The organism is Luteimonas aquatica (genome assembly GCF_022662575.1).
Classification (GTDB): domain Bacteria; phylum Pseudomonadota; class Gammaproteobacteria; order Xanthomonadales; family Xanthomonadaceae; genus Luteimonas; species Luteimonas aquatica.
Genome location: NZ_JALBFU010000003.1, coordinates 335,676 through 379,836, shown reverse-complemented (window position 1 = coordinate 379,836; position 44,161 = coordinate 335,676). Strand labels below are relative to the sequence as shown.

Genomic DNA, 44,161 nt, shown 5'->3' with positions numbered 1-44,161 from the left:
ACGTGTCGAGGCCGAACGTGTCGAGGCCGAACGTGTCGAGGCCGAGCGCGCCCAGGCCGAGAATCTCGATGTCGCCTATGAGCGCCAGCGTCGATTGGAGGCGGGCCTGCTCGGGCGGGAACGTATTGAAGCGGAGCGTCTCGAAAGCGAATCCTTCGCGGCCGCCGAACTCGAAGCGGCGCGGCTGCAGCAAACCCGCATCGATGCCGATCGCATAGAGGCCGAACGTCTCGAAGCCGAGCGTCTCGAAGCCGAGCGTCTCGAAGCCGAGCGTCTCGAAGCCGAGCGTCTCGAAGCCGAGCGTCTCGAAGCGGAACGCCTCGAAGCAGAACGCCTCGAAGCGGAACGCCTCGAAGCAGAACGCCTCGAAGCAGAACGTCTCGAAGCAGAACGTCTCGAAGCAGAACGTCTCGAAGCAGAACGTCTCGAAGCCGAACGTCTCGAAGCCGAACGTCTCGATGCCGAACGTCGCGAAGCCCAGCAGGCTTCGACGCCGTCTGCCATCGACGCGGCGCCGCTTTCGGCGGTGGATGCGGTCGCCGAGGCCGCCCACGATCAGGGCGACATGCTCGATTTCGCCGATCTCGACCTGGAGCTCGTCGATCTCTTCGTGGAAGAGGCCGGCGACCTGCTCGATCACTCCGATGGCCTGCTGGCGCAATTGCGCGTCGCGCCCGGCGAGCGCGAGCCGCTGGTCGGTCTGCAGCGCGACCTGCACACGCTCAAGGGCAGCGCGCGCATGGCCGGCATCATGCCCGTGGGCGACCTCGGCCACGCGATGGAGTCGCTGCTGGAGGCCGCCGCGGAGCAGCATTTCGAACTCGATCGCGGCGGCATTCCGCTGCTCGAGCGCGGCTTCGATCACCTGCACGCGATGATCACCCGGATCGGTGCGCATCGCACCGCCGAGCCGGCCGACGCGCTGATCGCCGAATTCGCCCGGCACCTGTCCGGCCAGCCGGAGGCGGCGCCGGCCGTGGCGACGGCCGCGAAGCCGCAGCCCGAGCTCAAGCCGCTGTCGGCGCCGATCCGCGAGAGCGAGGGCGCCGGCGAGGAGGGTGCCGGCACGCGCGCGCCGCAGGAGCAGGTGCGCATCCGCGCCGACCTGCTCGACCGCCTGGTCAACTACGCCGGCGAGGTGGCGATCTACCGCGCCCGTCTGGAACAGCAGCTGGGCGCGTTCCGCAACGCCATGGGCGAGATGGTGCAGACCAACGCGCGATTGCGCGACCAGCTGCGCCGTCTGGATATCGAGACCGAGGCGCAGATCATCGCCCGCTTCCAGCGCGAGCACGAGGTTGCCGACGCGACCTTCGATCCGCTCGAGCTCGACCGTTTCTCCACCCTGCAGCAGCTCTCGCGCGCCCTGAACGAATCGGCGGCCGACATGTCGAGCCTGCAGGGCACGCTCGACGACCTGATCCGCCAGTACGAAACCCTGCTGCTGCAGCAGTCGCGAGTGAGCTCGGAGCTGCAGGAAGGCCTGATGCGCACGCGCATGGTGCCCTTCGACGCGCTGGTGCCGCGCCTGCGCCGGGTGGTGCGCCAGGCCTCGGCCGAGACCGGCAAGCAGGTCCAGCTCAAGCTCGACGGCACGCAGGGCGAGCTCGACCGCAACGTGCTCGAGCGCATGACCGCGCCGCTCGAGCACATGCTGCGCAACGCCGTGGCGCATGGGCTGGAGACCCCGCCGCAGCGCCGCGACGCCGGCAAGCCGGAAGAAGGCACGGTGCGCATCGCGATGCGCCGCGAAGGATCGGAAGTGGTGCTCGAGGTCGGCGACGATGGCCGCGGGCTCGACCATGCGGCGATCCGCCGCCGCGCCGAGGAGCGCGGCCTGGTGCGCGCCGACGCGGTGCTCGCCGCCGGCGACCTGAACGCCCTGATCCTGGAATCCGGTTTCTCCACCGCCGACGAGGTCAGTACGCTGGCCGGGCGCGGCGTGGGCATGGACGTGGTGGCCAGCGAGGTGCGCCAGCTCGGCGGCGCGCTCGACATCGCCTCGCGCCAGGGCGCCGGCACCGCCTTCACCCTGCGCCTGCCGCAGACGCTGGCGGTCACGCAGGCGGTGTTCGTCAAGATCGGCGAGACCACCTTCGCGGTGCCGATCGCCTCGGTGCGCGGCGTGGGCCGCATCACCCGCGAAGGCCTGGACCGGCCCGAGGCGGGCTACCGCTACGGCGACGAGGATTACCCGGTGCACGACCTCGGCCTGCTGGTCGGGCAGTCGGCGGCGCGCGCCGAGGGCCAGCTGCAGATGCCGCTGCTGCTGGTGCGTTCGGGCGAACTGCGCGCGGCGGTCGCGGTCGACCAGATCGTGGGCAACCGCGAGATCGTGGTGAAGCCGGTCGGGCCGCAGGTAGCGTCGATTCCGGGCATCTTCGGCGCGACCATCATGGGCGACGGCAGCGTGGTGGTGATCCTGGACATCGCGCCGCTGGTGCGCCGCCAGGCCATGCAGCCGCGCGACGCCAGGCCGGCCGCGCCGGAGGCGGCGCCGCGCCGCCACGTGCCGCTGGTGATGGTGGTGGACGATTCGGTGACGATGCGCAAGGTCACCGGGCGCATCCTGGAGCGCCACAATTTCGAGGTCATGGTGGCGCGCGACGGCATCGACGCGCTCGAGCAGATGGTCGACCGCGTCCCGGACCTGATGCTGCTGGACATCGAGATGCCGCGCATGGACGGCTACGAGCTGGCCAACCAGATGAAGGGCGAGCCGCGGCTGCGCGACGTGCCGATCGTGATGATCACCTCGCGTACCGGCGAGAAGCACCGCCAGCGCGCGCTCGAGATCGGCGTCGAGCGCTACCTCGGCAAGCCGTATCAGGAAAACGAGTTGGTGCGCAATGTCTACGAACTACTCAAGCTGCAGCGGCACGACGATGAATGAGGACGGCGCCATCCGCGTGGCCTTGCTGGCGCGCGAGGGCGAGGTGCGCGACCGCCTCGGCGCGGCGCTCGCCGATGCCGGCGCGGAGGTGGCGCTGGTCGCCGATCCGGTCTCCATCGACAGCGAGCAGGTGCGGGCGGCCGCGCCGCGCGCGCTGCTGGTCGCACTGGAGCCTTCGATCGACGAATCCCTGGACCGCCTGTACCAGCTGCTGGCCGATCCCTCGCTGATCGTGATCTTCGAGGAAGCCGAATTCGTGGCGCACCGCGCCGGCTGGGACGCGGCGCGCTGGGTCCGCCATCTCGGCGCCAAGCTGCGCCGCCACGGCGAAGTGCTGCCGCCGCGGCGCGAGGACGAGGCTGAGGCCGAGGCCGCGAACGAACGGGCGGCGATCCCAGCGGCCGGGGAAGACTCGCTGGCGGGAATGGCGATGCCGGCCGAGGATCAGGCCGAAGTCGCGGGCGAGCCGGCGCAGGCCGAGGCCGTCGAGAGCGAGAGATCGGCGCTGGATACCGAGGCGGCGGACGACGGCGTGGCCGAGACCGAGGCTGAGGCCGTCATGGTGCTCGCCGCGCCGGAAGCCTCCGCGCACGATCAACCCCTTGTCGAAACCGTCGAGGCGCCAACGGCCACGGCGGAAGATGCCGCATCGCCCGCGAGCGATGCGCAGGTCCAGGCGCCCGTCGTCGAGACGGTTGCCGGGAGTGATCGGGCGCCCGCAACGGATGCCGTCCACGTCGAGGAGACGCAGGCGACCGGCACCGATCTTGCCCCGCCGGTCATGACCGAGGCCGCAGAATTTCCGCCGACCGGCACCGGCGAGGCGGAAGATGCGGGTCCGCAAGAAGCGCCAGGCGTCGAAGCCCTCGAACTGGCGGATGCGACCGGCATCGGGGAGAGCGGCTTGCCGTCTCCGGACAATGCTGTCGATGAAATGGCCGTCGAAAAGATGGCCGTCGAAGCGTTCGAATGGGAGGAAGTCGACGGATCGTTCGAGGCAATGGCGACCGAGGATGCCGAGGTCGAACCCGCGCGCATGGCGACCGGCGACGACGCGGCGGAAGCCGATGACGCGATCGATGGCCCGGCCGGCGGGTTCGATGCGGACGTGGCGGAAAATGCCGCGCCACGTCCCGGATTCACGCCGCTGCCGCTGGTCGACGTCGATGCGCTCTTCGCTTCGCTGTCCTCCGGAGAGTCGGCCGGGCGCGCGCCCGGGCAGCGCGCCGACGATGCGGTGCGCGAAACCGACGCGACCGCGCCAGCCGCCGAGACGGCGGACGCCGGCGATGCGGCCGCGTGGGCGCTGGTCGACGACGACACGCCGGCCGAAGCGACGGCGGCGCCGGAGGCGGTGGCCGTGCAGCACGATCTCCAGGCCCTGGAAGCGCGCATCTCCGGCCTGTCGCTGGCCGATACCGACAGCTACGGCCACGGGCCGCCGCGCGGCGCGGTGCTGGTGGAGGCCGGACTGGGCGGGCCGGATGCGGTGCGCCAGTTGCTGGCGGCGCTGCCGGAAACCTTCGCGCGGCCGATCCTGGTGCGCCTGCAGCTGGACGGCGGACGCTACGACCGGCTGGTCCGGCAGATGGAACGCGTGGCCAAGCTTCCGGTGGCGCTGGCCTCCGCCGAGCGGCCGGCCGATGCGGGGACCGTCTACTTCATGGCGCCCGGACTGTCGTTGCAGCGCCAGGGCGCGCGCTTGTCCTTCGTGGATGCCGATATCGATCCCGCGACCGACCTGCTGTCGGCGCTGCCGGGCGAGGACTCGGCGCACCTGTTCCTGAGCGGCAGCGACCCGGCGCTCATCGACGGCGCCGTGGCGCACATCGACGCCGGCGGCCTGCTCGCGGCCCAGGCCACCGACGGCTGCTACGACAGCACCGCGCCCTCGGCGCTGATCGCACGCGGCGCGGTGGCCGGCACGCCGGCGGAGCTGGCCGCCAGGCTGGTCGAACGCTGGCCTTCCTGAGCGCAGGTCTTCCCCGAATCCATCCCATGAACGCATCCGTCCAGACCAGCCAAGACATCCGCGGCGTCCTGATCCAGGTGGAGGGCGCGCGGTTGCTGCTGCCCAATGCCAGCATTTCCGAGGTGCTGTCCTACGCCACGCCCGAACCGGTCGAGGACGCGCCGCAGTGGCTGCTCGGACGCATCCGCTGGCGCGGCTGGCAGTTGCCGCTGGTCTCGTTCTCGCGCATCGCCGGCCTGGCCCAGGAGCAGGGCGGAATGAGCAACAAGGTCGCCGTGCTCAAGGCCTTCGGCGGCAATCCCCGCCTGCCGCATTTCGCCTTCCTCACCCAAGGCTTCCCGCGCCTGGTGACGGTGGCGCGGCAGACGCTGATTCCCGAGACCGAGGCGGCCGACCTGTCGGCCGGCGTGCTGGCGCGCGTGCGCCTGGGCGACGAGGCCGCGCTGATTCCCGACATCGACCACGTCGAGGACGCGCTGCGCACGGCGCTGGCGCTGTAGGACGCTTTCGGGCGCGCGCCCGTTGCGCGAGGCGCGCGAAAGCGGCGCGCATCTTGGTCTAGGCGGAAAGATCGCCGAAACGCGACTGCAGCGCGGCGATCGCCGCCATGCCCGCGGTTTCCGTGCGCAGGATGCGCGGGCCCAGGCGCAGGCCGGCGAAGCCGGCGTCGGCGAGCAGGGCGCGGTCGCGCGGCGACCAGCCGCCTTCCGGTCCCACGGCGAGCACGAGCGTGGCGTCGCCGTCCACGCCCGGCAGCGACTGCACCGAATCGGCGGCCTCGGGATCGAGCAGCAGCCGCAGGCCCTCGCGCGGCAGCGCCGCTGCGGCCTCGGCCAGGCCGCGCGGCGGCGCCACCTCGGGCACGCGCGCGCGCCAGCTCTGCTCGCAGGCCGCGACCACCACGCTGCGCCAGTGCGCCAGGCGCTTGTCGGCACGCTCGGCGTCCAGGCGGACCTCGCTGCGTTCGCTGCTCACCGGCACGAAGGCGGCGACGCCGAGCTCGGTGGCCTTCTGCAGGATCCAGTCCATCTTCTCGCCGCGGGCGATGCCCTGCACCAGCACGATGCGCAGCGGCGACTCGTTGGCGACCGCGCGCGCAGCGACGACCTCGGCCTCGGCGCCGCGCTTGTCCGCCGCGACGATGCGCGCGTCGTAGTCGTGGCCGTCGCCGTTGAAGAGCACGCAGCCATCGCCCGCAGCCAGGCGCAGCACGCGCACCAGGTGCGCGGCGGCGCCGTCGGGCAGGCGCAGGCGCGCGCCCACGGACAGCGGCGCATCGACGTGGACGCGGTTCACGCGCATGGCGCCGCCTCCCGGACCGCTTCCCGGATCGCCTCGGCGGTGGTGCGCGCGAGCAGTTCCAGTTGCGCCTCGTCGATGCAGTACGGCGGCATCCAGTAGAGCACGTCGCCGAGCGGGCGCAGCAGCACGCCGCGCTCGAGCGCGGCGCGGTAGGCGCGCAGGCCGATGCGCAGCGACGGATCGAACGGCGTGCGGCGGTTGCCGTCGCGGCTGAGCTCCACGGCCAGGATCATGCCCGCCTGACGCACGTCGGCCACGTGCTGCAGCCCCGCCAGCGGCGCGGCCAGTTCGGCCATCCGCGCGGCGGTGCGGCGGTTGCGCGCCAGCACGTCGTCGGTCTCGAAAATCTCCAGCGAAGCCAGCGCGGCGGCGCAGGCCAGCGGATTGCCGGTATAGCTGTGCGAATGCAGGAAGGCGCGTTCGCGCGATGGGTCGAGAAAGCCGTCGTAGAGGGTCTGCGTGGTCAGCACCGCGGCCAGCGGCAGGAAGCCGCCGGTCAGGCCCTTCGACAGGCAGAGCAGGTCGGGCATCGCGTCCGACTGCTCGCTGGCGAACAGCGTGCCGGTGCGGCCGAAGCCCACGGCGATCTCGTCGGCGATCAGGAACACGCCGTGCACGTCGCACAGCTCGCGGGCCCGCTTGAGGTAGACCGGGTCGTGCATGCGCATGCCGCCGGCGCACTGCACGCGCGGCTCCAGGATCAGCGCGCAGATCTCGCCGGCGTGCTCGTCGAACAGGCGCGCCAGCGCGTCGGCCGCGTCCTCGGCGCAGGCCGCCGCGCCCTGGCCGTCGCGCGCCAGGTAGGCGTCGGGCGAGGGCGCGAACAGCGCCTCGGCCAGAAGCGGCGCGTAGATGCGGCGGTACAGCGGAATGTCCCCCACTGCCAGCGCGCCCAGGGTCTCGCCGTGGTAGCCGTTCTCCAGCGCCACGAACTTGGTGCGGCGCGGTTCGTCGCCGCGGTTGCGGAACCAGTGGAAGGCCATCTTCAGCGCCACTTCCACGCCCGCCGAGCCGTTGTCGGCGTAGAACACCTTGGACAGCGGTTCGCGCCCGGCCTGGCGCGGCGCCAGGGCGAGCAGGCGCTCGGCCAGCTCTACCGCCGGCGGGTGCGAGCAGCCGGCCAGGATCACCTGTTCCAGCGTGCGCGCCTGCCGGGCGATGGCCTCGGCGATGCGCGGCTCGGCGTGCCCGTGCAGGTTGGTCCACCAGCTGCTGACCGCATCGAGCGTGCGGCTGCCGTCGTGGCCGACCAGCCAGGCGCCGTCGCCGCTCGCCACCGGCAGCAGCGGCAGACTGTCCTGCCCGACGGCATGGTGCTCGCGCATCTGGGTGCAGGGATGCCAGAGCACGGCGAGGTCGCGCGCGCGCCAGCGGTCGGGGTCGTTTAGAATCGACGGATCGTGAATACCCTTGTCCATCCGCCGATTATCGCCTGCGCGCGCGCCGGCGCGGAGCACCGCGCATGAGCGAGCGCCGCCTGCCCACCATCCACGGCATCACCGAGCAGGAGGCGGGGCCGTACCGGATGGAGTTCCTGGACCTGGAGTTCGGCAACGGCGAGCGCCGGCGCTACGAGCGGCTGATGGGCCGCGGCCACGGCGCCGTGGTGGTCGTGCCGATGCTCGACGACGAGACCGCGCTGCTGGTGCGCGAGTACGCCGCCGGCGTGCACCGCTACGAGCTCGGCCTGGTCAAGGGCCGCATCGACGCCGGCGAGACCCCGGAGCAGGCGGCCAACCGCGAGCTGATGGAAGAGGCCGGCTACGGCGCGCATTCGGTGCAGGTGCTGCGCTCGATCAGCCTGTCGCCGGTCTACATGAACCACCAGACCCACCTGGTGCTGGCGCGCGGCCTGTATCCGCGGCGGCTGCCCGGCGACGAGCCGGAGGAACTGGAGGTCGTGCCCTGGAAGCTGGCCGACCTGCACGAACTGATCCTGCGCGAGGAGTTCTCCGAGGGTCGCTCCATCGCCGCCCTGTTCATCGCCCGCGAGTACCTGGCCCACCATGACGGCCGCTGACGCGCCGGACGAGGCCCTGCGCGAGGGCGTGATCGCCCTGGCCCGGCAGGCCGCGGCGGCGATCCTGGCGATCTACGACACCGCCTTCGACGTCGAGCACAAGGCCGACAACAGCCCGCTGACCGCGGCCGACCTGGCCGCGCACCGCTGCATCGTCGAGGGGCTGGAGCGGCTGACGCCGGACATCCCGGTGCTGTCGGAGGAGTCGGCCGAAGACGTCGCCTCGGCCACGCGCCGCGGCTGGGCCTCGCTGTGGCTGGTCGATCCGCTCGACGGCACGCGCGAGTTCGTCAAGCGCAACGGCGAGTTCACCGTGAACATCGCCCTGGTCCGCGAGGGCGAGCCGGTGTTCGGCGTGATCCAGGCGCCGGTCACCGGCCAGCTGTGGCACGGCGACCGCGCGCGCGGCGCTTTCCGCCGCGACGAGGGCGCCGGCGACGTGCGCCTGCGGACGCGGCGTCCGGCACGGGCGCCGCTGCGCGTGGCGGCCAGCCGCTCGCACCGCGACGCGCGCAGCGATGCGCTGATGGCGCGCATCGGCGAGGTCGAGGCGGTGGCGCTGGGGTCCTCGCTGAAGTTCTGCCGCCTGGCCGAGGGCGGCATGGACGTGTATCCGCGCTTCGGGCCGACCAGCGAATGGGACACGGCGGCGGGGCAGGCGATCCTGGAGGCGGCCGGCGGCTGCGTGATCGATCCGCGCGGGCGGCCGTTGCGCTACAACCAGCGCGATACCTTGCTCAATGGGGATTTCGTTGCGTTGGGGGATGCGGATTTGCCTTGGCGGGATTGGGTGGGGTGAGCTTGTGCTTTGTTATCTGATGCATGCCGCAGCACTAATTTGATCTTTGCTCTTTTTATGGTTTTTAGGAGCAGAGCGTTTCGTCCGCTGGCGCGGCCGAGTTCATTTCTTTTGATAAGCGTCAAAAGAAACGAACCAAAGAAAAACGCTTTCCCCGACACATCAGCCCCACGCCGGAAAGGCTGAGGGGATTTTCCGACTCGCCCTCCTGGCTCGGTCGGAAAATGGCGGGCATCCCTGCCCGCCACCCTTCGGGTCTGGAGGCAGAGTCGGCTCGCAAAGATTTCTAGAAGCAAAGCCTTCTTCCTGTCCCTTCAGATTCGTCATCCCAGCGCAAGCTGGGACCCATTTTTCGCTTTTGCCTTCGTCTCTAAAGATGTCGATACGACATTGGCATTCGGAGGCCCGGAGGTGTCGAGGGCCATCGGCCCGAGGGCACAAGGATGTGCGCCGTTTTTCGACCGAGCCAGGATGGCGAGTCGAAAAATCCCGATAGCAGTCAAGTAATGGGAGTGCTTCGTCGGGGAAGGCCGTTTTCTTTGGTCCGTTTCTTTTGGGCCAGCAAAAGAAATGAACTCGGCCGCGTAGCGGACGAAACGCTCTGCTCTTAAAAAAACACACCGAAGACCAAGAATAGACGCAAGCTACCGCTTCAACGCAGACAAATAGTCCCGCATCCACGCAGCGATGTCGTGCCGCTGCAGATGATCCATCATCGCCCGCCAGCGCTCGATGCGCTGCGCCTTGGCCATGTTGGCGGCGGTGGCGATGGCGTCGGCCACGCCGTCGAGGTCGTGCGGGTTCACCAGCAGCGCCTCCTTCAGCTCGTAGGCGGCGCCGGCCAGCAGCGAGAGCACCAGCACGCCCGGGTCCTCCGGATCCTGCGCCGCCACGTACTCCTTGGCCACCAGGTTCATGCCGTCGCGCAGCGGCGTCACCAGGCCCACGCGCGCGGCGCGGTAGAAGCCGGTGAGCGTGGTGTGGGCGAAATTGCGGTTGACGTAGCGCAGCGGCGTCCATTCCGGCGCGGCGTGGCCGCCGTTGATGTGGCCGGCGATGCGCTCGAGCTCGTTGCGCAGCAGCCGGTACTCGGCGACATCGCCGCGCGAGACCGGGGCGATCTGCAGGTAGGTGAGGCTGCCGCGCTGGTCGGGATGGCGCTCCAGGTAGCGCTCGAAGCCGCGGAAGCGCTCGGGCAGGCCCTTGGAATAGTCCAGGCGGTCCACGCCGATGGCGAGTTGGCGAGGCTGCAGGCTGTTGCGCAGGTCGCGCACCGCCGGCTTGGCCACGGCCGCCTGCGCCTGCTGCGCGATGTAGGCGGTGTCGATGCCGATCGGGAACGCCGCGGCATGGAAGCGTCGCCCGCCCGGCGCCTCCAGCACGCCCTCGGACAGCACGCGGCCGCCGCCGAACAGGCGCACGTAGTCCTGGAAGCGTTCCACGTCGCGCAGGGTCTGGAAGCCGACCAGGTCGTAGGCGTAGAGGGTGGAGAACAGCCGCGCGTGGTCGGGCATCGCCGCGACCAGGTCGGCGGAGGGCATGGGCACGTGCAGGAAGAAGCCGATGCGCGCGCCGACGCCGCGCTCGCGCAGCAGCGAGGCCAGCGGGATCAGGTGGTAGTCGTGGATCCAGACCGTGTCGCCGTCGCGCAGCATCGGCGCCAGCTTGTCGGCGAACAGCGCGTTGACGCGGCGGTAGCCCTCGCGCGTCTCGCGGCTGTAGTCGACCAGGTCGAGGCGGAAATGCAGCAGCGGCCACAGCGTGCGGTTGGCGAAGCCGTTGTAGTAGGCGTCCAGGTCGGAACGGTTGAGGTCGATGGTGACGTAGCGGATGTCGCCGTCGCGCTGCTCGTGCAGTTCGCCGCTGGCCTCGCGCACCGTCTTGCCGCTCCAGCCGAACCACATCCCGCCGTGCTCGCGCAGTGCCGCCTGCAGGCCGACGGCCAGCCCGCCGGCGCGGTTCTCGCCGGGGATGGCGACGCGGTTGGAGACCACGACCAGCCGGCTCATGACGGCGCGCTCATGACGGCATGCTCACAGCGGCATGCTCACAGCGGCATGCATGAAGATACGGGGCCGTGGCGGCAGGCATCACGACGCCTCCTGCCAGGAGCGCGACAGCCGCATCGCGGCGATGATCAGCCCGACGTGCGAATAGGTCTGCGGGAAATTGCCCCAGGCCTCGCCGTCGTCGAAGGCCAGGTCCTCCGAGAGCAGGCCCAGGTGGTTGCGGCGGGCGAGGATGCGCTCGAACATCGCCCGCGCCTCGTCCTTGCGGCCGATCGCCGCGAGCGCGTCGATGTACCAGAAGGTGCAGATGGTGAAGCTGGTCTCCGGGTCGCCGAAATCGTCGGGCGCGACGTAGCGGAACAGGGCGTCGCCGCGGCGCAGGTCGCGGCCGATCGCCTCGACGGTGGCCACGAAGCGCGGGTCGTCGGCGGCGATGAAGCCGATGTCGGCGAGCAGCAGCAGCGAGGCGTCCAGGCGATGCCCGGCGAAGGTGTCGGTGAAATGGCCGAGCGCTTCGCTCCAGGCCTGCTCGAGGATGCGGGCGCGGATGTCGGCCGAACGCCCGCGCCAGTAGGCGACGCGCTCGTCCAGGCCGAGCATTCCGGCGATCTTGGCCAGGCGGTCGCAGGCGGCCCAGCACATGGCCGCGGTGTAGGTGTGCACCTCGGCGCGGCCGCGGAATTCCCACAGGCCGGAATCGGGCACGTCGAACAGCGCCGCGGCGCGTTCGCCCAGCGGTTCGAGCCGCTCGAAGGCCGAGCGGTCGCCCGGGTCGGCCAGGCGCAGGTCGAAGAACAGCTGGGTGGAGGCCAGCACCACGCTGCCGTACACGTCGTGCTGCTTCTGCGACCAGGCCAGGTTGCCGCGCCGCACCGGCCCCATGCCGCGGTAGCCGCGCAGGGAGGACACTTCGTGCTCGGCGAGCTCGGAGGAGAGGTCGATGCCGTACAGCGGCTGCAGCGTGCCGTCGTGGGTGGCGATGTTGAAGATGTAGCCGATGAACAGTTCCATCGTCCGCGTCGCGCCGAGCCGGTTGAGGGCACGGACCACGAAGGCGGCGTCGCGCAGCCAGCAGTAGCGGTAGTCCCAGTTGCGCGGCGTGTCGGGCGCCTCCGGGATCGAGGTGGTCATCGCCGCGATGATCGCGCCGCTGTCCTCGTACTGGCACAGCTTGAGCGTGATCGCGCTGCGGATCACCGCCTCCTGCCAGTCCAGCGGCACCGACAGGTAGCGCACCCATTCGCGCCAGTAGTCGCGGGTACGTTCCTGCGCCTCGTGCGCGTAGCCGGCGATGGAGCGGGTGAGCGGCTCGTCGACGCCCAGCACCAGATGCAGCGGATGCGTCAGCACGAAGACGGTCTCGTCGCGCACGTAGCGCACCGGAACGTCGGTGGTCAGGCGCAGGACGAAATCGGGCAGCCGCCAGCGCACGTGGTTGCTGCCCCAGGTGTGCTCGGGCACCTGCGCGCCCCAGTCGGCGAGCGGACGCACGCGCACGCGGATGCGCGGCCTGCCCGAGAGCGGGCGCAACTGGCGGATGATGCTCACCGGGCGGTAGAAGCGCCCGTTCTGGCGCCAGCGCGGCGCGAAGTCGGTGATCTCCACCGCGCCGCCATGGGCGTCGCGCAGGATCGTGCGCAGGATCGCGGTATTGGGCAGGTAGTACTGCTCGCTGTCGGCCAGGTCCTCGAGCTCGACGGCGAAATCGCCGCCGTCGTGGTCGCGCGGCGAGAGCAGGGCGCAGAACGCGGGGTCGCCGTCGAAGGCCGGCAGGCAGCTCCACACCACGCGGCCGCGCTTGTCGAGCAGCGCGCCGAAGCTGCCGTTGCCGATCACGCCGAGGTCGAGATCCTGCGGCGGCATCGGCGTCATGGCGCGACTCCGAGCCAGGCGCGCACGGCCGCCGGATCGCGCAGCCCGTAGCGCGCCGCGCTGTCGCGCCGCGCGTCCGGGTCGGCGACCAGGATGCTGACGCCCCCGCGCGCGTTGACCTGCGCGAAGCCGCTCTCGTCGGTGAGATCGTCGCCGGCGAACACCGGCACGCGTCCGGCGTAGGGCGGCCGTTCGAGGAAGGCGGCGATGGCGTCGCCCTTGTCGGCATGCGCCGGGCGCAACTCCACCACCTGCTTGCCGTGCTGCAGGCGATAGCCCGGCAGATGCGTGAGCGCCTGCAGCGCGAAGGCCTGCAGCGGGTGTTCGGCCTCGGGCGCGCGCCGCCAGTGCAGCGCCAGCGCCGCGCCCTTGTCCTCCACCACCGCGCCGCGGTAGTCGCCGGCGATGGTCTCGGCCTGCCGGCGCAGCGCGGCGAGCTCCGCGGGCACGGCGATGCCGGCCTCGTCCACGCCGTGGCGTCGGCGCTCGGTGCCGTGCAGGCCGGCGGCGTCGAAGCGCGAGGGCGCGAACAGCGCATCGAGCGTGACGACGGCGCGGCCGCTGACCAGGGCCAGGGCGCCGTCGAGGCCGGCGCGCAGTGCGTCCAGCCGTTCGCGCAGCCCGGCCGGCACGACGACCGCGTCGGGGGTTTCGGCGAGTTCGAGCAGGCAGCCGTCGACGTCGAGGAACAAGGCCCAGTTCCCGGCCGGTGCCGGCGGCGCGGGCCGCGCAGAGGAGGGCGAGGTTGCCATGCGCACGACGGCAGTCTCGTGATCGGTGCGTGACATGAGCGGTACATGATGCCGAATTGCCCCGTAAACTTACGTGAATCGCCGCTCCCTTTCGGGCTTGCGCCGACGATTCCATTCCGCGGTTCTTCCCTGCACTCGGTCACATGAAGCCCACCCTGTTCCAAAGCCTGCTCGGCGCTTCGTTCTATGCCTTGCCGTCTTGCGTGCGCGCGTTGCACCAGATTCGCGGCCGCGGCCGCTATGTCGGCCGCGCCGAGATCACGCGCGGCGGCAATCCGCTGGCGCGCCTGTGCGCCGCGTTCGCGCGCCTGCCGCCGGCGATGGCCGACGCGCCGCTGACGGTGGATTTCCAGGCCGATGCCGCGGGCGAGGTGTGGACGCGCCATTTCGGCGGCCAGGCGGGCAAGGCGCATCGCATGCGTTCGCGCCTGCGCGCGCGTAACCGCCGCCTGGTCGAGCGGCTCGGGCCGCTGCAGTTCCGTTTCGAGATCTGCGTCCACGAGGAGGCGATCCACTGGCATGCCGAGGGCGTGCGGCTGTTCGGCCTGCTGCCGCTGCCGGCCGGCTGGTTCGCCGGGGTCGCCTGCCGCGAAGGCGAGCACGAGGGACGCTATACCTTCCTCGTCGACGCCTCGCTGCCGCTGATCGGGCGGCTGGTGCGCTACGAGGGCTGGCTGCAGCCCGAGCACGCGCTGCACGCGCAGCCCGACGCCTTCGCGGACGATCCGATCGCCGCGCTGCCCGGGCAGGCCTAGAGACGCCATGCCCGCGCAGCCTGTCCGCGACGGCGAGGCGATCGTGGTGTTCGACGGCGTTTGCGTGTTCTGCAGCGGCTGGGTCGAGTTCCTGCTGCGCCGCGATCGTCGCGGCCGCCTGCGCTTCGCCGCGATGCAGAGCGAGGCCGGACGCGCGCTGTTGTCCGGCAACGGCTTGAATCCCGACGATCCGCTTTCGTTCCTGCTGCTGGATGCGTGCGGGGCGCGCGTCGACAGCGATGCCGCCATCGGGGTGATGACGCGGCTGGGCTGGCCCTGGCGCGCGGTCGGCGCCTTGCGCCTGCTGCCGCGCGCGCTGCGCGATCGCGGCTATCGCTGGCTGGCGCGCAACCGCTACCGCTGGTTCGGCCGCAAGCCGGCGTGCTACCTGCCCGACGCGGGCATGCGCGACCGCTTCCTCTGACCGGTGCCGGCCATGGCCTTTGCGCCGGCCCGCGCAACGCCGTGTTGCGGCGCCACGACGCCGGGCGAACACGCCCTGCGGGATAATGCCGCGCCCGTCCCGAGAGTCCGACCATGACCGCATCCAGCCGCGCCGAACTGGCGGCGGTGCCGGGCGTCGCCGCCACGCGCGATGCCGACACCCGCCGTTTCGTCTTCAACCACACCATGCTGCGGGTGAAGGATCCGCGCGCTTCGCTCGACTTCTATACCCGCGTGCTCGGCTTCACCCTGGTGCGCAAGATCGATTTCGAGGAGGCGAAGTTTTCGCTGTATTTCCTGGTGCTGGTGGACGAGGACGGCGACATTCCCGAGAGCGACGGCGAGCGCAGGCAATGGCTGGCGCGCCAGCGCGGCGTGCTGGAGCTCACCCACAACCACGGCACCGAGCACCAACCGGGGCCGGTCTACCACGACGGCAACGGCGAGCCGCGCGGCTTCGGCCACATCTGCGTCAGCGTGCCCGACCTGCGCGCCGCCTGCGCGCGCATGGAGTCGCTGGAGGTGCCCTTCCAGAAGCGCCTGAGCGACGGCCGGATGCGCGACGTGGCCTTCATCAAGGATCCCGACGGCTACTGGATCGAGCTGATCCAGCCCGCGCCGCTGGCCGATTGAGCGGGTCGGGCGCGTCGGCTCCGCCGCCATCCTCCCGCGCAACTGTGGCGCGGGCCACGGACGCGGCGCCGCGCCGCTCCTATGCTGCGCCGACCTTCCGATGGTGACGCCCATGCGCCCGCACAGCCCGTTCCTCGCGGCCCCGCTGTTCGCGAGTCTGCTGCTCGCGACCCTGCTGGCGGGCGGTTGCGCCACGCGGCCGACGGCGGCCGGCCAGGCGGCGAGCGTGCGCGAGATTCCCGGCCGCCCGGCCGAGGCGGCGGACTGGATCCGCAGCGAGCTCTATTTCGGCCTCGGTGCCGGCGTGGACGGGGCGCCCCCGGTGGAGGAGGCGCAGTGGCGCAGGTTCCTGGACGTCGAGGTCACGCCGCGCTTCCCCGACGGCCTGACCGTGTTCGAGGCCAGCGGGCAGTGGCGCTTCGAGGGCCAGGCCACGCCGCAGCGCGAGCGCTCGCGCGTACTGGTGATCCTGCACAAGGACACGCCGCGCAGCCGCGCCGACATCGAGGCGATCCGGCGCGCCTGGACCCAGGGCTTGCACCAGGCCTCGGTGCTCTGGGTCCGGCAGGCGGCGGCGGTCTCGTTCTGAGGCCCGGGGAAATTGCCGAGGCCGGCCGTGGCCTGGCCGTCGATGGCCGTGGCGGCCGGCATAAGCAGATGCCGATCCGGACGGCGCCAGTCGTTGCCCCCGGCCCTGCCGTGTTGCACCATGCGGGCCGACAGGGGCCTTGCCTTCACTTTTTCCGGGGATTCACCGCCATGCCGCATCCGTTCGCCGTTCCTTCCCGTGCCCAGCGGCAGCGCCCGTGGCGGCTCGCGCTCGCCATCGCCGCGCTGCTGCCCGCGATGGCCGCCTCGGCCCAGCAGGCGCAGACCGCGCCCGCCGCGTCTTCGGCGCAGGAGAGCGAGCGCAAGGCCGCCACGCTCGACACCGTCGAGGTCACCGCGCAGCGCCGCGTGGAGAACGCGCAGGACGTGCCGGTGTCGATCAGCGCGGTGAGCAGCGAAAAGCTCGACGTGCTCGCCTCCGGCGGCACCGACATCCGCTTCCTGGCCGGGCGCGTGCCCAGCCTCAACATCGAATCCTCCTACGGCCGCGCCTTTCCGCGCTTCTACATCCGCGGCCTGGGCAACACCGACTTCGACCTCAACGCCTCGCAGCCGGTCTCGCTGATCTACGACGAGGTGGTGCAGGAGAGCCCGCTGCTGAAGGGCTTCCCGGTGTTCGACCTGGAGCGCGTGGAAGTGCTGCGCGGCCCGCAGGGCACGCTGTTCGGCCGCAACACGCCGGCTGGCGTGGTCAAGTTCGAGTCGGCCAAGCCGTCGCAGGAATTCAACGGCTACGCCAAGGTCGGCGCCGGCAGCGACGGGCTGTTCACCTTCGAGGGCGCGGTGGGCGGCGCCTTGAGCGATCGCTGGTCGGCGCGCGTGGCCGCGATGTACCAGCGCCGCGAGGACTGGGTGGACAACACCCTGCCGGGCGCGCCCAACGACGGTTTCGAAGGCTACGACGAGGCGGCCGCGCGCGTGCAGTTCCTGTACGAGGGCGACGGTTTCGAAGGCCTGTTCAACCTGCACAAGCGCAACATGAACGGTACCGCGCGCCTGTTCCGCGCCAACATCTTCCGCAAGGGCAGCAACGACCTGGTCCCCGGCTTCGACAAGGACAAGGTCTCCACCGACGGCATCAACTTCTCCGACCTGGAGACCTGGGGCGCGAGCGCGCGCCTGCGCTGGGAACTGGGCGACTACAACCTGTATTCGATCACCGGCTACGAGACCGCCGAGTCGCTCAACCATGGCGACATCGACGGCGGCTACGGCGCCGCGTTCCTGGGGCCCGGCAACTCCGGGCCTGGCGTGATTCCGTTCGCGTCCGAGACCGCGGACGGCCTGCCCGACCACAAGCAGATCACCCAGGAGTTCCGCCTGGAGTCGAACTACGACGGCCCCTTCAACTGGCAGGGCGGCCTGTTCTACTTCAAGGAAGACGTCACCATCGACAACTTCAACTACGACTCGCTGGCCTTCAACGCGCAGGCCGGCCATGCCGTGCAGAAGCAGAAGAACGAGGCCTGGGCGGTGTTCGCCTCGGGCGAGTACCAGGCCACCGAGAAGCTGAAGCTGCGCGGCGGCGTGCGCTACACGCAGGACAAGAAGGACTTCAGCGCCAGCGTGCTGCAGGCCGCGCCGTTCGGCGCGCCGGTGGGCGGGCCCTACACCGTGCACACCGACGTGGACAACGTGAGCTGGGACGCCAGCGGCGTCTACGAGGTCAACGACCACGTCAACGTATTCGCGCGCGTGGCCACCGGCTTCCGCGCCCCGTCCGTGCAGGGGCGTCTGCTGTTCGCCAGCCCGCTCGCGCCCGACGGCGGCGTCTCGCAGGCCGATTCGGAGAAGGTGATTTCCTACGAGGCGGGCATCAAGGCCGACCTGTGGGACAAGCGCGCGCGCCTGGGTTTCACGGTGTTCCGCTACAACGTCGACGGCCAGCAGCTGATCGCGGTCGGCGGCGGCTCCAACACCGCCGTGCTGCTCAATGCCGACAAGACCACCGGCCAGGGCTTCGAGCTCGACCTGGAGGCGTATCTGACCGAACACCTGCTGGTGACGCTCGGCAGCAGCTACAACGACACCGAGATCAAGGACCGCGACCTGGCCGTGCCGGTCTGCGGCGCATCCAACGGCGCCGCGCCGCTGTGCACGCCGACCAATCCCACCTTCGTGCGCGACGGCACCACCTTCGCGCTGATCAACGGCAACGCGCTGCCGCAGGCGCCCAAGTGGGTGCACAACCTGACCGCGCGCTGGGGCGTGCCGGTGGGCGAGGGTGGCGAGTTCTTCGTCTACACCGACTGGTCCTACCGCAGCGCGGTGAACTTCTTCCTCTACGAGGCCAAGGAGTTCCGCAGCAAGCCGATCGTCGAGGGCGGCCTGCGCGTGGGCTACAACTGGCACTACGGCGACTACGAACTGGCGTTGTACGGCCGCAACATCACCGATACCACGCGCGCGGTGGGCGCCATCGATTTCAACAACCTCACTGGCTTCCTCAACGAACCGCGCACGGTCGGGGTGGAGTTCACGGCGCGGTTCTGAGGCCGCACCCGCCCTCGCTCGGTCCGCTCGGCCGCGTGATGCGCGGTTTCGATTCCCGCGGGCGGAAGAGGGCCGGGAGCAGCCGGCCCGCGCTTCCGGAGCCCCTCTCCCGCAAGCGGGAGAGCGGCCGGGGCAAGGGCCCCGCTTCACGCAGCATGTCCAGGCACCGATGACCACAGCCCCAGCTCCGCGCGCTCCCCGTTGGTTCGTTTCCGGCGACTTCAACGGTTTCTTCGGCCTGGTGGTCGACAACCTGTCGATCCTGGGCTTCATCAGCGCGGCCCTGGTCGGCATCTTCGGCATGCCGGCCGAGGTGGTGTTCCAGCGCATGTTTCCCGGCACCGCCTTCGGCGTGCTGGTCGGCAACCTGATCTATACCTGGATGGCGCGGCGCCTGGCCGCGCGCAGCGGCCGCGACGACGTCACCGCGATGCCGCTCGGCCTCGACGCGCCGACCAGCATCGGCATGGCGCTGCTGGTGCTCGGTCCGGCTTTCGCCGCGTTCCGGCAGCAGGGCCTGGACGCGCATGCCGCGGCGATGGCGACCTGGCAGCTGGGCGCCGCCTCGCTGGTGGTGATGGGCGCGCTGAAGTTCGTGCTGTCCTTCTTCGGCGACGCGGTCACGCGCATCGCGCCGCGCGCGGCGCTGCTGGGCTCCATCGCCGGCATCGCCCTGGTACTGATGGGCTTCCTGCCGCTGGTGGAGACGCTGCGCTCGCCAGTGGTCGGTTTCGTCACGCTGGGGCTGCTGCTGTACGTGCTGATCGCCAAGGGCCGCCTGCCGGTGCGCCTGCCGGGCGTGCTGGTGGCCTTCGTGTTCGGCACGCTGCTCTATTACGCGCTTGGCCTGGCCGGACTCGGCGCGCCGGGCTTCGCGCTGCCGCAGGCGGCGCCGCTGCAGGTGGTGCTGCCGTGGCCGTCGCTGGCGTTTGTCGAGGGCCTGCCGTCCACCGTGCCCTACCTGCCGCTGTTGTTGCCGTTCGGCCTGCTGATGGTGGTGGGCGGCATCAACGTCAGCGAGAGCGCGCGCGCGGCGGGCGACGACTACCGCACCCGCGACATCCTGCTGGTGGAGGCGTTCTCGACCCTGGTCGCCGGCCTCTGCGGCGGCGTGGCGCAGACCACGCCCTACATCGGCCAGCCGGCCTACAAGCACATGGGCGCGCGCAGCGGCTACACGCTGCTCACCGGCCTGTTCGTCGGCGTGGGCGGCATGCTCGGCCTGATCTCGGGCCTGGTGCAGTGGCTGCCGCTGGCGGTGCTGGCGCCGATCATCGTCTACGTCGGCATCGACATCACCGTGCAGGCCTTCCAGGCCACGCCTTCGAGGCACGCCCCGGCGATGGTGCTCGGCTTCCTGCCGTCGGTGGCGTATCTGCTCGGCATCAAGGCGGGCAATCCGATGTGGATCGCGCCCGAGCGTTTCGCCGAACTGACGAGCACGCTCGACGGCCACGGCCTGCCGGAACTGGCGGTGATCGTGGTGCTGGGCAACGGCTTCATCATCACCTCGATGCTGTGGATCTCCGCGCTCGCGGCGATGATCGACGGACGCCTGCTGCGCGCGGCCGGCTGCCTGCTGGTGGCAGCGGGGCTGACGCTGTTCGGCCTGATCCATTCGGTCGATCCGCGCGGCGGCATCTATCTGCCGTGGACGCTGCAGGGCCTGCCGGCGACGATCGCCTGGCAGTTCGCCTTCGCCTACGTGGCGCTGGCGGGGCTGCTCGCGCTGCTGTCGCTGCAGAAACAGCCGCGCTGATCGCGCGGCCGGCGCGGCCGGTCAGGCGCGCGCCAGGGCGTGGCGCAGCAGCCGCGCGTACAGCCGTTCGGAAAGCCCCCGGGGCGCGTCCAGCGCCATGCGCCGCAGCGCCTCGGGATCGTCGCGGCCGCGCGCGAGCAACGCGGCGAGGACCGTGCGCAGCTTCGCCGCGGGCGTGGCGGTGCGCCCCTTCAGCCAGGACAGCGCCCGCAGCAGCCGCTGTTCGACGTCGGTGAAGTCGCTGCCGAGCGGATAGTCGGGCAGGGTGCCGTCGGCGCGGAACGGCGCCAGCGCCCGCCTCAGGCGCTCGGGCGAATTGTCGGCCGAGACATACGGAAAGGAATGCGGCATCTTGCCGTTGCGCATCGCGGTGAGCGCCAGTTCCGCGCCGGCGTGTCGCGAGGAGGCGATGCCCATCATGGCCCAGACGCATTGCTCGTCGGTCTTGCCGCGCAGGTCGGCGATGCCGTACTCGGTGACGTAGATGTCGCGCAGGTGCCGCGGGATCGTCGTGTGCCCGTAGTTCCAGCGGATGTTGGACTCGATCCGCTTGCCGCCGCCGCGCGTGGCGCGCAGCATCAGCACCGAGCGCGCGTCGGGCAGGGCGTGCGCCATCGCCACGAAGTTGTACTGGCCGCCCACGCCCGAGACCACGCGTCCGTCCTCCAGGCCGTCGGAGACCGCCGCGCCGAGCGCGGTGGCCATCATGCAGCTGTTGAAGAAGCGCGCCTCGCGCCGCTGCAGGCGTTCCAGGGTCTCGTTGCCGCCGTACAGCTCGTTGACCTCGCTGACCCGGCGCATGCCGATGCCGCGCCGGGTATCGTCGTCGAGGTTGCGCAGCCAGTCGTAGAACTCGGGCGAGCCGAGATAGAAGGCGCCGTGCAGGAACTCGCCGTCGCGCTCGAGCAATTCGCGGTCGTGCTCGCCGGCGCTGCCCTCGGCGACGCGCCGCATCAGCGGCTCCTTGTCGACCACCTTGCGGCGCAGCACGCCGGCCTCGACCAGGGCCTTGAAGCCTTCGTTGATCATCTCGCTGCAGCCGTACAGGCCCTGCGGCAGCGGGTCGAGTCCGCCGCTGGCGACCACCGCCGGATGGCGCTCGATCTCCGGATCGAGCGCCAGCATCACCCGGCGGTAGGCGGCGTTGTCGGTATGGCGCAGTACCAGGGCATGGCTGAGCGCGTCGGCGAGCGCGCCGATGCCGATCTGCAGGGTGCCGCCGTCGCGCACCAGCGCGCTGGCGTACAGGCCGATCGCGTAGTCGGTATCGCCCACCGGCTGGCGCGGCAGGCCGAACAGCTTCGGATAGGGGCCGGGCGGCGCCACCACCAGGTCGAAGTAGTCCGTCGGCACCGCGGCCACGCCGCCCAGCCAGGGCAGTTGCGGGTCGATCTCGGCGATCAGGTACGGACGCGGCAGCCCGGCCGCGACGATGGCGTCGACGGCGTCGAAGGTAAGGTCGGTGTTCGAGGACAACGACAGTCGCGTGCCGTCCTCGCTGGCCGCGACCTTCTGCACGATGCAGTTCACGCCGCGCTCGGCCAGGGCGCGCGCGACGTGGGTGTAGTTGAGGCTGGCGTAGTCGCTTTGCGCCTGGACCGAACGCAGCAGCGCGCCGGACTGCATGTAGAACTCCTCCACGGCGATGTTCGCCGGCAGCGCGTCGCGGCGCTGCGCCCGCACGTAGGCCAGGCGCGGGAAGTCCTCGCCGAAGTGGCGCGCGGCGAACGGGCCGAGGAAACGCCGCTCCAGCCCGCTGCCGGCATCCGGCGGGTCCAGCGACAGTGCCGTGTACAGGCGCAGTTGCCGCGACGGGTCGCGCTCGATGCGCCCGTACAGTGCGTTCAACAGCCGGTGCGGCTTGCCGATGCCCAGCGGGGCGCCGACATGCAGCGGGCCGGGCAGGCGGGCCAGCAGCCGATCCACGGCCAGGTCCAGCGAATCGGTGAATTCGGTCATCGCGGCAAGGATAGAGGGTGGGGACCCTCATCGGCGCCCGTCGGTGCCGACAACGGTCCACGCCGACCAGGGAGGGCCGGGCGGGGCGATCCGAAGACGGCGCATTTCGCGAAGAGGACTGCGTTGCGTCGCCAGGGAGGGGGGGCTTGACAGCCCGAAAAATTACGCGCGTAATCATTAAAAATTTACGGATGTAATCGATATGCCGATCAGCGATGCCGAGGCCGTGGTCATGGAAGTGCTGTGGGAGCGCCACCCGCGCAGCGCCGAGGAGGTGGTCGCCGCGCTCGCGCACACCGACTGGGCCGAGCCCACGATCAAGACCCTGCTCAACAGGCTGCTGAACAAGGGGGCGGTCGAGGCGGCCAAGGAGGGGCGCCGCTACGCCTATTCGCCGGTGCTGGCGCGCGAGGACTGGATCGCCCAGCAGAGCACGGGACTGGTGCGGCGCCTGTTCGGCGGCCGCGTGGCGCCGCTGGTGGCGCATTTCAGCGAGCAGGGCGCGCTGAGCAAGGCCGACATCGCCGAGCTGCGCAAGCTGCTGGAGGAGATCGGCGATGACCCTGCATGACGGTTTTCGGTTGCTGCTCGAAACCGCTTGCGCCAGCGGCGCCGCGGTGCTTCTGGTACTGCTGTTGCGGCGGCCGTTGCGCAGGGCCTTCGGCGCGAACGCAGTCTATGCATCTTGGCTGCTGGTCCCAGCAGCGACCCTGGCGGTGGTGCTGCCCGCGCCCACGGTAGAGGCGGCGCTCGTGGCATTTCCCGTGACGCTTCCCGTCGCCGCTCGCGTCGTAGAGCCTGTTGCGTTCGATCCAGTTCCACTACTAATGGCGTCGTGGCTCGTCGGCGCCGTCTTGATGGTCTTACGGTACCTACGTTTGCAGCGGCGGTTCATGCGAGACCTGGGCGCATTGCGGGTGCTCGGAAAGGATCTGCTGCAAGCCGAATGCAGCGCCGGTTTGCCGGCGGTGATCGGCTTGAGGGCGCGCATCATCCTCCCCGTCGACTTCGATACACGCTACGACGCCGACGAACAGGAACTGATGCTCGCCCACGAACGCGTTCATGTCGTGCGCCGCGACGTGATCAGCAATGCCGTGGTCATCGTGTTCCGTTGTCTGTACTGGTTCAACCCCATTTTGTGGGCGGCGGCGGAGCGCTTCCGGCGCGATCAGGAACTGGCCTGCGACGAAACCGTGATCTCTCGCCATCCGAATGCTCGCCGCCGCTACGGCGAAGTGATGGTGAAAACGCAACTGTCGGCGTTACCCGTTCCGCTTGCCTGCCACTGGGTTGGTGGACATCCACTCAAGGAGAGAATTGCCATGCTCAAGCGTCCCGTGCCTTCCGTTCGCCGTTCACTGACGGGAGCGGCATTGGTGTGCCTGTTCGCTGCCGGCGGTGGTTTTGTCGCCTGGGCCGCCCAGCCGGCACAATTGCGGCAAACCGGTGATGCGCCGGCCGCGCCGGCGTCGGTCGACATCCAGTCCAAGAACATGAGCCCGCCGAAATATCCGTCCAACGCGGTCGAGAAGCGGCAGGGCGGCAGGGTGCTGTTGCGTATCCTGGTGGGAGTAGATGGCCGTGCCAAGGATGTGCGCGTTGAAAAGTCCGATCCCGCCGGCGTTTTCGACGAGTCGTCCATCGCCGCGGCCAGACTGTGGAAATTCGTCCCGGCAAGAGAGAAGGGCAGGCCGGTCGAAGGCTGGATCCGCGTGCCGATTGATTACGCGATGGACGACCCCGCGCGCGCTCCAGTGCCGCCCCCTCCGCCGCCGCCTCCTCCTCCTCCGCTGCCGCCGCCGCCCGCGCCGCCGGCTCCTCCGAAGCCGGTCGCCGTCGGCGCCAAGGGCTACGAGTGGATCCGCTTCGACGAAAAGAAGGGCGTCGAGGGCGTGCGGAATATGACGTGCGACATCGTGAGCATCGATCACCGTACCGGTTCGGGCTACTGCGGCATCCGCGAGGGTTCCTCGCCGCGCGGCTGACGCATGCGCCGCGAACGCCGCGGCGCCCGCTCAGTCGAAGGCGTGCACCGCGGCGGTCAGCCGGCCGATCTCCTCGGCGGAATGGCTGACGTAGACGATCGGCAGCGTGGTCTCGTCGCGCACGCGCTGCAGGTAGGGGATCAGCTCCTCGCGGCGCGCCTGGTCCAGGTTCGACAGCGGCTCGTCCAGCAGCAGGATGCGCGGCTGCGAGAGCAGGGCGCGGCCAATGGCCACGCGCTGCGCCTCGCCGCCGGAGAGCGTGGTGACGCGGCGCTTGAGCAGCTCGCCGATGCCCAGCAGCGCCACCACGTCGTCGAAGGCGAAGCGGAACGTCCGTCCTTCGGCGGCGGGGCTCTTGCGGGAGGACCCGCGCACGCCGTAGTTGAGGTTGCGGCGCACGTCCAGGTGCGGGAACAGCCGCGTGTCCTGGAACACGTAGCCGACGTGACGCCGGTGCGGCGGAAGATCGATGCCGCGCGCGCTGTCGAACAGGCAGCGCCCGTCGATCTCGATGCGTCCGCTGCTGGGCTTCACCAGGCCGGCGATGGCGTGCAGCACCGAGGTCTTGCCGGCGCCGGAATGCCCGCTGAGCGCGATCACGCGCGCCGTGTCCTCGATATGCACGCGGCGGCGGAAGGCGCCGCTGTGCGGCAGGCCGCGCTCGATCAGGCCGCGCTCGATCAGAATGTTGATCGTCAGCATCAATGTCCTCCGGCCCGGTGCGCGCGCCGCACCAGCCATTCGGAGACCATCAGCGCCAGCAGCGAAATGGCGACCGCGACCAGCGCCAGGCGCCAGATGCCGGACTCGCCGCCGGGGACCTGCATCAGCCCGTAGATCGCCGAGGAAATCGTCTGCGTCTCGCCGGGGATGCTGGAAACGAACGTGATGGTGGCGCCGAATTCGCCCAGCGCCTTGGCGAAGGCCAGCACCGCGCCGGCGACGATCCCGGGCCAGGCCAGCGGCAGGGTGATGCTGAGGAACACGCGCAGCGGACTGGCGCCGAGCGTGGCGGCGGCCTGCTCCAGGCGGCGGTCGGCGGCTTCCATCGAGACGCGGATGGTGCGCACCATCAGCGGGAAGCCCATCACCGCGCTGGCCAGCGCGGCGCCGGTCCAGCTGAAGGCGAACCCCACGCCCAGGCGCTCGGCCAGGAACGCGCCGATCACGCCCTTGTTGCCCAGCGCCACCAGCAACACGTAGCCGACCACCACCGGCGGCAGCACCAGCGGCAGGTGCACCAGCGCGTCGAGCAGGGATTTGCCGAGGAAGCGCTTGCGCGCCAGCAGCCATCCCATCGCCACGCCGAACGGCAGGCTCGCCAGCGACGCCACGGCGGCCACCTTCAGGCTGAGCAGGATCGCGGTGAGCTCGGCCGGCGTGAACTGCAGCATGCGATGCGTCTCTGCGCGGTCGCTCAGCGCACGGTGAAACCGTGCTTGCGGAAGATCGCCGTGGCCTCGGCGCTTTGCAGCCATCGCACGAACGCCGCCGCCTTGGGGTGCGTGCTCGCCTTCAGGCGCGCGACCGGGTAGACGATCTGCGGATGCGAATCGGCGGGAAAGGTCGCCAGCACGCGCACCCGCGGCTCGGCCTTGGCGTCGCTGCCGTAGACCACGCCCAGCGGCGCCTCGCCGCGCGCCACCAGCAGCAGCGCCGCGCGCACGTTCTCGGCCTCGGCCACGCGCGGCTGCAGCGCCTGCCACATGCCCAGCGAGGTGAAGGCGGCCTTGGCGTACTTGCCGGCCGGCACGCTTTCGGTCAGCGCCAATGCGATGCGGCCCTCGCCCAGCAGCGGGCGCAGGTCGGCGCCGTGCTCGAGCGCAGGCGCGCGCGCCGCGCTGGCGGCGGGTGCGATCAGCACCAGGGTATTGCCGAGCAGGTCGTGGCGCGTGGCGACATCGATCAGGTTCTGCTTCTGCAGCGTATCCATCCAGTCCAGGTCGGCGGAGACGAAGACGTCGGCCGGTGCGCCCTGCTCGATCTGGCGGGCCAGCGCGGAACTGCCGCCGTAGGACACGCGCACCGCGGGGCCCTGCGCCTTCTGGAAGCTCGCCGCGGCCTCGTCCATCGATTCCTTGAGACTGGCGGCGGCGAACACCGTCAGCGGTGCATCCGCGCTTTCGGCGGCATGCGCCGCGGCGGCGCAGCACAGGCTCAATGCGAGGAGGAGGCGGCGCGACCAGCGGCGGAAGAGGGCGTTCATGGCGGGCTCCGATGGGGCGGATGCGTCAGGGGGCGACGATGACGGTGAGGGACTTGAGCTGGCGCACCCAGCGCGCCGGCCGCGCGTCCTGCGGCGCGATCAGCCGCAGCGGACCGTCTTCGGCGCCCAGCGGCGCGCCGTCGCAGCGATCGACCACGAACACCTTGCGGTCGCCCAGGCTCGGGTCGAGTTCGGCCAGCGCATAGAGCGCGCGATAGCCGTCGTTGCCGTCGGCCTGCACGTAGCGCGCCAGTTGCGGGCCGCGCAGCGGCTCGACGGGCATGGCGCCGGTGGCGCGCAGCAGTGTCGACAGTGCGATCCCTTCGCAGCGCAGCGCTTGCCTGTGGGCACTGGCGTTGACCGCCTCGCGCGGCAGCGACGCCAGCGTGGCGGCATCCAGCGGCACGACCACGGGCGAGGCGATCGGCGCGGCTTGCGGCGGGGCGGCGTGCAGGCGGGGATCGTGCGCCTGCGCGGGGTGGCTGTCGTGATTGCCGGCTGGCGCCGGCGCGGCCGCGCGCTGCGCTTGGCCGGTGCTGGCGCAGGCGGACAATGCGAGGATCAGTAGTGCCAGGGCGGAACGGATCACGGCGGGCTCCGGTGCGATCGAACGGCCAGCCTGCAACAAGCCGGCGGCCATGACAACGTCGCGCCGCGCGGCGCGCGCGCTCAGTCGGTCAGCGTCTCGTTCAGCAGCGCCGCCAGGCGGTACGCGGCCTGGCGCACGCGCTGTTCGGCGAGCGGACGCTGCGCCTGCAGATAGCCGATGTCGAGCTTGTGCTGCGCGGGATACAACTGCCGCGCATCGATCAGGCGGCAGGATTCACCGGCCCAGGCGGGCGCATCGGCCGGCGCGATCGCCTTGGCGGGCGTCGGCCAGGGCAGGCCGTCGTCGAGCAGGGCGCTGTAGGCGTCGGCGTCGAGCTTGCGCGAAGCCAGGATGTAGTAGTCCCAGACCGAGTGCAGGTTGGTGCCCATCACGCCGTCGACGTAGTTCTTGCGCGCATAGGCTTCCGGCGGGATGTCGGTGGTCAGGCTGATCTGGAATCCGTTGCCGCCCTTGTCGTCGCGGTTGCTTGCGTGGAAGGGCTGGTGCACGTCGCCGACGAAATGCACCAGGAACTTCAGCGCGTCGCGGCGCGCCGCCAGCGGCTGGCTGCGGTCGCCGAGCAGGGTGGCCTGGCGCTGGATCTGCGCGACCACGCAGTTGCCGTCGGGGCAGTCGCGCTCGGGCGCGTAGCCGCACTCGGCGGTGGTCTTGATGTAGTGCCAGGACGAGGTGCGCTTGAAGCGCTCGGGGTCGTCGTTGCGCATGGCGTCGGCCCAGGAGGCGATGCCGCCCAGGCTCGGGTCCGGCTCGCCGGCCAGCAGCGCATCCACCTGGGCGCGCGCGGCCGGCGTGAGGTGGCGCTGGGCGATCTCGCCGACCATGCGGTGGCCGAGCCCGCCCCAGGCCAGCGCGAGCGGGGCGGCCAGCAGCAGGCAGGCCGCGGCGAACAGTCGTGTGAACGTTTTCATGGATGGCGGCTGGGGCTGGATGGGAGAAGCCGTTAAAATACCCGAGTCATACGACCATGACGCTTTTGCGGCGAAATGACACGGCCTTCGCGCCGTTGCGGTTCTCATGGTCCGGTCCGGGATGCGGCGGGCGCCTGCGGCGCCGCCGGACCCGCGGCCTCCTTTCCCTTTCCCCTTCCGGTAGGAGCGTTCCAACATGGCGATCAAGGTAGGCATCAACGGCTTCGGCCGCATCGGCCGCAACGTGCTGCGCGCGGCGGTGCAGAACTTCCCGGACATCGAGATCGTCGCGATCAACGACCTGCTGGAGCCGGACTACCTCGCCTACATGCTGCGCTACGACTCCGTGCACGGGAATTTCAAGGGCGAAGTGGAAGTGTCCGGCAACGACCTGGTGGTCAACGGCAAGAAGATCCGCCTCACCCAGGAGCGCGATCCGGCCAACCTGAAGTGGGATGCGGTCGGCGCCGACGTGGTGATCGAGTCCACCGGCCTGTTCCTCAGCAAGGACACCGCGCAGAAGCATCTGGACGCCGGCGCGAAGAAGGTGATCCTCTCGGCCCCGTCCAAGGACGACACGCCGATGTTCGTGTTCGGCGTGAACCACGAGACCTACAAGGGCGAGGCGATCGTCTCCAACGCCTCGTGCACCACCAACTGCCTGGCGCCGCTGGCCAAGGTGCTGCACGACAAGTGGGGCATCAAGCGCGGCCTGATGACCACCGTGCATGCCACCACCGCCACCCAGAAGACCGTCGACGGCCCGTCCAACAAGGACTGGCGCGGCGGCCGCGGCATCCTCGAGAACATCATTCCCTCCAGCACCGGCGCGGCCAAGGCGGTGGGCGTGGTGATCCCGGAGCTCAACAAGAAGCTCACCGGCATGTCCTTCCGCGTGCCGACCTCCGACGTCTCGGTGGTGGACCTGACCGCCGAGCTGGAGAAGCCGGCCAGCTACGCCGAGATCTGCGCGGAGATGAAGGCGCAGAGCCAGGGCGCGCTCAAGGGCATCCTCGGCTACACCGAGGACAAGGTGGTGGCCACCGACTTCCGCGGCGACGCCCGCACCTCGATCTTCGACGCCGACGCCGGCATCGCGCTGGACCCGACCTTCGTCAAGCTGGTGAGCTGGTACGACAACGAATGGGGCTATTCCAACAAGTGCCTGGAGATGGCGCGGGTGGTCAGCGGCTGAGCTATGATCGCAGCGAAGCCGCTTTCGACGTGCACGGAAAGCCCGGGCTGGTTTTTTCGGCGTGAACCCAACAACGGAGGTCTGAGGGTGATGAAAACCAAGAAATTATTGACGACGGTCGCGGTATTGCTGCTCGCCCTGTCGACGTCCTTCGTGGCCAGCGCCGACGGCGCCAAGGGCGGCGAGAAGTACAGCATGGCCTTCCTGCGCTCGAACTTGGTCGAGGGCAAGACGACGATGGACGAGGCCAAGCGCAAGCTCGGCAAGCCCGCGGACATTCGCCGCACCTCGAGCAGCGAGGGCGATTCGGAACGCTGGACCTACAACAAGAACCGCGAGGGCGGCCGTGGCCTGCTCAGCCGGTTCGGCAAGATCGCCGGCGGCGTGCACGATGCCATCGGCGGCAGCGTCGGCTCGGCCGTGGCCAGCAATGCGGCCGGCAGCGCGAGCAGCAGCGTGGGCGGCGTGGACGATGTCAGGGAAGGGATGTCCGGGGAAAGCCGGGACTTCAACACCATCGAGCTGTATTTCGAGAACGGCGTGCTGCGCAGGTACGAGCTCAGCAAGGAATAAGGGCCGTTTCCGGTCCGTCCATCGGGACCGCCCAGCATGCTTCGAAGCCCCGCCCCGGCGGGGCTTCGCGTATCCGCCGCCGGTCGTCGATGCGGCCCTGGCCCGCAGGTAGCGTTATCCGCTACCGGCGTGGCCGGCGCTTGGCGGTCCATGCCGCACTGGTTAATGTCTGGCGACATGCGCCTGGATGGCGCGAATCGAGGCCTTGATGGATACGTTGGAGTCGCTGCTCGTTTTTGGGGGGCTGGTGGCGTTGGCGGTGCCGGTGCTGCTGGTCGTGGCGCTGGTGTCGGTGACCAGCCTGCGGCATCGGGTCGCGGATCTGGAGCGGCAGGTCGACCGGCTGCGGCAGGCGACACGCCAGGCGGACGCGCCCGCAGCCAGGGCGGACGAGCGCCAGGAGACGGCCGTCGTCCCGCCTCCGGCGCCGCCCGCGCCGCGCCCTGCGTCCGAGCTTCCGGTGGCCGCGACGCCGGCCGCCGCGCCATCGACGCCACCGGCGCCCAGGCCCGTGCCCGCCGCCCCCGCCGCCCCCGCCGCGCCACCACCGCTGCCGCAGCCGCCCAGGGCCCCGGCGCCGCCCAGCGTCGTGGAGGTCGCGCTGCGCGCGGTCAGGAACTGGTTCACCACCGGCAACCTGCCGGTGAAGATCGGCATGCTGGTGCTGCTGGCCGGTATCGCATCCTTGCTCAAGTACGCCAGCGACCAGGGATGGCTGCGCCTGCCGATCGAACTGCGCCTGACGGGCGTGGCCGCCTTCGCGCTGGCCGGCCTGGTGTTCGGTTGGCGCCAGCGCGAGCGCCGGCGCAGTTTCGGCCTGGCCCTGCAGGGCGGCGCGATCGGCGTGCTGCTGCTGACGGTCTTCGCCGCGTTCAAGCTGTACGCGCTGATGGACGCAGGCGTGGCCTTCGCGCTGAGCGTGGCGCTGGTGGCGGGGCTGGGCGTGCTCGCGGTGGCGCAGAACACGCGCACGCTGGCCGTGCTCGGCATCCTCGCCGGGTTCCTCGCCCCGATCTGGCTGTCCACCGGAAGCGGCAACCACGTCGCGCTGTTCTCCTACTACGCGGTGCTCAACGCCGCGATCCTGGCGATCGCGTGGTGGCGTCCGTGGCGCGTGCTCAACCTGCTCGGATTCGTCTTCACCTGGGGCATCGGCACGCTCTGGGGCGTGCTGCAGTACGACCCGGCCAAGTTCGCCAGCACGCAGCCCTTCCTGCTGCTGTTCTTCGCCTTCTACCTGCTGATTCCGATCCTCTACGCGCGCCGGCGCCCGGCGCGGCGGCGCGATCCGATCGACGGCTGCCTGCTGTTCGGCACGCCGCTGGTCGCGTTCGTGCTGCAGGCCGGATTGCTGGAAGGCGCGCGGATGCCGCTGGCCTACTGCGCCCTGGGGCTGGCCGCGCTGTACGCGGGGCTGGCGTGGGCGCTGATCCGGCGCGAGCGCTTCGCCATCCTCGGCCAGGCGCATGCCCTGCTGGCGGTCGGGTTCGCCACGCTGGCGGTGCCGCTGGCCCTGTCCGCGCGCGCCACCGCCAGCGTCTTCGCGCTGGAAGGCGCGGCCCTGGTGTGGCTGGGGCTGAAGCAGCAGCGTCGCCTGCCGCAGTTCACCGGCGCGGGCCTGCAACTGGCGGCCGCGTTCGCCTTGCTGGCGTCGTGGGACCTCTGGCATACCGACGTCGCGCTGTTCTTGAATCCGACCTACATGGGCGCGCTGCTGATCGCCGTCGCCGGCCTGGTCAGCGCCCACGGCTACCGCGCCGCCGGCCGGCCACAGCTGGCGCTGCCGTACTACCTCTGGGGCCTGGCCTGGTGGTGCGGCGCGGCGATGCGGGAAATCTCGCAGCTGCCCGCTGCGTGGAACGCCGAGGCGGACGCGTTGCTGGCGCTGGCGGCCGTGACCGGCTGGCTGGCGGCCGAGGCGCATCGCCGGCGTCCGGCGCCTGCCCTGGCGCTGACCACCCTGGCCGGCCTGCTGGCGGCGATGCCGCTGGCGCTGATGCAGACGATGGCCCATGCGCAGCCCTTCGCCGCCTGCGGCCTGTGGGCCTGGCTGGCGTTCGCGGTGCTGGGCGTGCGCAGCCTGCTGTGCCTGCGCCAGGCGGGCGATCGCTTCGCGGCGTGGGCGCAGTTCCTGTGGTGGCTGGTGTGGCCGCTGGTCTTCTCGCTGCTGTTCGGGTGGGTCGCCGACCGCTTCGATCTGGCGCAGGGCTGGGCCTTGGCACTGGGCGTGCTGCCGTGGCTGGCGGTGGCCTGGGGATCGCTGTCGCGCTGGAACTGGCTGGCCGCGCCGCTCGGCGAGCGCTTCGCGGCGCGGCGCGCACTGCTGCAGACCGTCTATTTCGGCGTGCTGTGGCTGGGCTGGCTGTACATGCTGCTGCAGCCCGCTTCGGCCGCGCCCCTGCCGTGGGTACCGCTGTTGAACGCTTCGGAGCTGGCGCAACTGGCGATCCTGCTGCTGACCGGCCGCTGGCTGCAATCGCCGCTGGCGCCGCACGGGCTGACGCTGTGGCGCAGGCACCTGCTGCTCGGCGGCGGCTTCGCCTGGCTGACGATGATGGTGCTGCGCGCGGTGCACCACTGGGGCGGCACGCCCTGGTCGCCGGACATGTTCTCCGCCGGCCTGGTGCAGACCAGCCTGACGGTGACCTGGAGCGTGCTCGGCGTGCTCGGCTGGATCCTCGGCTCGCGCGGCGGCCGGCGCAGCCTGTGGCTGGCCGGCGCGGTGCTGATGGGCGTGGTCCTGGCCAAGCTCGTGCTGATCGACCGCACGCACCTGGGCAACCTGCTGGGCATCGGTTCCTTCATCGCCTATGGCCTGCTGTGCACGGTGGTGGGATTCTTCGCACCGGCCCCGCCGCGGTCGAATTCCGAGGAGCCCGTGAGGACATGAAGCACGCCATCTGGCTTTCGCTGTTGCTGCCGCTCGCCGCCGGCGCCGCCGCGCGCGAGGATTACGCGCGGCAATGGCCGCTGGCCTTGCAGAACGCCGATTCGGGCGCGTACCGCGTCGAACTCACGCCCGAGATCTACCGGAGCGTGCAGTCGGCGGCCCTGCGCGACCTGGACGTGGTGAACGCCGACGGCGTCGCGGTGCCGGCGGACGTGTTCGCCGCCGAACAGTCCGGTCCGGACACGGCGCGCGAGACCGAACTGCCCTGGTTCCCGCTGCCGGCGGGCGAGGGCGGCACGGCCGGCGACCTGAGCATCCTCGCCGAGCGCAACGCCGACGGCAGCGTGCGCAACCTGCAGGCGCGGGCCACCACGACCGCCGCCGCCGGCGCCGATACCGGCTGGCTGATCGACGCCAGCCGGCTGCGCGACCCCATCCTCGACCTGCAACTGCAGTGGGCGCCGGTCGATGCGCCGCTCGACCGGCCCTATCGCCTGGAGGGCAGCGACGACCTGCGCGAGTGGCGGACCTTGAACGCGCGCGCGCAATTGGTCGATCTGAACAACGCCGGCCATCGCCTGCGTCAGGACCGGGTGGACGTGAACGCGGCCGCGCACTATCTGCGCCTGACGCCGCTGCGCCGCGCCGGCGCGCCGAAACTGCTGGCGGTGCGCGCGCGCCTGGCCACGGTCGCGGCGCAGCCCTGGCAATGGCGCGAGCTCGCCGGCAGGCGCACGCGCGATGCCAACGGCGATGAAGCGATCGAGTACGAACTGGACGGGCGCTTCCCGATCGAGCGCGTCGACCTGCAACTGGCGGCCAACGACGGCGGCGAGTGGATGCTCGAATCACGCGCCGGCCCGGAACAGGCGTGGACGAGCGCCGCCGACTGGGTGGCCTACCGCGTCGACGACGGCGAGCGCTCCAACCGTTCGCCGCCGCAGCCGCTGTCCGCGCCCACGCGCGACGCCCATTGGCGGCTGCGCGGGCGCAACGGCCTGCCCGCGGGCGCGGCGCCGCGCCTGCGCCTGGGCTATCTGCCCGAAAGCCTGGTGTTCCTGGCGCAGGGCCGTGCGCCCTATGCGCTGGTGGCCGGCAGCCGGCGCACGCAGCGGCAGGCCGCGCCGCTGTCGCAGATGCTCGATGCGCTGCGCCAAGCGCGCGGCGCCCAATGGAGGCCGGCGGCCGCGACGGTCGGCCCGGGCCGGGAGCTCGGCGGCGCAAGCGCCCTGCAGCCGGCCGAGAAACCGCGCGACTGGAAGGCCTGGCTGCTGTGGGGCGTGCTGATCGCCGCCGCCGCATTGGTGGCCGGCTTCGCGCTGAGCCTGCTGCGCAAGCCCAGGTCCGGGCCATCCTGAAGACGGCGGCGCGCGCCGGAACGGCCGGCGTCCTCGGTTTGCCTCGGTCGCGCCGGCTGCGGACAATGTCCGCCCCGTTTTCGTCACAGGACCCGCGCGATGCCCATCCTCCGCATGACCGACCTCGATCTGACAGGCAAGCGCGTGCTGATCCGACAGGACCTGAACGTCCCGGTCGAACATGCCGACGGACAGCCGGGCCGGGTCACCTCGGACCAGCGCATCACCGCCTCGCTGCCGACGCTGCGCCAGGCGCTGGAGCGCGGGGCCGCGGTGATGGTGATGTCGCACCTGGGCCGGCCGAAGGAAGGCGTGTGGAGCGAGGCCGACTCGCTGGCGCCGGTGGCCGCGCGCCTGTCCGAACTGCTCAGGCGCGAAGTGCCGCTGGTGCGCGACTATCTGGACGGCGTCGAGGTCGCGCCGGGCCAGCTGGTGCTGCTGGAGAACTGCCGCATGAACGTGGGCGAGGGCAAGGACGACGAGGCCTTGGCCAAGCGCTACGCCGCGCTGTGCGACGTGTTCGTGATGGACGCCTTCGGCACCGCGCATCGCGCGCAGGCCTCCACGCACGGCGTGATCAAGCAGGCCGGCCAGGCCGCCGGCGGCCCTTTGCTGATGGCCGAACTGGATGCGCTGGCGAAGGCGCTCGACACGCCGGCGCGGCCGCTGCTGGCGATCGTCGCCGGCTCCAAGGTCTCCACCAAGCTGGAACTGCTGTCCTCGCTGGTCGGCAAGGTCGACCAGCTCATCGTCGGCGGCGGCATCGCCAACACCTTCATCGCCGCGCAGGGGCATGGCGTCGGCAAGTCGCTGGTGGAAATGGACCTGATCGAGACCGCGAAACGGATCATCGCCGACGCCAAGGCGCGCGGCGCCGACATCCCGATTCCGAGCGACGTCGTGGTCGCGCCGGCCTTCAGCGCCGACGCCCCGGCCATGGTGAAGGCGGTGGACGCGGTGGCCGCGGACGACATGATCCTGGACATCGGCCCGGAGACCGCGCGCCGCTATGCCGAGCTGATCGCCAAGGCGGGCACCGTGGTGTGGAACGGCCCGGTGGGCGTGTTCGAGTTCGACGCCTTCGGCAAGGGCACCGAAACGCTGGCGCGCGCGATCGCGGCGTCGAAGGCCTTCTCCATCGCCGGCGGCGGCGACACGCTGGCGGCGGTGGACAAGTACGGGATCGCCGACGAGATCGGCTACATCTCCACCGGCGGCGGCGCGTTCCTGGAGTTTCTGGAAGGCAAGCAGCTGCCGGCGGTGGCGGCGCTGGAAGCGCGCGCCGGCTGAGGCGCGCAGCGGCCGCCGGCCCGGCGTGCGCCTCCATGCGGTGGCGCACGTCAAGGCTGTGACGGCTGCAATGGTTGCGCCCGCGGCGCGCTTCTATAGTCCGGCGTGCGTTCACTCCGACGGAGAAGCCGCCATGCGCCATGTACGATCGCTGTCGTTCGCTGGCCTGCTGTCCTGCGCCGCGCTGTTGTCGGGCGCGGTGATCGCCGGACCGCCCGGACAGTGGTACACCACCAGCTACTATGCCGACGTGTCGAAGAGCGGCGATCCGGTCGGCGGCAACCACGCCGATTGCGGCGGGTTCTTCCAGTCCTGGGGCGAGACGTCCCCCTATTACACGCGCGTCTTCGGTGATTGCCGTTGAGACGCGGCGCCCGGTGCCGCGTCGGGGCCCGCGCTATGCTGCGGCCGCGGCGCCATGCCGCGAAAAAACGGAGAGGATTTCAATGCAAGGCATCAAGATGATTGTATTGGGAGCTTTGCTGGCCGTTTCGGCCGGCACCGGTGCGGCCGCCAGGGTCGATTGCTGCTATCCGGGAACCGTCGTCTATTACGACGACGCGGGCACGGTCGTCGGCGTGCGCATGTATGGCTGCGGCGATCCCGGATGGGGCATCGTGACCCTCCGATCCAAGGCCTACAACGGCTGCATCATGTAACGCCGCCGTTACAGGGACGTCAGCGACCCGGGCGACCGGGTCGTTCCGTTTCCGGCGCAGCGCGGCGCGGGCGCCGCACCGGCAACGCGTCTGGGCTAGCATAGCGATGCACACTTTCCCCTTGCCCAAGACATGACCGACCATCGCCGCCGTACCCGCATCCTCGCCACCCTCGGTCCGGCCACCGATGCGCCGGGCGTGCTGGAGGCCATCCTGCGCGCGGGCGTGAACGCGGTGCGGCTCAACTTCTCGCACGGCGATCCGTCCGGCCAGCTGGCGCGCGCGCAGCAGGTGCGCGAGGTCGCGGCGCGGCTGGGCATGGAAGTCGGCATCCTGGCCGATCTGCCGGGACCGAAGATCCGCGTCGAGCGCTTCGCCGAAGGGCGCGTGGCGCTGCGCGCGGGCGAGCGCTTCGACCTGCTGGCCAGCGCCGACGCGCCGCCCGGCGACGGACGCCAGGTCGGCGTGAGCTACCTCGGCCTGCCGCAGGACGTGGTGCCCGGCGACGTGCTGCTGCTCGACGACGGCGTGGTGCAGCTGCAGGTGGAGCGGATCGAGGGCGAACGCATCGTCACCAGGGTGCTCAACGACAGCGTGCTGTCCGACCGCAAGGGCTTGAACAAGCAGGGCGGCGGCCTGTCGCTGGGCGCGCTGACCGAGCGCGACCGCGAGCTGATCGCGGTCGCCGCGCAGATGGACGCGGACTTCATCGCCGTGTCCTTCTGCCGCAACGCCGAGGACATGCACGAGGCGCGCCGCATCGCGCGCGAGCACGGCAGCGACGCCGCGCTGGTGTCGAAGATCGAGCGCGCCGAGGCGATCGAGAACCTGGCCGAGATCGTCGAGGCCAGCGACGTGGTGATGGTGGCGCGCGGCGACCTGGGCGTGGAGATCGGTGACGCCGAGCTGCCGGGCCTGCAGAAGAAGATCATCCGCGAGTCGCTGGCGCGCAACCGCGTGGTGATCACCGCCACGCAGATGCTGCAGTCGATGGTCGACAGCCCGGTGCCGACGCGCGCGGAGGTGCTGGACGTGGCCAACGCCGTGATCGACGGCACCGACGCGGTGATGCTGTCGCAGGAAACCGCGGTCGGCCACTTCCCGGTGCGCACGGTCGAGGCGATGGCGCGGGTGTGCGTGGGCGCCGAGCGCCAGTTCGAATCCGATACCGACTTCGAGAAGGCGCCGCGCGACCTGGAGCGCGCCGACCAGGCGATCGCGATGGCCGCGATGTTCCTCACCGAACACATCGGCGTGCGCGCCATCGTGGCCATGACCGAGTCCGGCGGCACCGCGCGCTACCTATCGCGCTTCCGCTCCAGCGCGCCGATCTACGCCTTCTCGCGCCATGTCGGCGCGCGCCGGCGCATGAGCCTGATGCGCGACGTGTTCGCCTTCGACTACGACAGCCGCGGGCAGACGCCGCGCGAGGCGGCGCGCGGCAGCGTGCGCCTGCTGGTCGAGGCCGGCCTGCTCTCCTCGGGCGAGCGGCTGGTGTTCACCAGCGGCGAGCACATGGAAACCCACGGCGCCACCAACACCCTGCGCCTGCTGCAGGTGGGCGAGGGCGGACGGGCCGAGGGCCTGGGCGAGCTGTAAGCGGACCCGCCCGGGGGCGCCAGCCGGCGGCAATTTCAAGGAGAGGCCATGACCAGAACCAACGCGTTTTCGCTGTTGTGCATGATCATCCGCGCCTTCGCGGTGCTGCAGGTGGTCAGCATGGTGCTGCTGTTGCCGGGCATCGTGGTCCAGATCCGCGAAACGGCGGCGGCCGGCGGGAATCCCTGGTTGTTCGCGATCCCGATCGGCGTGGCATTGTTGATGGTGGCGGCGCTGTGGCTGTTCGCCGACAAGCTGGCGCGGCTGGCGTTGACGCGGCCGCAGGATCACGTGTTCGAAAGCGACCTCGACGCCTCGACCTGGTTTGGCCTGATCCTGGCCGGCATCGGCGCCTGGTATTTCTTCGGCGGCCTGCTTGATGGCGTCCGTCTCGGCGCCCAGGCTTTCTTCTATGCCAATTATCGTCCGGAAGGCACGCCATTGGATCTGCCTCCCGATTTCTGGATGGCGGTGATCACGGCACTGGTGCAGTTGGTCCTGGGCGTGGCGTTGACGCTGCGCGGCCGGGGATTGGCCGCGTTGCTGTGGCGCCTGCGCTATGCCGGAATGCGAGCGGACGGGGACGGAAGCCGGGAGTAGACGAGAGGAATGCCGAGGCTGAAAACGGTTGCAAGGGCTGGCGATGCCGGCGCCTTAACGCGCCCCCCGCTATAATTCGCGGTTCCTCCCGCCGCCATCGAATCCAAGACATGAGCATCGAACAGCTTGCCGAAACCGCCCTGGCCATGGTCGCGCCGGGCAAGGGCATCATCGCCATCGACGAGTCGAACAACACCATCAAGAAGCGCTTCGACGGCGTCGGCATCGAGAATTCCGAAGAGAACCGCCGCGCCTACCGCGAACTGCTGCTGACCACGCCCAAGCTCGGCGACTACATCAGCGGCGCGATCCTCTACGACGAGACCATCCGCCAGTCCACCAAGGCCGGCGTGCCGTTCACCAAGGTCATGGCCGACAACGGCGTGATCCCCGGCATCAAGGTCGACAAGGGCCCGTTCGCACTCGCCGGCTTCCCCGGCGAGACGGTCACCGAGGGCCTGGACGGCCTGCGCGCGCGCCTGGAGGAGTACTACAAGCTCGGCGCCCGCTTCGCCAAGTGGCGCGCGGTGATCAACATCGGCGAGGACATCCCCTCCGGCACCTGCATCGAGGCCAATGCCCACGCGCTGGCGCGCTACGCCGCGCTGTGCCAGGAGCAGGGCCTGGTGCCGATGGTGGAGCCGGAAGTGCTGATGGACGGCAACCACGACATCGAGACCTGCTACGAGGTCACCGAGGTGACGCTGCGCGCGCTGTTCGACGCGCTGTACCAGCAGAACGTCGCCCTGGAGGGCACGATCCTGAAGGCCTCGATGGTGCTGCCGGGCAGCGACAGCGGCGAGAAGGCCAGCGTCGACGAGGTGGCCGAGGCCACGCTGATGTGTCTGAAGTCGGCCGTGCCGGCGATCCTGCCGGGCATCGTCTTCCTCTCCGGCGGGCAGAGCGACGAGGACGCCACCGCGCATCTGGACGCGATGAACCGCCTGGGCCCGAACCCGTGGCCGCTGTCGTTCTCCTACGGCCGCGCCATGCAGTCGGCCGCGCTGCAGCTGTGGTCGAAGGACCTGGCCGGCAACGTCGCCAAGGCGCAGGAAACCGTCTACGCCCGCGCCAAGGACAACGGCCTGGCCGCGCTGGGCAAGTGGAAGTCGGCGGCGTAAGCGCCGCCTTCGATGCAACGAAGCACGCCGGCCTTGCGCCGGCGTTTTTCGTTTTGTCCCGGAGTCTTCCCGGCCTCGTCGTTCGCGCGGGGCGGTTGTCCGCGAGCAATCGCAGCGACGGCGCGAGTCCCGCCTGCGTCAGGCGTCGTCCGGTGCGCCGTTTTTGGCCGTGTCGGCCTGCAGCATGGCCTCGTCCTGTTGCGTTTTCGTGGCCAGGTCGAACGGCCATTGGCGGACGGAAGGCAGGCCGTCCTCGTCCGGCGGAGGCGGCATCGTGGCTGCCAGCTGGTCGTCCTGCACCTTCTTTTCCTTCAGGCTGAAGGGCCAGCGACGGGTGGGCAGGGCCAGGCGGAATCGGCGGCGGCGCTCGCTGTCCCTGGCCTTGGCGACGGCGAAGGCGTCGATGGAACGCTCGGCGCGCAGGCCGAGGACGTCGGTGACCAGCTTGATCGCCCCCATCACCAGCAGATAGGGCGCGTTGGCATGCGCCGAGTTCGGCGAGGCGAAGATGCCGGCCACGCCCAGTCCGAACAGGATCATGAAATGCATGGCGAGGAAGCGCAGCTTGAACGATCTGGCCACCTGGTCGATGGACGGCTCGGTCGCCGCGTCGCGCTGGATGCGGCGATAGGTGTCCACGGTTTGCGACGCCAGCAGGAACAGCGCGCCGATCCAGATCCAACGCCCTTCCTGCATGTGCTGCAACGGATAGAGCACCAGCAGCAGGCCCAGGAACAGCAGATGGGGGACGAGTTGCGCCGTGAACAGGATGCCGCCGCCGATGTCGCCGTCGTAGCGCCGGCTCAGGCGGGAGATGCGCACGGTCTGGCCGATGCCCAGCAGCATGCTCTGCATCCAGTACGGCCACAGCAGCGCGCCCGGCGACCAGTTCTGCCAGAGCGCGAGGCCCAGCAGGAGCACGTTGCCGACCAGGAGGGTCGCCGCGTCCAGCCAGGGCGTGCCCGGCGGCGGCGCGCGGTCTGCGGCGGGCGTCTGCGGAGGCGGGGCGGACATGGCGTTGCGCGCGAAGCCGCTCAGTCCAGCGACGCCAGCCACTCGTCGTCGGATCCCTCGTTCACGCCCTCGAACAGGAAGGTCGACAGGTAGCGTTCGCCGGTGTCGGGCAGCATCGCCAGGATCGCCTCGCCTTGCTTGGCGGCCTTGGCCACCTCCAGCGCGGCGGCGACGGTGGCGCCGGCGGAGATGCCGACGAAGATGCCTTCCTCGGCGGCCAGGCGACGCGCGGTGTCGCGCGCGAGCACGTCGTCGATGGGCACGATCTGCGTGGCGGCGTCGCGGTTGAGCACCTTGGGCACGAAGTCCGGCGTCCAGCCCTGGATCTTGTGCGGCTGCCATTCCTTGCCGGCCAGGAGCGAGGCGACCGCCGGTTCACAGGTGGTCACGCGCACCTCGGGGCGCGCGGCCCTGAGCACCTCGGCCACGCCGGTGAGCGTGCCGCCGGTGCCCCAGCCGGTGACGAAGTGGTCGAGCCTGCGCCCGGCGAAATCGCGCAGGATCTCCGCGGCGGTGGTCTGGCGGTGGTAGGCGGGGTTGGCCGGATTCTCGAACTGCCGCGCCAGGAACCAGCCGTGCTGCTTGGCCAGTTCCTCGGCGCGGCGCACCATGCCGCTGCCACGCTCGGCGGCGGGTGTGAGGATCACCTTGGCGCCGTAGGCGCGCATCAGCTTGCGGCGCTCGATGGAGAAGGTTTCGGCCATCGTGGCGACGAACTTGTAGCCGCGCGCGGCGCAGACCATGGCCAGCGCCACGCCGGTGTTGCCGGAAGTGGCCTCCACCACCGTATCGCCCGGCTTGAGCAGGCCCTTGGCCTCGGCATCCAGAATGATCGCGATCGCCAGGCGGTCCTTGACCGAGCCGCCGGGGTTGAACGACTCGACCTTGGCGTACAGGTCGACGTGGGCGGGCGCGATGCGATGCAGCCGGACGACCGGGGTGTGGCCGATGGTGTCGAGGATGCTGTCGTGGATCATGGTCGGGAATCTCCGCTGCAGAGGACCCGGCCTCCGTCGTAACGCGTGCCGGGGCCGGAGGTTGACCACACTAGCGCGTTTCCGGGGATGGCTTAAGACACCCCTGGAAATCTCCCGCCGCCGCTAGAATCGGGCGGATGCCGCCTTCACCTCTCGCCCGATGTTAACGGAACGTTTCCGGCGCCGCCCGCGGCGGCGTCCGGGCGCCGCCGCGCGTAGCATGGCCCCACCGGCCGGCGGATGATCGCATGCGTATCCTGGTGATCGAAGACGAGCACAAGACCGCGGAATACCTGCGCAAGGGACTGTCCGAGCAGGGCTACGGCGTCGAGGTCGCGCGCGACGGCGGCGACGGCCTGCACCTGGCCGAGACCGGCGACTACGACGCCATCATCCTCGACGGCATGCTGCCGCGCATGGACGGGGTGGCCGTGCTGGAGCGGCTGCGCCGCAATCGCGCCACGCCGGTGATCATGCTGACCGCGCGCGATACGGTCGAGCATCGCCTGCGCGGGCTCGGCGCCGGCGCCGACGACTACCTGATCAAGCCGTTCTCCTTCCTGGAGCTGCTGGCGCGCCTGCACAACATCACCCGGCGCGGCCAGGCCGAGCAGCCGGCGGGCGTGACGATCGCCGACCTGCACGTCGACCTGACGGGGCGGCGCGCCGTGCGCGCCGGCCGCCTGCTCAACCTCACCGCGAAGGAATACGGCGTGCTCTCGGTGCTGGCGCGGCGATGCGGCCAGATCGTCTCCAAGACGGTGCTGGTGGAATCGGTGTGGGGCATCAGCTTCGACACCAACACCAACATCGTGGAGGTCACGATCAAGCGCCTGCGCGGCAAGCTCGACCAGGCCGGACAGCCGCGGCTGCTGCACACCGTGCGCGGCATGGGCTACGTGCTCGAGGAGAAGGAGGCGGAGGCGTGAGCAAGTCGCCTTCGCTCGCGATGCGGATCATGCGCGCGCAGACGCTGGCGACGGCGCTGCTGCTGTCGGCCACGGGCGTGGCGATCTTCATGTTCCAGAAGCACCAGATGGACGCGCAGCAGTCGGCCGAGCTGTCCACGCGCCTGCAGATCATCCGGCCGATCGTCGAGCACGCCGACCGGCCGCGCCGCTTCGCCCTGCTGAAGGACAAGCTGGCCTCCTTCACGCCGGCCGACGACCGCCTGCGCTTCATCGTCGACAGCCCCGACCCGCGCGTGGCCTACGGCAAGCCGTTTCCGGCCGACGCGCGCACGCGGCGCCTGCCGGACGGCTCGTTCTACGTGCATTTCGACGGACGCACCTTCCGGGCCGTGGAGACCATCGTCCCGGCCAGCGGCGAGCGGCCCGCGGTCCGGCTGACCGCCGCGCTGGACCACGAGCCCGTCCATCGGGCCTATCTGGTGCTGGGCCTGGGCATCGGCGTCATTTCTCTGCTGGCGATCGCCATCGTCGGCATCCTCGGCCGCACCATCGTGCGCAGCGGCCTGCGCCCGCTGGTGGCGCTCTCGCACCATGCCGCTGGCCTCAACCCCAACGATCCGGAGGCACTGCTGCCGCTGGACGGGCTGCCGGAAGAGGTGCGCGAGATGACCACCGCCTTCAACGGCGCGCTGGAGCGCCTGCACGAGACCAACGCGCGCATGTCCGCCTTCAACGCCGACGTGGCGCACGAGCTGCGCACACCGCTGTCCAACATGATCGGGCAGACCCAGGTGGTGCTTTCGCGCGAGCGGCCGGCCGGGGAACTGCGCGAGGTTCTGCACTCGAACCTCGAGGAACTCGAGCGCATGCAGTCGATCGTCAACGACATGCTGTTCCTGGCGCGCGCGGACCGGGGGGCAATCGTCGACAACCTGGCGGCGTCCTCCATCGCCGAGATCGCGCGGCGCTCGGCGGACCTGTTCGAGGACGCGCTCGAGGAGGCCGGACTGTCGCTGCGCATCGACGGCGACGTCGTCGCCGCCGTGGAGCCCTCGCTGCTCGGCCGCGCCATCGCCAACCTGATCGACAACGCGATCCGCCACGGCGCGGGCGCGGGACAGCTGCTGGTGCAGATTCGCCGCGAAGGCGACGAGGCCGAGATCGGCGTGCGCAATCCGGCCGATGCGTCGGCCGCGCAGCGCATCGACCGCTGGTTCGACCGCTTCTTCCGCCTGGACTCGGCACGGCAGCGCGAGGGCGGCAGCCATGGCCTGGGCCTGGCCATCGTCAAGGCGGTGGCCGCCATGCACGGGGGCTCGGTGGCCGCGCGCCATCTCGCCGGGGCGGGCGAGATCGAGGTGCTGCTGCGACTGCCGATCGCGTCGGCCGCGCCGTCGAGCGCGGAGACGGCGAGGGAAGGCGCGGCCGGATCGCGGCCCGCGTCCGGCGCGCTCGCCGGCGAATAGCCGCCGTGGCGCGGAAAGCATGCCAGGCGGCGCCCCGCGCATCGCCGCAGGGGCGTGCCCGTACTGCCCCTAGGCCCGGGGTTTCGCCGGGATCAAGTGGCCTGCGCCTGCCCGTGGCCGCCGTGCCGCAGCCGCGATAGTCGCTGCGCCGCCATCCGCACCAGCACGTAGAACAGCGGGATGTAGAAGATCGCCAGGATCGTGGCGGTGAACGTGCCGCCGACCACCGCGGTGCCGATCTCGATGCGGCTGTTGGCGCCGCCGCCGGTGGACAGCGCCAGCGGCAGCGCGCCGAAGATGAAGGCGAAGCTGGTCATCAGGATCGGCCGCAGGCGCAGGCGCGCGGCTTCCAGCGCGGCCTCCAGCGTGCCCATGCCGCGCTTCTCGGCCTGCTCGGCGAACTCGACGATGAGGATGGCGTTCTTGGCGGCCAGGCCCATGGTGGTGATCAGGCCGATCTGGAAGTAGACGTCGTTCTCCAGGCCGCGCAGCGTCACCGCCACCACGGCGCCGATCAGGCCCAGC

At 70.6% G+C, this 44,161-nt stretch carries 41 protein-coding genes (1 of these 41 running past the window's edge); 25 read left to right on the top strand and 16 right to left on the bottom strand.

Annotated features, from left to right (window positions below; translation table 11 throughout):
• On the bottom strand, positions 1 to 329 hold a 329-nt coding region (locus MD221_RS17640), incomplete at its 3' end, for a pentapeptide repeat-containing protein (protein ID WP_425602252.1).
• 236 nt (positions 330 to 565) lie between these two features.
• On the opposite strand from MD221_RS17640, the gene MD221_RS10505 reads away from it, so the two are divergent.
• Positions 566 to 2,893, top strand: a complete 2,328-nt coding sequence (locus MD221_RS10505) for a response regulator (protein ID WP_425602250.1) — start codon at positions 566 to 568, stop codon at positions 2,891 to 2,893.
• Here the strand turns inward: MD221_RS10505 and MD221_RS10500 are convergent.
• Positions 2,865 to 3,158, bottom strand: a complete 294-nt coding sequence (locus MD221_RS10500) for a hypothetical protein (RefSeq protein WP_242111621.1) — start codon at positions 3,156 to 3,158, stop codon at positions 2,865 to 2,867. The two genes, MD221_RS10505 and MD221_RS10500, sit on opposite strands and share 29 nt — an antisense overlap.
• On the opposite strand from MD221_RS10500, the gene MD221_RS10495 reads away from it, so the two are divergent.
• Together MD221_RS10495 and MD221_RS10490 are read left to right on the top strand one after the other, a co-directional pair.
• Complete coding sequence (locus MD221_RS10495) at positions 3,126 to 4,865, top strand: chemotaxis protein CheB (protein WP_242111620.1); 1,740 nt, start codon at positions 3,126 to 3,128, stop codon at positions 4,863 to 4,865. The genes MD221_RS10500 and MD221_RS10495 overlap by 33 nt on opposite strands.
• Positions 4,866 to 4,891: 26 nt before the next feature.
• A complete protein-coding gene (locus tag MD221_RS10490; RefSeq protein ID WP_242111619.1) occupies positions 4,892 to 5,365 on the top strand; it encodes a chemotaxis protein CheW in 474 nt (157 codons plus the stop codon).
• A 58-nt stretch (positions 5,366 to 5,423) separates the two neighbouring features.
• Here the strand turns inward: MD221_RS10490 and MD221_RS10485 are convergent, their stop codons facing one another.
• Both MD221_RS10485 and bioA read right to left on the bottom strand, forming a co-directional pair.
• Positions 5,424 to 6,167, bottom strand: a complete 744-nt coding sequence (locus tag MD221_RS10485; RefSeq protein WP_242111618.1) for a 16S rRNA (uracil(1498)-N(3))-methyltransferase — start codon at positions 6,165 to 6,167, stop codon at positions 5,424 to 5,426.
• Positions 6,158 to 7,585 (bottom strand): adenosylmethionine--8-amino-7-oxononanoate transaminase, encoded by a 1,428-nt coding sequence (gene bioA, locus MD221_RS10480; RefSeq protein ID WP_242111617.1) that lies wholly within the window; start codon positions 7,583 to 7,585, stop codon positions 6,158 to 6,160. Before bioA ends, MD221_RS10485 begins: the two co-directional genes overlap by 10 nt.
• 44 nt (positions 7,586 to 7,629) lie before the next feature.
• Between bioA and nudE the strand changes: the two genes are divergently transcribed.
• Together nudE and cysQ are read left to right on the top strand one after the other, a co-directional pair.
• Entirely contained in the window at positions 7,630 to 8,187 is a 558-nt protein-coding gene (gene nudE / locus MD221_RS10475; RefSeq protein ID WP_242111615.1) for an ADP compounds hydrolase NudE, read from the top strand.
• Positions 8,174 to 8,986 carry a 3'(2'),5'-bisphosphate nucleotidase CysQ gene (gene cysQ, locus MD221_RS10470; protein WP_242111614.1) on the top strand — a complete coding sequence of 271 codons (813 nt, stop codon included), beginning with the start codon at positions 8,174 to 8,176 and terminating at the stop codon, positions 8,984 to 8,986. The genes nudE and cysQ overlap by 14 nt, the downstream gene beginning before the upstream one ends.
• Positions 8,987 to 9,630: 644 nt before the next feature.
• Here the strand turns inward: cysQ and otsA are convergent.
• The 3 genes from otsA to otsB all read right to left on the bottom strand — a co-directional run bounded on the left by otsA (position 9,631) and on the right by otsB (position 13,619).
• Positions 9,631 to 10,995, bottom strand: coding sequence for an alpha,alpha-trehalose-phosphate synthase (UDP-forming) (otsA, locus tag MD221_RS10465; protein ID WP_242111613.1), 1,365 nt, complete (start codon positions 10,993 to 10,995; stop codon positions 9,631 to 9,633).
• An 81-nt stretch (positions 10,996 to 11,076) separates the two neighbouring features.
• Positions 11,077 to 12,858, bottom strand: a complete 1,782-nt coding sequence (locus tag MD221_RS10460) for a glycoside hydrolase family 15 protein (protein WP_242111652.1) — start codon at positions 12,856 to 12,858, stop codon at positions 11,077 to 11,079.
• A 5-nt stretch (positions 12,859 to 12,863) separates the two neighbouring features.
• Positions 12,864 to 13,619 carry a trehalose-phosphatase gene (gene otsB / locus MD221_RS10455; RefSeq protein ID WP_242111651.1) on the bottom strand — a complete coding sequence of 252 codons (756 nt, stop codon included), beginning with the start codon at positions 13,617 to 13,619 and terminating at the stop codon, positions 12,864 to 12,866.
• A gap of 143 nt (positions 13,620 to 13,762) precedes the next feature.
• Here otsB and MD221_RS10450 point away from each other — a divergent pair, with 143 nt between their 5' ends.
• The 6 genes from MD221_RS10450 (at position 13,763) to MD221_RS10425 (ending at position 20,312) form a co-directional block, all read left to right on the top strand.
• Entirely contained in the window at positions 13,763 to 14,374 is a 612-nt protein-coding gene (locus MD221_RS10450) for a DUF4166 domain-containing protein (protein ID WP_242111612.1), read from the top strand.
• A 7-nt stretch (positions 14,375 to 14,381) separates the two neighbouring features.
• A complete protein-coding gene (locus MD221_RS10445) occupies positions 14,382 to 14,798 on the top strand; it encodes a thiol-disulfide oxidoreductase DCC family protein (protein WP_242111611.1) in 417 nt (138 codons plus the stop codon).
• Positions 14,799 to 14,911: 113 nt separating this feature from the next.
• Positions 14,912 to 15,451, top strand: a complete 540-nt coding sequence (gene gloA / locus MD221_RS10440) for a lactoylglutathione lyase (protein WP_242111610.1) — start codon at positions 14,912 to 14,914, stop codon at positions 15,449 to 15,451.
• 112 nt (positions 15,452 to 15,563) lie between these two features.
• On the top strand, positions 15,564 to 16,040 hold the full coding sequence (locus MD221_RS10435) for a DUF3574 domain-containing protein (RefSeq protein WP_242111609.1): 477 nt from the start codon (positions 15,564 to 15,566) through the stop codon (positions 16,038 to 16,040).
• Positions 16,041 to 16,210: 170 nt separating this feature from the next.
• On the top strand, positions 16,211 to 18,553 hold the full coding sequence (locus MD221_RS10430; RefSeq protein ID WP_242111608.1) for a TonB-dependent receptor: 2,343 nt from the start codon (positions 16,211 to 16,213) through the stop codon (positions 18,551 to 18,553).
• A 169-nt stretch (positions 18,554 to 18,722) separates the two neighbouring features.
• The gene (locus MD221_RS10425; protein WP_242111607.1) at positions 18,723 to 20,312 is read left to right on the top strand and encodes a SulP family inorganic anion transporter; all 1,590 of its coding nucleotides are present in this window, start codon (positions 18,723 to 18,725) and stop codon (positions 20,310 to 20,312) included.
• A gap of 21 nt (positions 20,313 to 20,333) precedes the next feature.
• Here the strand turns inward: MD221_RS10425 and MD221_RS10420 are convergent, their stop codons facing one another.
• Complete coding sequence (locus MD221_RS10420) at positions 20,334 to 22,271, bottom strand: acetyl-CoA hydrolase/transferase C-terminal domain-containing protein (RefSeq protein ID WP_242111606.1); 1,938 nt, start codon at positions 22,269 to 22,271, stop codon at positions 20,334 to 20,336.
• A 202-nt stretch (positions 22,272 to 22,473) separates the two neighbouring features.
• Between MD221_RS10420 and MD221_RS10415 the strand changes: the two genes are divergently transcribed.
• Together MD221_RS10415 and MD221_RS10410 are read left to right on the top strand one after the other, a co-directional pair.
• Complete coding sequence (locus tag MD221_RS10415; RefSeq protein ID WP_242111605.1) at positions 22,474 to 22,842, top strand: BlaI/MecI/CopY family transcriptional regulator; 369 nt, start codon at positions 22,474 to 22,476, stop codon at positions 22,840 to 22,842.
• Positions 22,829 to 24,259, top strand: a complete 1,431-nt coding sequence (locus tag MD221_RS10410) for a TonB family protein (RefSeq protein ID WP_242111604.1) — start codon at positions 22,829 to 22,831, stop codon at positions 24,257 to 24,259. The genes MD221_RS10415 and MD221_RS10410 overlap by 14 nt, the downstream gene beginning before the upstream one ends.
• A 30-nt stretch (positions 24,260 to 24,289) precedes the next feature.
• Here MD221_RS10410 and MD221_RS10405 read toward each other — a convergent pair whose 3' ends face one another.
• The 5 genes from MD221_RS10405 to MD221_RS10385 form a co-directional block, all read right to left on the bottom strand.
• Complete coding sequence (locus tag MD221_RS10405) at positions 24,290 to 24,961, bottom strand: ATP-binding cassette domain-containing protein (protein WP_242111603.1); 672 nt, start codon at positions 24,959 to 24,961, stop codon at positions 24,290 to 24,292.
• Positions 24,961 to 25,653, bottom strand: coding sequence for a molybdate ABC transporter permease subunit (gene modB, locus MD221_RS10400; protein WP_242111602.1), 693 nt, complete (start codon positions 25,651 to 25,653; stop codon positions 24,961 to 24,963). Before modB ends, MD221_RS10405 begins: the two co-directional genes overlap by 1 nt.
• Before the next feature lie 23 nt (positions 25,654 to 25,676).
• Positions 25,677 to 26,465, bottom strand: coding sequence for a molybdate ABC transporter substrate-binding protein (modA, locus tag MD221_RS10395; RefSeq protein WP_242111601.1), 789 nt, complete (start codon positions 26,463 to 26,465; stop codon positions 25,677 to 25,679).
• Positions 26,466 to 26,490: 25 nt separating this feature from the next.
• Complete coding sequence (locus MD221_RS10390; protein WP_242111600.1) at positions 26,491 to 27,054, bottom strand: hypothetical protein; 564 nt, start codon at positions 27,052 to 27,054, stop codon at positions 26,491 to 26,493.
• Positions 27,055 to 27,134: 80 nt separating this feature from the next.
• Entirely contained in the window at positions 27,135 to 27,983 is an 849-nt protein-coding gene (locus MD221_RS10385; RefSeq protein ID WP_242111599.1) for a S1/P1 nuclease, read from the bottom strand.
• 196 nt (positions 27,984 to 28,179) lie between these two features.
• On the opposite strand from MD221_RS10385, the gene gap reads away from it, so the two are divergent.
• The 10 genes from gap (at position 28,180) to MD221_RS10335 (ending at position 39,268) form a co-directional block, all read left to right on the top strand.
• Positions 28,180 to 29,178 carry a type I glyceraldehyde-3-phosphate dehydrogenase gene (gene gap, locus MD221_RS10380; RefSeq protein WP_242111597.1) on the top strand — a complete coding sequence of 333 codons (999 nt, stop codon included), beginning with the start codon at positions 28,180 to 28,182 and terminating at the stop codon, positions 29,176 to 29,178.
• A gap of 90 nt (positions 29,179 to 29,268) precedes the next feature.
• The gene (locus tag MD221_RS10375) at positions 29,269 to 29,751 is read left to right on the top strand and encodes a hypothetical protein (RefSeq protein ID WP_242111595.1); all 483 of its coding nucleotides are present in this window, start codon (positions 29,269 to 29,271) and stop codon (positions 29,749 to 29,751) included.
• A gap of 217 nt (positions 29,752 to 29,968) precedes the next feature.
• The gene (locus tag MD221_RS10370) at positions 29,969 to 32,641 is read left to right on the top strand and encodes a DUF2339 domain-containing protein (protein ID WP_242111650.1); all 2,673 of its coding nucleotides are present in this window, start codon (positions 29,969 to 29,971) and stop codon (positions 32,639 to 32,641) included.
• Positions 32,638 to 33,999: a DUF3999 domain-containing protein gene (locus MD221_RS10365; protein ID WP_242111594.1), complete on the top strand. Its 1,362-nt coding sequence runs from the start codon at positions 32,638 to 32,640 to the stop codon at positions 33,997 to 33,999. Before MD221_RS10370 ends, MD221_RS10365 begins: the two co-directional genes overlap by 4 nt.
• A 99-nt stretch (positions 34,000 to 34,098) precedes the next feature.
• On the top strand, positions 34,099 to 35,289 hold the full coding sequence (locus tag MD221_RS10360; RefSeq protein ID WP_242111593.1) for a phosphoglycerate kinase: 1,191 nt from the start codon (positions 34,099 to 34,101) through the stop codon (positions 35,287 to 35,289).
• Positions 35,290 to 35,422: 133 nt separating this feature from the next.
• Positions 35,423 to 35,653 (top strand): DUF6289 family protein, encoded by a 231-nt coding sequence (locus MD221_RS10355; protein ID WP_242111592.1) that lies wholly within the window; start codon positions 35,423 to 35,425, stop codon positions 35,651 to 35,653.
• Positions 35,654 to 35,735: 82 nt separating this feature from the next.
• On the top strand, positions 35,736 to 35,948 hold the full coding sequence (locus MD221_RS10350) for a DUF6289 family protein (protein WP_242111590.1): 213 nt from the start codon (positions 35,736 to 35,738) through the stop codon (positions 35,946 to 35,948).
• 132 nt (positions 35,949 to 36,080) lie between these two features.
• Positions 36,081 to 37,547: a pyruvate kinase gene (pyk, locus tag MD221_RS10345; RefSeq protein WP_242111589.1), complete on the top strand. Its 1,467-nt coding sequence runs from the start codon at positions 36,081 to 36,083 to the stop codon at positions 37,545 to 37,547.
• 81 nt (positions 37,548 to 37,628) lie between these two features.
• Entirely contained in the window at positions 37,629 to 38,147 is a 519-nt protein-coding gene (locus tag MD221_RS10340; RefSeq protein WP_242111588.1) for a hypothetical protein, read from the top strand.
• 110 nt (positions 38,148 to 38,257) lie between these two features.
• Positions 38,258 to 39,268, top strand: coding sequence for a class I fructose-bisphosphate aldolase (locus MD221_RS10335; RefSeq protein ID WP_242111587.1), 1,011 nt, complete (start codon positions 38,258 to 38,260; stop codon positions 39,266 to 39,268).
• A 138-nt stretch (positions 39,269 to 39,406) separates the two neighbouring features.
• Here MD221_RS10335 and MD221_RS10330 read toward each other — a convergent pair whose 3' ends face one another.
• On the bottom strand, positions 39,407 to 40,282 hold the full coding sequence (locus tag MD221_RS10330) for a DUF6498-containing protein (protein ID WP_242111586.1): 876 nt from the start codon (positions 40,280 to 40,282) through the stop codon (positions 39,407 to 39,409).
• A 20-nt stretch (positions 40,283 to 40,302) separates the two neighbouring features.
• The gene (gene cysK, locus MD221_RS10325) at positions 40,303 to 41,259 is read right to left on the bottom strand and encodes a cysteine synthase A (RefSeq protein ID WP_242111585.1); all 957 of its coding nucleotides are present in this window, start codon (positions 41,257 to 41,259) and stop codon (positions 40,303 to 40,305) included.
• A 248-nt stretch (positions 41,260 to 41,507) separates the two neighbouring features.
• Here cysK and MD221_RS10320 point away from each other — a divergent pair, with 248 nt between their 5' ends.
• Together MD221_RS10320 and MD221_RS10315 are read left to right on the top strand one after the other, a co-directional pair.
• On the top strand, positions 41,508 to 42,188 hold the full coding sequence (locus MD221_RS10320) for a response regulator (protein ID WP_242111584.1): 681 nt from the start codon (positions 41,508 to 41,510) through the stop codon (positions 42,186 to 42,188).
• Positions 42,185 to 43,636 (top strand): heavy metal sensor histidine kinase, encoded by a 1,452-nt coding sequence (locus MD221_RS10315; protein WP_242111583.1) that lies wholly within the window; start codon positions 42,185 to 42,187, stop codon positions 43,634 to 43,636. The genes MD221_RS10320 and MD221_RS10315 overlap by 4 nt, the downstream gene beginning before the upstream one ends.
• 92 nt (positions 43,637 to 43,728) lie before the next feature.
• On the opposite strand, the gene MD221_RS10310 is transcribed toward MD221_RS10315, so the two are convergent.
• Positions 43,729 to 44,161 carry the final stretch of a multidrug efflux RND transporter permease subunit gene (locus MD221_RS10310; RefSeq protein ID WP_242111582.1) on the bottom strand. It continues 2,756 nt past the right edge of the window, so only the last 433 of its 3,189 coding nucleotides appear in the window; its start codon lies off the right edge, out of view; the stop codon is at positions 43,729 to 43,731.

Coding starts and splice junctions, on each gene's coding strand:
- MD221_RS10405 (WP_242111603.1), bottom strand. CDS start 24,961: ATGCTGACGATCAACATTCTGATCGAGCGCGGCCTGATCGAGCGCGGC.
- bioA (WP_242111617.1), bottom strand. CDS start 7,585: ATGGACAAGGGTATTCACGATCCGTCGATTCTAAACGACCCCGACCGC.
- MD221_RS10355 (WP_242111592.1), top strand. CDS start 35,423: ATGCGCCATGTACGATCGCTGTCGTTCGCTGGCCTGCTGTCCTGCGCC.
- MD221_RS10330 (WP_242111586.1), bottom strand. CDS start 40,282: ATGTCCGCCCCGCCTCCGCAGACGCCCGCCGCAGACCGCGCGCCGCCG.
- MD221_RS10460 (WP_242111652.1), bottom strand. CDS start 12,858: ATGCCGCCGCAGGATCTCGACCTCGGCGTGATCGGCAACGGCAGCTTC.
- otsB (WP_242111651.1), bottom strand. CDS start 13,619: ATGGCAACCTCGCCCTCCTCTGCGCGGCCCGCGCCGCCGGCACCGGCC.
- otsA (WP_242111613.1), bottom strand. CDS start 10,995: ATGAGCCGGCTGGTCGTGGTCTCCAACCGCGTCGCCATCCCCGGCGAG.
- MD221_RS10375 (WP_242111595.1), top strand. CDS start 29,269: ATGAAAACCAAGAAATTATTGACGACGGTCGCGGTATTGCTGCTCGCC.
- MD221_RS10505 (WP_425602250.1), top strand. CDS start 566: ATGCTCGATTTCGCCGATCTCGACCTGGAGCTCGTCGATCTCTTCGTG.
- MD221_RS10485 (WP_242111618.1), bottom strand. CDS start 6,167: ATGCGCGTGAACCGCGTCCACGTCGATGCGCCGCTGTCCGTGGGCGCG.
- MD221_RS10365 (WP_242111594.1), top strand. CDS start 32,638: ATGAAGCACGCCATCTGGCTTTCGCTGTTGCTGCCGCTCGCCGCCGGC.
- MD221_RS10415 (WP_242111605.1), top strand. CDS start 22,474: ATGCCGATCAGCGATGCCGAGGCCGTGGTCATGGAAGTGCTGTGGGAG.
- MD221_RS10335 (WP_242111587.1), top strand. CDS start 38,258: ATGAGCATCGAACAGCTTGCCGAAACCGCCCTGGCCATGGTCGCGCCG.
- cysQ (WP_242111614.1), top strand. CDS start 8,174: ATGACGGCCGCTGACGCGCCGGACGAGGCCCTGCGCGAGGGCGTGATC.
- MD221_RS10425 (WP_242111607.1), top strand. CDS start 18,723: ATGACCACAGCCCCAGCTCCGCGCGCTCCCCGTTGGTTCGTTTCCGGC.
- MD221_RS10360 (WP_242111593.1), top strand. CDS start 34,099: ATGCCCATCCTCCGCATGACCGACCTCGATCTGACAGGCAAGCGCGTG.
- MD221_RS10340 (WP_242111588.1), top strand. CDS start 37,629: ATGATCATCCGCGCCTTCGCGGTGCTGCAGGTGGTCAGCATGGTGCTG.
- MD221_RS10385 (WP_242111599.1), bottom strand. CDS start 27,983: ATGAAAACGTTCACACGACTGTTCGCCGCGGCCTGCCTGCTGCTGGCC.
- MD221_RS10420 (WP_242111606.1), bottom strand. CDS start 22,271: ATGACCGAATTCACCGATTCGCTGGACCTGGCCGTGGATCGGCTGCTG.
- modB (WP_242111602.1), bottom strand. CDS start 25,653: ATGCTGCAGTTCACGCCGGCCGAGCTCACCGCGATCCTGCTCAGCCTG.
- MD221_RS10435 (WP_242111609.1), top strand. CDS start 15,564: ATGCGCCCGCACAGCCCGTTCCTCGCGGCCCCGCTGTTCGCGAGTCTG.
- MD221_RS10350 (WP_242111590.1), top strand. CDS start 35,736: ATGCAAGGCATCAAGATGATTGTATTGGGAGCTTTGCTGGCCGTTTCG.
- MD221_RS10445 (WP_242111611.1), top strand. CDS start 14,382: ATGCCCGCGCAGCCTGTCCGCGACGGCGAGGCGATCGTGGTGTTCGAC.
- gloA (WP_242111610.1), top strand. CDS start 14,912: ATGACCGCATCCAGCCGCGCCGAACTGGCGGCGGTGCCGGGCGTCGCC.
- pyk (WP_242111589.1), top strand. CDS start 36,081: ATGACCGACCATCGCCGCCGTACCCGCATCCTCGCCACCCTCGGTCCG.
- MD221_RS10430 (WP_242111608.1), top strand. CDS start 16,211: ATGCCGCATCCGTTCGCCGTTCCTTCCCGTGCCCAGCGGCAGCGCCCG.
- MD221_RS10320 (WP_242111584.1), top strand. CDS start 41,508: ATGCGTATCCTGGTGATCGAAGACGAGCACAAGACCGCGGAATACCTG.
- MD221_RS10490 (WP_242111619.1), top strand. CDS start 4,892: ATGAACGCATCCGTCCAGACCAGCCAAGACATCCGCGGCGTCCTGATC.
- MD221_RS10450 (WP_242111612.1), top strand. CDS start 13,763: ATGAAGCCCACCCTGTTCCAAAGCCTGCTCGGCGCTTCGTTCTATGCC.
- modA (WP_242111601.1), bottom strand. CDS start 26,465: ATGAACGCCCTCTTCCGCCGCTGGTCGCGCCGCCTCCTCCTCGCATTG.
- MD221_RS10410 (WP_242111604.1), top strand. CDS start 22,829: ATGACCCTGCATGACGGTTTTCGGTTGCTGCTCGAAACCGCTTGCGCC.
- nudE (WP_242111615.1), top strand. CDS start 7,630: ATGAGCGAGCGCCGCCTGCCCACCATCCACGGCATCACCGAGCAGGAG.
- cysK (WP_242111585.1), bottom strand. CDS start 41,259: ATGATCCACGACAGCATCCTCGACACCATCGGCCACACCCCGGTCGTC.
- gap (WP_242111597.1), top strand. CDS start 28,180: ATGGCGATCAAGGTAGGCATCAACGGCTTCGGCCGCATCGGCCGCAAC.